The organism is Planktothrix pseudagardhii (assembly GCF_904830925.1).
Classification (GTDB): Bacteria; Cyanobacteriota; Cyanobacteriia; order Cyanobacteriales; family Microcoleaceae; genus Planktothrix; species Planktothrix tepida.
This window is the reverse complement of record NZ_LR882967.1, coordinates 5,477,358-5,535,028: the sequence shown is the minus strand read 5'-3', so window position 1 is coordinate 5,535,028 and position 57,671 is coordinate 5,477,358. Positions and strand designations below refer to the sequence as shown.

The 57,671-nt window shown below is 38.8% G+C and carries 52 protein-coding genes and 1 pseudogene (2 of these 53 cut by a window edge); 36 read left to right on the top strand and 17 right to left on the bottom strand.

What is annotated here, in order from left to right; translation table 11 throughout:
- Window positions 1-1,278 carry the 5' portion of a DNA methyltransferase gene (locus tag NMK36_RS23975; protein WP_254174800.1) on the bottom strand. Its footprint begins 162 nt before the window's first position, so the window shows 1,278 of its 1,440 coding nt (coding positions 1-1,278); its start codon is at window positions 1,276-1,278; its stop codon lies off the left edge, out of view.
- Between the two features lie 210 nt (window positions 1,279-1,488).
- On the opposite strand from NMK36_RS23975, the gene NMK36_RS23970 reads away from it, so the two are divergent.
- Window positions 1,489-2,592, top strand: coding sequence for a GGDEF domain-containing protein (locus tag NMK36_RS23970; RefSeq protein WP_072718143.1), 1,104 nt, complete (start codon window positions 1,489-1,491; stop codon window positions 2,590-2,592).
- Window positions 2,593-2,832: 240 nt separating this feature from the next.
- Complete coding sequence (locus tag NMK36_RS23965) at window positions 2,833-4,263, top strand: sensor histidine kinase (protein WP_072718144.1); 1,431 nt, start codon at window positions 2,833-2,835, stop codon at window positions 4,261-4,263.
- Here the strand turns inward: NMK36_RS23965 and NMK36_RS23960 are convergent.
- On the bottom strand, window positions 4,214-5,059 hold the full coding sequence (locus NMK36_RS23960; protein ID WP_072718145.1) for a PHP domain-containing protein: 846 nt from the start codon (window positions 5,057-5,059) through the stop codon (window positions 4,214-4,216). The two genes, NMK36_RS23965 and NMK36_RS23960, sit on opposite strands and share 50 nt — an antisense overlap.
- 120 nt (window positions 5,060-5,179) lie before the next feature.
- Between NMK36_RS23960 and NMK36_RS23955 the strand changes: the two genes are divergently transcribed.
- From NMK36_RS23955 to NMK36_RS23945, 3 genes and pseudogenes are all read left to right on the top strand, one after another.
- Window positions 5,180-5,875, top strand: a complete 696-nt coding sequence (locus tag NMK36_RS23955) for a hypothetical protein (protein WP_072718146.1) — start codon at window positions 5,180-5,182, stop codon at window positions 5,873-5,875.
- 70 nt (window positions 5,876-5,945) lie between these two features.
- A pseudogene (locus tag NMK36_RS23950) lies at window positions 5,946-6,368 on the top strand (tRNA-(ms[2]io[6]A)-hydroxylase); the annotation flags it as partial.
- 22 nt (window positions 6,369-6,390) lie between these two features.
- Entirely contained in the window at window positions 6,391-6,876 is a 486-nt protein-coding gene (locus NMK36_RS23945) for a GNAT family N-acetyltransferase (protein WP_072718148.1), read from the top strand.
- Window positions 6,877-6,941: 65 nt separating this feature from the next.
- Here the strand turns inward: NMK36_RS23945 and NMK36_RS23940 are convergent, their stop codons facing one another.
- Complete coding sequence (locus NMK36_RS23940) at window positions 6,942-7,367, bottom strand: hypothetical protein (protein WP_072718149.1); 426 nt, start codon at window positions 7,365-7,367, stop codon at window positions 6,942-6,944.
- A 324-nt stretch (window positions 7,368-7,691) separates the two neighbouring features.
- Here NMK36_RS23940 and NMK36_RS23935 point away from each other — a divergent pair, with 324 nt between their 5' ends.
- The 8 genes from NMK36_RS23935 to NMK36_RS23900 all read left to right on the top strand — a co-directional run bounded on the left by NMK36_RS23935 (window position 7,692) and on the right by NMK36_RS23900 (window position 16,611).
- Complete coding sequence (locus NMK36_RS23935) at window positions 7,692-9,605, top strand: response regulator (RefSeq protein ID WP_254174799.1); 1,914 nt, start codon at window positions 7,692-7,694, stop codon at window positions 9,603-9,605.
- A gap of 103 nt (window positions 9,606-9,708) precedes the next feature.
- Window positions 9,709-12,651 carry a PAS domain-containing sensor histidine kinase gene (locus NMK36_RS23930; protein WP_254174798.1) on the top strand — a complete coding sequence of 981 codons (2,943 nt, stop codon included), beginning with the start codon at window positions 9,709-9,711 and terminating at the stop codon, window positions 12,649-12,651.
- The gene (locus NMK36_RS23925; RefSeq protein ID WP_254174797.1) at window positions 12,623-13,003 is read left to right on the top strand and encodes a response regulator; all 381 of its coding nucleotides are present in this window, start codon (window positions 12,623-12,625) and stop codon (window positions 13,001-13,003) included. Before NMK36_RS23930 ends, NMK36_RS23925 begins: the two co-directional genes overlap by 29 nt.
- Window positions 13,004-13,123: 120 nt before the next feature.
- Window positions 13,124-13,723 carry a hypothetical protein gene (locus tag NMK36_RS23920; protein WP_245824192.1) on the top strand — a complete coding sequence of 200 codons (600 nt, stop codon included), beginning with the start codon at window positions 13,124-13,126 and terminating at the stop codon, window positions 13,721-13,723.
- Between the two features lie 186 nt (window positions 13,724-13,909).
- On the top strand, window positions 13,910-14,149 hold the full coding sequence (locus NMK36_RS23915; RefSeq protein WP_072718153.1) for a hypothetical protein: 240 nt from the start codon (window positions 13,910-13,912) through the stop codon (window positions 14,147-14,149).
- A 28-nt stretch (window positions 14,150-14,177) separates the two neighbouring features.
- The gene (locus NMK36_RS23910; RefSeq protein ID WP_254174796.1) at window positions 14,178-15,629 is read left to right on the top strand and encodes a putative bifunctional diguanylate cyclase/phosphodiesterase; all 1,452 of its coding nucleotides are present in this window, start codon (window positions 14,178-14,180) and stop codon (window positions 15,627-15,629) included.
- Between the two features lie 35 nt (window positions 15,630-15,664).
- Window positions 15,665-15,979 carry a YbjQ family protein gene (locus tag NMK36_RS23905; RefSeq protein ID WP_072718154.1) on the top strand — a complete coding sequence of 105 codons (315 nt, stop codon included), beginning with the start codon at window positions 15,665-15,667 and terminating at the stop codon, window positions 15,977-15,979.
- A 116-nt stretch (window positions 15,980-16,095) separates the two neighbouring features.
- Window positions 16,096-16,611: a hypothetical protein gene (locus NMK36_RS23900; protein ID WP_072718155.1), complete on the top strand. Its 516-nt coding sequence runs from the start codon at window positions 16,096-16,098 to the stop codon at window positions 16,609-16,611.
- A gap of 466 nt (window positions 16,612-17,077) precedes the next feature.
- Here NMK36_RS23900 and psaB read toward each other — a convergent pair whose 3' ends face one another.
- Together psaB and psaA are read right to left on the bottom strand one after the other, a co-directional pair.
- Window positions 17,078-19,306 (bottom strand): photosystem I core protein PsaB, encoded by a 2,229-nt coding sequence (gene psaB / locus NMK36_RS23895; RefSeq protein ID WP_072718156.1) that lies wholly within the window; start codon window positions 19,304-19,306, stop codon window positions 17,078-17,080.
- Window positions 19,307-19,397: 91 nt separating this feature from the next.
- Window positions 19,398-21,653: a photosystem I core protein PsaA gene (gene psaA, locus NMK36_RS23890; protein WP_254174795.1), complete on the bottom strand. Its 2,256-nt coding sequence runs from the start codon at window positions 21,651-21,653 to the stop codon at window positions 19,398-19,400.
- 661 nt (window positions 21,654-22,314) lie between these two features.
- Here psaA and NMK36_RS23885 point away from each other — a divergent pair.
- Complete coding sequence (locus tag NMK36_RS23885; protein ID WP_254174794.1) at window positions 22,315-23,949, top strand: hypothetical protein; 1,635 nt, start codon at window positions 22,315-22,317, stop codon at window positions 23,947-23,949.
- Between the two features lie 153 nt (window positions 23,950-24,102).
- Entirely contained in the window at window positions 24,103-25,035 is a 933-nt protein-coding gene (locus NMK36_RS23880) for an alpha/beta fold hydrolase (RefSeq protein ID WP_254174793.1), read from the top strand.
- Here NMK36_RS23880 and NMK36_RS23875 read toward each other — a convergent pair.
- Entirely contained in the window at window positions 25,030-26,628 is a 1,599-nt protein-coding gene (locus NMK36_RS23875) for an ABC transporter permease (protein WP_254175225.1), read from the bottom strand. The two genes, NMK36_RS23880 and NMK36_RS23875, sit on opposite strands and share 6 nt — an antisense overlap.
- Before the next feature lie 210 nt (window positions 26,629-26,838).
- Between NMK36_RS23875 and NMK36_RS23870 the strand changes: the two genes are divergently transcribed.
- The 5 genes from NMK36_RS23870 to NMK36_RS23850 all read left to right on the top strand — a co-directional run bounded on the left by NMK36_RS23870 (window position 26,839) and on the right by NMK36_RS23850 (window position 29,489).
- A complete protein-coding gene (locus NMK36_RS23870; RefSeq protein WP_072718160.1) occupies window positions 26,839-27,927 on the top strand; it encodes an ABC transporter ATP-binding protein in 1,089 nt (362 codons plus the stop codon).
- A 93-nt stretch (window positions 27,928-28,020) separates the two neighbouring features.
- Complete coding sequence (locus tag NMK36_RS23865; RefSeq protein WP_072718161.1) at window positions 28,021-28,317, top strand: hypothetical protein; 297 nt, start codon at window positions 28,021-28,023, stop codon at window positions 28,315-28,317.
- Between the two features lie 6 nt (window positions 28,318-28,323).
- Window positions 28,324-28,725, top strand: a complete 402-nt coding sequence (locus tag NMK36_RS23860; protein ID WP_254174792.1) for a type II toxin-antitoxin system VapC family toxin — start codon at window positions 28,324-28,326, stop codon at window positions 28,723-28,725.
- Between the two features lie 114 nt (window positions 28,726-28,839).
- Complete coding sequence (locus NMK36_RS23855) at window positions 28,840-29,097, top strand: AbrB/MazE/SpoVT family DNA-binding domain-containing protein (RefSeq protein WP_254174791.1); 258 nt, start codon at window positions 28,840-28,842, stop codon at window positions 29,095-29,097.
- A complete protein-coding gene (locus tag NMK36_RS23850) occupies window positions 29,085-29,489 on the top strand; it encodes a type II toxin-antitoxin system VapC family toxin (RefSeq protein WP_254174790.1) in 405 nt (134 codons plus the stop codon). Before NMK36_RS23855 ends, NMK36_RS23850 begins: the two co-directional genes overlap by 13 nt.
- A 101-nt stretch (window positions 29,490-29,590) precedes the next feature.
- Here NMK36_RS23850 and NMK36_RS23845 read toward each other — a convergent pair whose 3' ends face one another.
- The gene (locus NMK36_RS23845; protein ID WP_254174789.1) at window positions 29,591-31,126 is read right to left on the bottom strand and encodes a DNA methyltransferase; all 1,536 of its coding nucleotides are present in this window, start codon (window positions 31,124-31,126) and stop codon (window positions 29,591-29,593) included.
- 152 nt (window positions 31,127-31,278) lie between these two features.
- Here NMK36_RS23845 and NMK36_RS23840 point away from each other — a divergent pair, with 152 nt between their 5' ends.
- From NMK36_RS23840 to NMK36_RS23830, 3 genes are all read left to right on the top strand, one after another.
- Window positions 31,279-32,646 carry an ATP-binding protein gene (locus NMK36_RS23840; protein ID WP_254174788.1) on the top strand — a complete coding sequence of 456 codons (1,368 nt, stop codon included), beginning with the start codon at window positions 31,279-31,281 and terminating at the stop codon, window positions 32,644-32,646.
- A 629-nt stretch (window positions 32,647-33,275) separates the two neighbouring features.
- Window positions 33,276-34,709: an MFS transporter gene (locus tag NMK36_RS23835; protein ID WP_254174787.1), complete on the top strand. Its 1,434-nt coding sequence runs from the start codon at window positions 33,276-33,278 to the stop codon at window positions 34,707-34,709.
- A gap of 119 nt (window positions 34,710-34,828) precedes the next feature.
- Window positions 34,829-36,064: an LL-diaminopimelate aminotransferase gene (locus tag NMK36_RS23830; protein ID WP_254174786.1), complete on the top strand. Its 1,236-nt coding sequence runs from the start codon at window positions 34,829-34,831 to the stop codon at window positions 36,062-36,064.
- Window positions 36,065-36,183: 119 nt separating this feature from the next.
- Here the strand turns inward: NMK36_RS23830 and NMK36_RS23825 are convergent, their stop codons facing one another.
- Window positions 36,184-36,396, bottom strand: coding sequence for a hypothetical protein (locus NMK36_RS23825; RefSeq protein ID WP_254174785.1), 213 nt, complete (start codon window positions 36,394-36,396; stop codon window positions 36,184-36,186).
- Window positions 36,397-36,637: 241 nt separating this feature from the next.
- On the opposite strand from NMK36_RS23825, the gene NMK36_RS23820 reads away from it, so the two are divergent.
- The 6 genes from NMK36_RS23820 (at window position 36,638) to NMK36_RS23800 (ending at window position 39,114) form a co-directional block, all read left to right on the top strand.
- A complete protein-coding gene (locus NMK36_RS23820) occupies window positions 36,638-36,835 on the top strand; it encodes a hypothetical protein (RefSeq protein WP_072718171.1) in 198 nt (65 codons plus the stop codon).
- 1 nt (window position 36,836) lies between these two features.
- Window positions 36,837-37,361 carry a hypothetical protein gene (locus tag NMK36_RS23815; protein WP_254174784.1) on the top strand — a complete coding sequence of 175 codons (525 nt, stop codon included), beginning with the start codon at window positions 36,837-36,839 and terminating at the stop codon, window positions 37,359-37,361.
- A gap of 239 nt (window positions 37,362-37,600) precedes the next feature.
- Entirely contained in the window at window positions 37,601-37,744 is a 144-nt protein-coding gene (locus NMK36_RS23810) for a hypothetical protein (protein WP_254174783.1), read from the top strand.
- 3 nt (window positions 37,745-37,747) lie between these two features.
- Window positions 37,748-37,927, top strand: a complete 180-nt coding sequence (locus NMK36_RS29165) for a hypothetical protein (protein WP_438822844.1) — start codon at window positions 37,748-37,750, stop codon at window positions 37,925-37,927.
- A 27-nt stretch (window positions 37,928-37,954) separates the two neighbouring features.
- Window positions 37,955-38,482 carry a hypothetical protein gene (locus NMK36_RS23805; RefSeq protein WP_254174782.1) on the top strand — a complete coding sequence of 176 codons (528 nt, stop codon included), beginning with the start codon at window positions 37,955-37,957 and terminating at the stop codon, window positions 38,480-38,482.
- Between the two features lie 266 nt (window positions 38,483-38,748).
- On the top strand, window positions 38,749-39,114 hold the full coding sequence (locus NMK36_RS23800) for a hypothetical protein (protein WP_254174781.1): 366 nt from the start codon (window positions 38,749-38,751) through the stop codon (window positions 39,112-39,114).
- A gap of 37 nt (window positions 39,115-39,151) precedes the next feature.
- On the opposite strand, the gene NMK36_RS23795 is transcribed toward NMK36_RS23800, so the two are convergent.
- Window positions 39,152-40,681, bottom strand: a complete 1,530-nt coding sequence (locus NMK36_RS23795; RefSeq protein ID WP_254174780.1) for a YifB family Mg chelatase-like AAA ATPase — start codon at window positions 40,679-40,681, stop codon at window positions 39,152-39,154.
- A 106-nt stretch (window positions 40,682-40,787) separates the two neighbouring features.
- On the opposite strand from NMK36_RS23795, the gene NMK36_RS23790 reads away from it, so the two are divergent.
- The 3 genes from NMK36_RS23790 (at window position 40,788) to NMK36_RS23780 (ending at window position 43,300) form a co-directional block, all read left to right on the top strand.
- Window positions 40,788-41,129: a histidine triad nucleotide-binding protein gene (locus NMK36_RS23790; RefSeq protein WP_072718176.1), complete on the top strand. Its 342-nt coding sequence runs from the start codon at window positions 40,788-40,790 to the stop codon at window positions 41,127-41,129.
- A gap of 186 nt (window positions 41,130-41,315) precedes the next feature.
- Window positions 41,316-42,398, top strand: a complete 1,083-nt coding sequence (psbA, locus tag NMK36_RS23785) for a photosystem II q(b) protein (protein ID WP_072717645.1) — start codon at window positions 41,316-41,318, stop codon at window positions 42,396-42,398.
- A 227-nt stretch (window positions 42,399-42,625) separates the two neighbouring features.
- Window positions 42,626-43,300: a Uma2 family endonuclease gene (locus tag NMK36_RS23780; protein WP_254174779.1), complete on the top strand. Its 675-nt coding sequence runs from the start codon at window positions 42,626-42,628 to the stop codon at window positions 43,298-43,300.
- Window positions 43,301-43,309: 9 nt separating this feature from the next.
- Here the strand turns inward: NMK36_RS23780 and NMK36_RS23775 are convergent, their stop codons facing one another.
- The 3 genes from NMK36_RS23775 to NMK36_RS23765 all read right to left on the bottom strand — a co-directional run bounded on the left by NMK36_RS23775 (window position 43,310) and on the right by NMK36_RS23765 (window position 48,063).
- A complete protein-coding gene (locus NMK36_RS23775) occupies window positions 43,310-44,764 on the bottom strand; it encodes a helicase C-terminal domain-containing protein (RefSeq protein ID WP_367997199.1) in 1,455 nt (484 codons plus the stop codon).
- Window positions 44,765-44,895: 131 nt separating this feature from the next.
- A complete protein-coding gene (locus NMK36_RS23770) occupies window positions 44,896-46,452 on the bottom strand; it encodes a pentapeptide repeat-containing protein (RefSeq protein WP_254174777.1) in 1,557 nt (518 codons plus the stop codon).
- 72 nt (window positions 46,453-46,524) lie between these two features.
- Window positions 46,525-48,063 (bottom strand): pentapeptide repeat-containing protein, encoded by a 1,539-nt coding sequence (locus NMK36_RS23765; protein WP_072718180.1) that lies wholly within the window; start codon window positions 48,061-48,063, stop codon window positions 46,525-46,527.
- A gap of 267 nt (window positions 48,064-48,330) precedes the next feature.
- On the opposite strand from NMK36_RS23765, the gene NMK36_RS23760 reads away from it, so the two are divergent.
- Complete coding sequence (locus NMK36_RS23760) at window positions 48,331-49,224, top strand: prephenate/arogenate dehydrogenase (protein ID WP_254174776.1); 894 nt, start codon at window positions 48,331-48,333, stop codon at window positions 49,222-49,224.
- Between the two features lie 37 nt (window positions 49,225-49,261).
- Here NMK36_RS23760 and NMK36_RS23755 read toward each other — a convergent pair whose 3' ends face one another.
- The 4 genes from NMK36_RS23755 to NMK36_RS23740 form a co-directional block, all read right to left on the bottom strand.
- Window positions 49,262-49,486, bottom strand: a complete 225-nt coding sequence (locus tag NMK36_RS23755) for a hypothetical protein (protein ID WP_072718182.1) — start codon at window positions 49,484-49,486, stop codon at window positions 49,262-49,264.
- Window positions 49,487-49,518: 32 nt separating this feature from the next.
- Window positions 49,519-50,739, bottom strand: coding sequence for a DNA double-strand break repair nuclease NurA (locus tag NMK36_RS23750; protein ID WP_254174775.1), 1,221 nt, complete (start codon window positions 50,737-50,739; stop codon window positions 49,519-49,521).
- A gap of 134 nt (window positions 50,740-50,873) precedes the next feature.
- Window positions 50,874-51,059, bottom strand: a complete 186-nt coding sequence (locus tag NMK36_RS23745; RefSeq protein ID WP_190517270.1) for a hypothetical protein — start codon at window positions 51,057-51,059, stop codon at window positions 50,874-50,876.
- Between the two features lie 81 nt (window positions 51,060-51,140).
- Window positions 51,141-51,701, bottom strand: a complete 561-nt coding sequence (locus NMK36_RS23740) for a GNAT family N-acetyltransferase (RefSeq protein WP_254174774.1) — start codon at window positions 51,699-51,701, stop codon at window positions 51,141-51,143.
- A 275-nt stretch (window positions 51,702-51,976) separates the two neighbouring features.
- Here NMK36_RS23740 and NMK36_RS23735 point away from each other — a divergent pair, with 275 nt between their 5' ends.
- Together NMK36_RS23735 and NMK36_RS23730 are read left to right on the top strand one after the other, a co-directional pair.
- A complete protein-coding gene (locus tag NMK36_RS23735) occupies window positions 51,977-52,879 on the top strand; it encodes a hypothetical protein (protein WP_254174773.1) in 903 nt (300 codons plus the stop codon).
- 213 nt (window positions 52,880-53,092) lie between these two features.
- Window positions 53,093-56,584: a CHAT domain-containing protein gene (locus tag NMK36_RS23730; protein WP_254174772.1), complete on the top strand. Its 3,492-nt coding sequence runs from the start codon at window positions 53,093-53,095 to the stop codon at window positions 56,582-56,584.
- Between the two features lie 74 nt (window positions 56,585-56,658).
- Here the strand turns inward: NMK36_RS23730 and NMK36_RS23725 are convergent, their stop codons facing one another.
- Window positions 56,659-57,447 carry an HAD family hydrolase gene (locus NMK36_RS23725; RefSeq protein WP_254174771.1) on the bottom strand — a complete coding sequence of 263 codons (789 nt, stop codon included), beginning with the start codon at window positions 57,445-57,447 and terminating at the stop codon, window positions 56,659-56,661.
- Window positions 57,448-57,537: 90 nt separating this feature from the next.
- Here NMK36_RS23725 and NMK36_RS23720 point away from each other — a divergent pair, with 90 nt between their 5' ends.
- Window positions 57,538-57,671, top strand: partial view of a hypothetical protein gene (locus tag NMK36_RS23720; protein ID WP_254174770.1) — the 5' portion only. The gene runs 130 nt beyond the window's last position; the window shows 134 of its 264 coding nt (coding positions 1-134); it begins with the start codon at window positions 57,538-57,540; its stop codon lies beyond the right edge, outside the window.

Sequence of the window (57,671 nt, the reverse complement as noted above, 5' to 3'; positions counted from 1 at the left end):
AATGCTGATTCCAGCATAGCGAACATTATCATTAACTAGAATTAGAGGTGCATGGGGTTTCATCACTCTACCACACTCCTGAATTACACAAGCCATTTCATAAAAATAACCTGTTATCATTCTAATAATACCATTATTATTTAATAAATTTTGTTTTTTTTGTTCTTGTAAATAATGTAAAATAGATTGTAATAATTCTTGATTACTGGTTACATCAAGAGCCGTTTTCCAACCTGGATTCATCTTTAATAAATCCTTGGCTTTATTTTCAACAGTACAACTTAGCATTTGTTGTCTAAGTTTTACCAGTTCTTTTTCATTCACCCCCAGTAATGCTAGTTCTAAAGCATAAGTTCGAGTATAGTCATAACGATTACAATAAGGAGGGGAAGTAATGACAGCATCATAGACATTTTCAGGTAAGGTAGGTAGAATATCTAAACAGGAACCGTTATAAAGTTTAAGTGTTCCTTGATCTGGATTCGTAGAAATAGAAAAAAGTTCTAATTGTTGACTAGAAGGCTGAATATCTTGAATAATTTCATCTAATTTATTAGCAATGGCTTGTTCAAAGTTAAGAATTTCTCCTTTATTAAAAGGGGTTTTACCTTGTTTATGACTTGAACGATAATCCCATCGCAAATATTGACCATCTTTACGAGTATAACTGACTTCTTCTAATATACATAATAAAGCAAAACATAACACAGTTTTTACGGGTTCAGCTTCTAGCTGTAAAGCACCCCTATATTTTTCAATTGAGTCTTTTGTTTCTTCAGGATAAGCACCTTTTGTAATTCTCAATTCCAATAAAGGATCTAACTCTTTTGTTTCTAACCAAGGTTTTTTAGCTTTCCAATATTCAATTCTTGATAAATCTTCTTGAGTTAAATCACAATCAATAATTTTTCGACTCTTAATAATTTCCTGACCAATCGGAAGTAATTCAACCCCATCTGTATTAAGTCCATGAGAATTAGCTGCAAATAAAGTTGTTCCACTTCCTGCAAAAGGATCTAAAATATTACCTTGATTAATCTGATATTTTTTCAGAAAGTATTCAACGAGAGGAACCGAAAAGGCTTCTTTATATTTAAAGCAACGATAAAGAGCTTTAGTTTTATTCGCTTGAAAACTAACTAGAGTTCTACTTAATTCTGGTTTTAAAAATAATTGTTTTGAGAAATACTCTTTCAGTTGAAAATCTAAATCTATAATTTTATCGATACTAGATGAATGTAAGTTTTTACAATTGTGAGAAAGGGGTTCTATTAACACAGGTGTATTAGTTAAAAGTTCAGTAAAACTATTATTAATACTATCACAAAAATCCAAATAATTCCAGTTTAAGCTTTATCTGAATGGAGGTTGACAACTACCATTATGCTAGAACTTGGTTATGATAGAGAAGAATGAATCTGATCTGGGAGTCTGAGAAACCTGATCTACTTCAGAACATCATATCTTTACAAACAACATCAACATTTTATGCTAAGTTCCAACGGATTTGATTTATACAACTTGTCCTACCCTATCACTTCTACTCCCTATGCTGACTTATCATCAACCCTTCAAAATCAATACTTATATGATTTTCAAGTTGATGTTTCAGAAATTGGAGGAGTTATCGCTAAATCCTTTAATTCTAATCCTTCATTACCTGGGGTAATTTTGACCGAAAATAAAACCTTTTTTGGTATGATTTCTCGACGACGATTTTTAGAACGATTAAGCCGTCCCTATGGGATTGAACTATTTTTCAACCGTTCTTTAAAATTGTTGTATCGTTGGGAAAAAAAAGACATTTTAATTTTGCCTGGTTCCACTCCAATTTTAGAAGCGACTCAAATAGCTTTACAGCGCTTACCTGATTTAGTTTATGAACCCATTGTTGTCCAACTTGCACCTCAAACCTATCGACTGATTGATATGTATCAACTGTTACTTGCTCAGTCAGAAATTCATCAATTAGCTCATCAAGTTTGGCAAGAATTATATCATGAATTACAAATCCAAGCCAGCTTAGATGGATTAACTCAGGTCGCTAACCGTCGCTTTTTCGACCAATATTTTGAGCAACAATGGTTACAACTTAAATCCACTGAATTTCCACTTTCTCTAATTTTTACTGATGTGGATTACTTCAAAGCCTATAATGATACCTATGGACATCATGCTGGTGATGATTGTCTCAAACAAGTTGCTCAAGTGATTGCACAAACCTTGACATCAGATCAAGGTTTAGTCGCTCGATATGGAGGGGAAGAATTTGTAGTTGTTTTACCCAAAGTCGCCCAAGAGCAAGCTATTTTAATTGCTCAGAAAATGCGAAATAATGTTAAAGCAATTCAGATTCAGCATCAAAGTTCTTCCGTGAGTTGTTATGTCACTATCAGTTTAGGAATTGCTACTGTAGAATTTGGTAATTCAGAAATCATTAGTAAGATTAAAACACCAGGTGATTTAATTATTGCAGCCGATCAAGCATTATATCAAGCTAAAAATCAAGGACGGGATCAGGTAGTCTGTTCCAGTATGAAACATCCTTACTTTTGGGCTTTAAGTTCCCAAATTTCCCTACAAAATTCCTAGAAGACTAGCAAAATAGCTAAAATCAACACTCAATCCTCTTTTGAACCAGGTCTTTTGGGTTTAGGGACTATTCAGCACTGATTAGTTTAAAAATAGGTAAAAATATTAATAATAGGTTAAATTAAAAAAATTCGCTTCAAACTATAAATTATAGAATAAAATAGAATAAAACGCTTTCAGGGTTAAAAAGCATCCCTTATCCTATCAATTAAGCTTTAATCAATTACCATTAATATAATTATGGTCAATCTCCACGCTATGGAAACGCCATCCTTACCCCTTGCTTTCTCATCTATTCATAACTTAGAGCTAGAATCTACTCTCCAAGATCTCTCTTTGTATGATGTTCAAGTTGACATCAAGGAACAGGGAATAATTCTCGCTAAAAAGTTAGAAGTAAACTCTTTAATTCCTGGGGTAATTTTAACAGAAGACGGTCAATTTACTGGGATGATTTCTCGACGGCGATTTTTAGAACAGTTAAGTCGTCCCTACGGGCGAGAATTGTTTTTACAACGTTCTATTCGTTCATTACAACGGTTTGCTCAAGCAGAATTATTAGTATTACCTGGAAATACTTTAATTGTAGAAGCAGCCCATAAAGCAGTACAGCGATCGCCTGAATTATTGTATGAACCCATTGTGGTTCAAGTAACTGAAAATCGGTATCAACTTCTCGATACTCAACAGTTATTAGTTGCTCAATCTCATATTCATCAATTAACCACTGAATTATTGCGTCAGCAAGCTCAATCTCAACTGATTCAAACCGAAAAGTTAGCCAGTTTAGGAAAAATGGTGGCTGGAGTAGCCCATGAAATAAGAAACCCAGTTAGTTGTATTTTAGGTAATTCTGGCTGTCTATTGAATTATTATCAAGATTTAATGAAGTTGATTAAAACCTATGAGGAAAATACTGAAAAACCTTGTGCTTTGATTGATGATCTCAAAGCCGAAATTGATTTTGAATTTCTACAACAAGACTTAGGAGAAGCGATTAAAAGTATTCTAGTTAGTTCAGAACGTCTGAGTCAACTTGTCAATAGTTTGCATAGTTTTTCGCACATGGATGGGAATCACCGCCGAGAAATCAACATCCATGATTGTATTGATGGGACTTTATTGATTTTAAAAAATCGCCTAAAACAAGGAATTGAAGTGATTAAAAATTATGATGATATTCCTTTATTTAAGTGCTATTCTGGTCAACTGAGTCAAGTGTTTATGAATCTGATTTCTAATGCGATTGATGCGTTAGAAGATGGAAAACAAAACGGTCAAAAATATCCTAGAATTGAGATTGATACTCAAGTTAAAATGCTATCTGAAGATCAAATCTATCCGGCTCGGTTAGCTCAACTTTCTCAAGAAAATCGTTTATTGTATTCTTTCCCAACTTACAAAAAAGCAATTGACCAAGATATTCTTGAGATTGATGTTAACTCAGAATGGCTATCAATTCGGATTCGGGATAATGGGAACGGAATTCCCCTGGAAATTCAATCTCGAATTTTTGATACCTTTTTTACCACAAAGCCAGCCGGAAAAGGAACCGGATTAGGATTAGCGATTAGCTACCAAATTATTCGGGAAAAGCATGGCGGTCAACTGAATTTTATTTCTACCCCAGGTATGGGGACGGAATTTGAGATTTTATTACCGCTTCTTTAAGATTATAAGCGGTTTGTTTAATCGGTTCTAATAAATTCAAGGATAAATTAAATAGATTTAAAGCCGTCCCTCCCCCATGATAATCACTCCCCCCTGTTTTTAATAAACCGTAAGCTTCACAGAGTTTTTCTAATCGTTGAATTTGGGAGTCACTATGATGAGGATGATACACTTCAATCCCCATTAATCCGGCTTCTAATAATTCCTGAAAGACCGTTTCAATCTTTCCCCCTTGGTATAAATAAGGATGCGCCCAAACCGGAACTGCGCCACAGGATTTTAACAGTTGAATTCCATCAAGACTCGAAAATTTGTCATATTGAACAAAGGCAGGTTTATGTTCTCCTAACCAGCGTTCAAAGGCTTCTTGGGGAGACTGAACATAACCCGCTTTTACCATTGCTCTTGCAATATGGGGACGGGCTGCTGCAACGCCTTCTCCCATTGCTTCTAACTCAATTGGATAACCAAGTTGAGCTAGTTTTTCTAGGATTTGATTGGCTCGATTTTTACGTCCATTTAAACGTTCTTTGAGGGGATTTTCAAGTTTATTTTTATCGGGATAAAATCCTAAAATATGTAACGATCGTTCATTATAAACCGTTGATAATTCAACACCCGGTACAATTTCAATATTATAGGATGCTGCCGCTTGAAAAGCTTCTTCCCAACCGGATAAAGTATCGTGATCTGTAATCGCTAAAGCTTTCACTCCGGCTTCTGCGGCGGTAATCACCAATTCAGTTGGGGTGAGTTGGCCATCGGAGTAGGTTGTATGACAGTGAAGTTCTAACATTGGTGTAATCAAATCTCTAGGGAACTGCCTGTTTTGAGTATAGTCCGGCAAATCTCGGCTTGGCTCTTGATCCTCTGAAAAGAGTTTGTTAAGATTTATGAAAATTATTAATTTTTTTACATGAGCTTTTTTCATCCCACAGAACCCATCATCCGAAGCAAACAGAACCATATCGACATTCAAGACTTAAAAGGATTATTAAAAATAAACTTAAAATTCGGTAATATTACGTTGTTATCGAGCTTTTACACCCGAATTGACCAGGTTTTCTTACTCTGGGGCTGGATTTCGCTGATTATCTTTATTATTGCTCAGTTTTTACCCATTAGCTGGATTACCCAAGCTTACTGGTGGTCAATTCTAACGATTGTGGGCACTGTGGGAATGATAGCTTTAAGCCATTATTGGGTACAAGTTGAACGATTGACTTGGATGGTTTATTGGTGGGCGGTGTTAATGGTTTTGGGTGTGGGTTTAACAAATTTAGGGATTTTTTGGGGCTGGTCAGAGATTTTAATGAATCTTTGTCCCCTCTGGTTAGGGTTGTGTGCATTAGGCTATTTAGGAACAGGAATTGGATTGCATTCTCGTGCTTTTTTAATTGCCGGATTAATCCATTTATTGGGTATTTTTATATTGCCTTATTTTATCGGTTGGCAATTTTTAATGAGTGGTTTAATTCTGGGTGGAACTTTATTATTTTTTGCAGAAGTTCAATGGGATATGCGATCGCAAATTGAATCCTATTTACTGACGGCTGAAGAAATTGCGTTCAACCAAGAACAACATCAACGCCGACAAATGCAGAGTTTATAGCCGATAAATAGGAGATATTATCCCTATTGCTTATTTCCTTAACCGAATCGTTAAATTATCGGGGTTACAGCTTAAAGAATTAACCGAAATTGCTAAAGAAGAATTAGAACATTTTGAACAAGTCAATCAATGGTTAGAACGGCGAGGGGTTCCCTTAGCACCGTTATCTGCACCGCCTTATGGTACTCGTTTAAATCAACAAGTGCGACGGGATGAACCCCAACGAATGTTAGATTTATTATTAGTTTCGGGATTAATTGAAGCCCGAAGTCATGAACGATTAGGGTTATTATCTCAATCTTGTCCTGATCCTGAACTCGCTAAATTTTATCGCGGATTAATGGCATCAGAAGCGAGACATTATGGCATTTATTGGGGATTAGCGACGACCTATTTTGAGTTAGAAATAGTCACAAAACGCTTAGAGGAATTAGCGACTGTAGAAAGTGAATTATTATCAACATTATATCCCGAACCGAGAATTCATAGTTAAAACTTTGTCTCTCTAACTCCCGATGAATATTCAATATCAATCCTTTTTAATTCGAGATTGGCAACCGCAGGATCGAGAAACTGCGGCGAGTTTAATTGCTTCTGTTTTAACGGAATATGGTTTAGGATGTGAACCCTGTGGCGCAGATATAGATGTGTACCAAGTGGAAGAATATTATCAACAGAAAGGGGGAGAATTTTGGGTAATAGAAGAGAATCATCAATTAGTGGGAACCGCAGGGTTTTACCCAATTTCGAGGGGAAATAAGGCGGTAGAAATTAGAAAAATGTATTTATTACCAGAGGTGAGGGGAAAAGGATTAGGAAAATTTTTATTATTAGAGTTAGAACGGGAGATTAAAGCAAAAGGGTTTCAAGAAATTTGGATAGAAACAGCAACAATATTAAAAGAAGCTGTCCAACTTTATGAACGTTATGGCTATGAACCGACAACAGGAGTGGAAACAAAACGCTGTGATTTGGTTTATAAAAAAGTTATTAATTCATGAGTTTTACAGTTTAAATCTTCTCAGAAAGGTGGGGATTGAGGCGTAAACGCCTCATTACCAATTAATTAGGGATTAGACTTAAAAAGTTCAAAAATTTGCCGACAGAAGAGTTTTAATTTTTCAGCAGATTCAGGTTCCGGTTGAGTTTGACCGACAAAATTCCAATTTTCAATCGTGGAGACTTTCCACTGTTGTCCTTGATGGTCATATCCGGCTGCTTCGACACCGATCACACGGCGTGTTTTATCCACAGGATCATGATAAAACCGAATTTCAATTAAAATACAACGACTTTGTAACAACCGACTGCGACCCGGAAAGTGAAAACCGATGTCAATCGAATCAGGATCAACCAGTTCCCTTGTTTCTGGGTCATTTGTCCACGGTTTGAGATCCACCCGCGCATCAGGAAATTGAACTTTAAATAAATTGACAACCGATGCGATTTTGCTGGCAATTACCACGTTATTAGCCTGTTCAGCAGCGTTCACGAAACCACTCTCCTCCAAAATAATACTCTGAGTGCCTTTAATTAACTTATGTTAACTACAGATGATTGATTACAGACTGTTAACGGTAAACACTCCCCAGAGAATCTTAAAATTTCAATCAAAAGTCTACTTTTTACAAAAATTAACACAAAAAGCTGAATCCAGGGAGGAAAACAAGAGTTATAAACTTGATTTGATCAGCAAAGAATAGAGTTGTTTCGTCAAGGCTTGTCAACTTGATCTGACTTAATCTATCCATTAGAATTAAAGTAGAGAATAATAGATGATTCTGACTAAAAAGTGGGTCAGTGGTCACATCTAAGGATGACACCAGCTATGAGAATTTTATTGGTAGAAGATGATTCAAGTTTTGCAACAATGATTCAAGAATTATTAAGTCACCACTATTATCTAGTGGATGTAGCTTATGATGGAGAAATGGGCTGGAAACTAGCAGAAGCTTTTGAATATGATCTGATTTTATTAGATTTGATGTTGCCTAAATTAGATGGTTTAAATTTTTGTAAAAAACGGCGACAAAAAGATGATCGCACCCCAATTTTATTAATCACAGGTGAAGATAATAGTACCACAAAAGTAGCGGGTTTAGATGCTGGGGCTGATGATTATCTGGTTAAACCCTTTGATTTAGAAGAATTATTAGCTCGAATTCGAGCTTTATTAAGACGAGGACATGATGCCTTAAATCCTTTAATAGAATGGGGGCTTCTGAATCTTGATCCTAGCAATTGTCAAGTCACTTATGGTAATCAATGCCTTAATTTGACGGCTAAAGAATATGCCTTATTAGAACTTTTTTTACGCTATCCGCAACGAATTTTTAGCCAAGCGTCTCTGTTAGATCATCTGTGGTCTTATGATGAACCTCCATCCGAAAATGCGGTACGAACTCATATTAAAAGCCTGCGAAAAAAACTTAAAAATGCAGGGGCGAATGAAGTTATTGAAACGATTTATGGGTTAGGATATCGGTTAAAAGAAATGGCTGAAAACTCTTTATTAGTAAAATCTCAGCCTCCAGTTTGTAATTCCAAAAAAACTCAATCTTTAAATTTAAACCAAATTTGGCAGAAACAAAAATATAAATATTTTGAACGAATTAATATTATTGAGAATGCAGTGCAATCCTTAAAAACCAATGCTTACACCTTAGAAATTCAGCAAAAAGCCTTGATGGAAGCCCATACGCTGGTCGGTTCATTAGGAGCTTTTGGGTTTAAAGAAGCCTCTAATCTTTCTCGTCAAATCGAACAATTATTAAAAGCAAAATATGAAAAAGATGAATTGGATTATCAATATTTATCGGATTTAATTCAAAAAATTAAAGATCTCTTAAATCACCCCTTATCAGAACCTTCTTCTTCTATTTCACCCCCCCCTTTACCTTTTCCCTATTTAAACGCTCCTAAACTGTTAATTGTAGATGATGATCAAAGTTTAGCAGAAGCATTAGTCACCGAAGCACTGGCGAAGGGAATAATGGCTAGTGCCACCTATAGCCCAGAACAAGCCCGCCAGAAATTGCAACACAATTTCTCGGATGTTGTCCTTTTAGATTTAAGCTTTCCTGAGTCTACAGAATCGGGGTTTGAACTATTAGCAGAACTTGCCATCCAAAACCCTCCGATTCCAGTCATTGTGTTTACGGCTCAAGAAAGTTTTGCTGACCGTGTAAAAGTTGCCCGTTTAGGAGGACGAGGCTTTTTACAAAAACCTATTTCTCCGGCTGAAGTGATAGAAACCGTTAGTAAAGTTTTGCAAAAATCTCAATCTAATGTGGATAAATTATTAATTGTTGATGATAACTTAGAAATTTTAGATTGGTTGCGGACGGTATTACAACCTTGGGGATTACAATTAATTTTACTTGATGATCCCCAGCAATTTTGGAGTACCCTAGAACAATCTAACCCCGACTTACTGATTTTAGGGATTCATTTACCCGGTGTGAGTGGAGTAGAACTGTGTCAAGTTGTTCGTAATGATCCTAAATGGAATGACTTACCTGTGCTGATGCTTTCCTCTCAAAGGGATTCAGAAATTGTGCAGCAAGTGTTTATGGCAGGGGCGGATGATTATATTCAAAAACCCATTGTTGAGCCTGAACTCATTGCCCGCGTCTTTAATCGCCTAGAACGGAGTCAACTCAGGCGTAAAATTGTTGCTCAATGTTATCTGGGTACTAACCCGAACCCAAATCCGTTTAAAATGGAATGAGGGATGCTTATTAAATCAGATACAATTAATTCCAGAGTAAAATTTTACCATAAATCAATAAAAATCCCCTTGTAGAACTTAATATTAATTTAATTTTTATCCTATGGCTATCTCAGAAGTTGTTTCTTCCTTTCCTGAACCAAACTATCAAGTTATTTATGCCTCAACTTGGGATGAGCGATGGCAAATCAATCAACTCTTGGGAGTCATTCACGATTTGATCCTGATGGTGGATAGTGAACATCAAGAAATTCAAGTTTTACCCACTCAAGCCCCGGCTGATTTAACCTTTGAATCTAACCGAATTGAGTTGATTTTGCAACAGCTACAAAACAAAAATCAGTCTCCTGAATCAATCTCAATCCTTCAAGCAGTTTTAACCGAGCAAAGAGCCCGTAAAATTATCTATGAATACAATCATGACCCAAAAAATTATAGAATTTTAACAGAAATTTATCCCTTATCAACAACTGTTGTAATGGTGGGAATTAAGGATATTAGTGACTGTCCAGAGGGAGAAATTGTTCTGCAAAATCCATCGAAACAACCGGATAGCAAAACCCCTCTTCCCGCCTTACAAACAACCCATCAATGTTTAAGAAAGCAAATTGAAGAACGACAACGGCTTGAAAACCACCTGCATACTCGTAAAACAGAGTTAGAAACTTTAATGGATAATGCGGGAGATTGTATTGTCCGCCTCGATCAAAAATTTCGCTATCTGTATGCTAATCGTAGAGTTACTTTCCTATTAGGAATTCCTCAAAAAAAATTGCTGGGAAAAACAAATCAAGAATTAGGTCTTCCTCTATCAATTTGTAAGCAGTGGGATTGGCACGCTCAACTTATTTTAGATACAGGTCGGCCGCAACAATTTGAGTTCGACTTAGAAACCGATGAAGGATATCGGTCATTTCAAACCTTAATGGTTCCTGAAGTTCAATATCAAGGAAAAATTAAAACTTTATTAGCAACAACACGAGATATTACCCAGCAAAAAACTGCCTTAGCTGAACTCAAGCAACAAAATAAATTTTTGAAATTATTAACAGAAATTACCTTAAAAATACGTCAATCTTTACAAAAAAATAATGAAGAATTAGAACTACGGGTGGTGCAACGAACGGCAGAATTAGAAACAGCTAACGAACGATTACAATTTGAATTAATGCAGCGACATCGCACGGAATTTAAACTGCGAAAAAGTGAAGAACAATATCGAACTTTAGTCAAAAATTTCCCCAATGGGGCTGTATTTTTAGTTGATCCCGATTTTCGGTATACCATTGCCGATGGCATGGGATTAGTCGCCAAGGGATTATCTCGATATCTGTTAGAAGGAAAAACGATTTGGCAAGCGTTGCCATCCTCTTTATTAAAAACCGTTGAACCGTTATATCGGTCTGCATTAGCTGGAGAAGTCACGATTTCAGAAGTGGAATATGACGGGCGAATTTATTATCATCAAGCCTTACCCGTTCGCAATGAACAGGGAGAAATTTTAGCCGGAATGGTCGTGATGCAGGATATTACAGAGAGCAAACAAGCGGAGGCAGAACGAGATAAACTGATTGCTATTATTGAAGCAACTCCTGACTTTATTTCCTCAGCAAAACCTGAAGGAGAAGTCGTTTATTATAACCAATCTGCTCGCCGAATGTTAGGATTAGATATAGAGGGAAAAATCACTGATCAAATTATTCCTAAAAATCATCCCCAATGGGCAAATAATATCATTGACAATGAAGGAATCCCTACAGCAGTTCGAGACGGATCTTGGATTGGTGAAACTTCATTAATTAGTTATGATGGACGAGAAATTCCCCTTTCTCAACTGATTATTGCCCATAAAAATAATGAAGGACAGGTACACCTTTTATCTACCATTGCCCGCGATATTACAGAACAGAAACAAAGTCAAGCAAATTTACGCGAAGCCGAACGACGGTGGCGGAGTTTATTAGAAAATGTTCGGCTATTAGTGGTGGGATTGGATCGTCAGGGGAAAGTTGAATATGTTAATCCTTTTTTCCTGGAAATTACGGGGTATACCCAAACGGAAGTTTTAGGGAAAAATTGGCTAGATAGTTTTAAATCCAATCCGACTCAACGGCCAAGCTTGCCTCAATTTTCTGACTTATTAGATTATTATTTTAAACCCTATGATCAACAGTTGATTTTAACGAAGTCAGGAGAAGAAAAAATTATTGCTTGGAATAATACCGTCTTGAAAAATTTACAAGGAAATGCCATTGGGATGATGAGTATTGGGGAAGATATTACCGAACGCTATGCCATCGAACGAATGAAAGATGAATTTATTTCCGTTGTCAGTCATGAATTACGAACGCCATTAACCTCAATTCATGGGGGATTAAATTTATTATCTACCGGGTTAGTGAAACCGAACACTGAACGCGGCCAACACGTCATGAAAATTGCCGCAGAAAGTGCGGAACGGTTAGTGAGATTGGTTAACGATATCTTAGAATTAGAACGGTTAGAATCGGGTAAAATTTGTCTATCCAAACAAGAAGTCAATGCGACAGATTTACTCTTGCGGGCAACGGAACAAATGCAGGTGATGGCTAATCGAGCCGGGATTAATTTACAAGCTTGTAGTCAAAACCTAGAATTTTATGCTGATCCTGATCGGATATTACAAGTTCTTACGAATTTATTAAGTAATGCTATTAAGTTTTCCGAATCCGGCGATACGGTTTGGTTAAGTGTTCAGGAGGAACTCGGAGAAAATAGTGCAGACAATCGAACAATTTTGTTTAAAATTCAAGATCAAGGTCGAGGAATTCCCCCCGATAAAATTGAACGAATTTTCGAGCGATTTCATCAAGTGGATGCCTCCGACTCTCGAAAAAAAGGTGGAACTGGGTTAGGATTAGCAATCTGTCGCTCCATTGTGGAACAACACGGGGGGCGGATTTGGGTGAATAGTCAATTAGATGAAGGTAGTTGTTTTTACTTCACCCTTCCAATTGAGAGACAAAAAGAGGTAAACCATGACCACAAAACGAATTTTAATTATTGATGATGATGATGGCGTGCGGGATATCATCCAAATTTCTCTGGAAGTTGCGGCGGGTTGGGAAGTGATTACGGCTTGTTGTGGCACTGAAGGATTACAGTTAGCCCAAAGCGAACAACCCGATGCGATTTTGTTGGATGTGATGATGCCTGACATGGATGGGGCAACGACGTTTAAACGTTTACAAGCTAACCCAGCAACTCAGCAAATTCCCACGATTTTGTTGACGGCTAAAGCTAAAATGAGTGAAAAACAACAATTTATTGCGCTAGGGGTAACGGGGGTGATTACTAAACCGTTTGAAGCGATGGATTTAGTGGATCAAATTCGCACCCTCTTACGATGGACAAACTAAATCGTAACAAATCATTACAACCTCAATCTGGGAATTCATTACTCAACTCACAAAATCCTCACATTTATTGTTTAAAGTTCAATCATAAGCAATAACCCTTTTTAGGTTGAACGATATTCGATGTATTTGACATCTCTGAATCCAACTTTGGTTAACCATACTCTTTCTTCCATTGATCCCTATCCTCGATCTTCCCAGAATGAGTATTTCCTGATATCGTTTTCGGCTTCTCGCTCAGTACATGAATCTTCTAGGCACGTTAGTGTTTTAGAACGGGAGACCGTGATCAACCCATGCTCTCAAGGCCCAGAAAATCCAGGTGAGGTCGAGCAATCTTATGTGGAATTAGCGGTTGATATTTTACGAGTTCAACGCCCCGAATCGATTCAATCTCTAAAGGATTTTTTAACGGTTTTACCCAATCCTCGTTCTATCGAAGATGTTTTAATCCGGGCAATTTATCAACTGGCAGAAATTGATGATGAAGCTTGCCGTTGGATTTTGCGCCACTCTAACTATTTAATGCCGGAGTTAGATGTGAACAATTACGCCATGCAATGGGTTTGTTTCAGGCTCCAAGCGCAGGGTTTTGTACTCAATCAAGATTTCCAGTTTACAGCCCCTCAACATCTTCAACTCACCGAATATGCTCAATTAACTTTATATCAAAATCTCTCTAGGGGCGATCGCTTAATTCTCACAGAAATTTTCAATTTTTAGCATGGCTAACGGTGTTTCTAACGGTTTCTTTCTTTCTTAACATCTGTTTAATTTCTGATTTTTTATTTTTTTTAGAGGAATTGTTTTAATATTCCATCCTTCATCCCCTGTTCCCTGTTCCCTGTTCCCTGTTCCCCCTAACATCAATTTCAGGATTTCATATTAGATATTGAGGATGTAAATTTTATGTCAAATGCGATTTGTCCCTGTTGTTCCTCCACGCTCCTGCGCCATATTCGCCCCGCAGGAATTTATTGGTACTGTAGTCATTGTCATCAAGAGATGCCGAATTTATCTCAAAGCTTTCGAGTTAAAGCTAAAGCCAAAATCTCACTCTCTTTAGTCGAGAAACCCTCAAAATTTTCACCCGATTACATTAACTTGAGCAATCAAAAGGCTTGGCTCAGGGTTGCGAATTCTGCCTGATTCTATTGTTATTTACCCAATAAACCTCATGAAACTAATTGATCAACAGCTAAAATTGAATGAGTCAGACTTAAACTCACTCTGGGTATTAGGGACAAAATTTTTTAAGTCCTTTATGATTCTGCTTGATGATATTACCGAGCGCAAGAAGGCAGAATATCAGCTGTTATATGATGTTTTTCATGATCGATTAACTGGACTAGGCAATCGCAGCTTATTGATTAATGAAATTGAGAAATCTATTGAGCAAGTTCAAAAATATCCAGAAGAGTTATTTGCGGTACTTTTTTTAGACTTAGATCGCTTTAAAGTTGTTAATGATAGCTTAGGACGAATTGTAGGCGATCAATTACTCATGGCATTTTCTCATTTATTGCAATCTTTAGTCTGTTATCCAAATATTGTTGCTCGTTTAGGAGGAGATGAATTTGCAATTTTACTCAAATCGATTCAATCTCCCCTAGAAGCTATTGATCTAGCTAAACATATTAATCACATCTTAACGAACCCCTTTGAAATTGGGGGATCTCAAGTTTTTAAAACCACAAGTATTGGTATTGTTTTAGGAACAACCCATTATCATCAAGCGGAAAATGTTCTCAGAGATGCAGATATTGCTATGCACCAAGCTAAAGAAAAAGGTAAGGGATGTTTAGAAATATTTGATAAAGAAATTCATGATAAAGCGTTGTTTAAGATGCAGCTAGAAATCGAACTGCGTCAAGCTTTAATGAAACAAGAATTTGTGGTTTATTACCAACCTATTATTAATTTAAAAACCGGAAAAATTACCGGATTTGAAGCCTTAGTTCGTTGGCAACATCCCCAGCGTGGGATGATTTCTCCGGCTGAATTTATTCCCTTAGCGGAAGAAACCGGATTAATTGTTCCGATTGGAAATTGGGTGTTACAACAAGCTTGCCAACAATTGCAAAAGTGGCAAATTTTAAGAGATGGGGAAAATTCTATCTATCCTCTAACTTTAAATGTTAATTTTTCAGCCCAGCAATTTAATTTATCCAATGTCATCGAGATTGTCGAAACAATTGTGAATCAAACTCAGATTTCTCTATGGGATTTAAAAATAGAATTAACGGAAAGTGTTTTGATGGATAATAATACAACTTTGGAAGGACTTGCTCAACTGAAATCCTATCACATTGGCTTGAGTATTGATGATTTTGGGACGGGTTATTCTTCTCTCAGCTATTTGCATCGTTTTCCCTTAGATACCTTAAAAATTGATCGTTCCTTTATTCAAAATATTGGGGAACGGGGTCGGGAAACAGAGATTGTTTTAGCAATTATTAGTTTAGCCCATAATTTGGGAATGGATGTTGTCGCTGAAGGCGTTGAAACTGAAGAACAATTGAATCAACTGCGACTGTTTAATTGTGAATATGGCCAGGGTTATTTATTCTCTAAACCCCTCAGTTCAGAAGCCACGGAAGCTTTGTTACGTTCTAATCCTCAATGGTAGAATCAACTTATCATTATTAATAACAGGACTCAGAAATGATTCTAACCACCACTAGCACATTACAGGGTAAAGAAATTATTGAATATTATGGCGTCGTGAGTGGAGAAGCCATTTTAGGGGCTAATATTATCCGCGATTTTTTTGCCGGAATTCGGGATATTGTAGGCGGACGCGCAGCAGCTTATGAACAATCTCTGCGAGAAGCAAAAGATCTGGCAATGTTAGAAATGATTGAAGAAGCCAAAGCACTAGGGGCAAATGGAATTATTGGGATTGATCTTGATTATGAAACCGTGAGTGAGGGAATGTTAATGGTAGCCGCGAGTGGTACGGCTGTTAAATGGATTTAAGAGAAAATCTCTGCCTAAAGTTTAATGTCGAGACTGCTAAACTTTGCTAAAATTTTAGCATTATTGGAATTGATTTCCAAACATAAAAAATTATTGAATGCCAATCTGGAGAAAAAATGGCTGATAACAGACTTCGTAACTTTTTAATCGGTGCAGGAATTGCTACTGCGGGTGCTATTGGAACGAAAGTAGCCGTCGATTATTTCAAAAATCGAGGCAAAGAAGAGGTTGTAGATGAAAGTCATGGGGACGCGATCGCAGCCTCTCCAGAACAGGTGAGTTATGCCGTAGTACAACCGAGTTCGGTACAAAGCTTTTTAGATGCTAGTTTTGGGGAACCCGGTCGTTATGTTCCCATTCGAGAACCCAAAGTTTTTGATTATCAAGGCAAACAATATATGGTGATTTGGGCCAAAGATAACAAAAAAGACAAAAATCAAATGATGGCTTTCCAATACACTGACCAAGGCCGGAATATGATTGCCAGTGTGGGATATACTGCTGCAAAAACCGATTATAATCTCTCCACCCTCAGCAGTACCCCCTTTGCGGTGGAAGTCAATGGTAAAAAATTAACTTCCGGTCAAGGGGAAACAGGCGGAAGTAATGATGTTGATTTTGTTTTAGCCTAACCCCGTAGAGACGTGCCACGGCGCGTCTCTCTTTACGATGAGCTACCTGGCTCAGTTGACCAATTTTCAGTTGATAATTTCAGGGGGCGACAAGCACCCCCAAAGGAAGATGAATCAAGGGTTGTAGGATTCAGACTCAGTAAAAAATATCACAGCTTATTGAGAACAAACTTTATGGAGAGAAAAATAAGCCTACATTAAGTCACCTTCTTGTGGTAAAAAAGAACGGTCTTATGATTTCAACAAGACCGTGAACAATATACTACCTGAATTCTATCAAATCCACCTGCAAAAATATTTGAGTCAAACCCGTGAGCAATTTGGGGCTTGTTTGGGCTTGAACTTTGTTCAAGTCCCGCTATTGCGATCGTCAGGTCGAGCAACTCCAAAAAAATCAAAATCCCCCACCCGAAGGTAGGGGATCTTAATTAATTACCTATCAAACGAGGATTCAGTTAACGTTACATCAACCGAACTTACCCGCAGTCGAGGCAATTAGGAAGGCTGCGTAGGTAATGATATAGCCAACGGTGAAGTGAGCTAAACCAACCACACGAGCTTGAACGATAGACAGAGCAACCGGTTTATCTTTCCAACGAACTAAGTTCGCCAGAGGAGTGCGCTCATGTGCCCAGACAATCGTTTCGATTAACTCTTGCCAGTAACCCCGCCAAGAGATCAGGAACATAAATCCAGTTGCCCAAACCAGGTGTCCTAATAAGAACATCCAAGACCAGACCGACAGGTTATTCGTTCCGTAGGGGTTGTAGCCGTTAATTAACTGAGCCGAGTTCAGCCACAAATAGTCACGGAACCAGCCCATCAGGTAGGTAGAGGATTCGTTGAACTGAGCAACGTTTCCTTGCCAAACGCCCAGATGCTTCCAGTGCCAGTAGAAGGTTGTCCAACCAATGGTATTCAGCATCCAGAACATGGAGAGGTAGAAAGCGTCCCAAGCAGAGATGTCGCAAGTACCGCCACGGCCAGGGCCATCGCAAGGGAAGGCATAGCCGAAGTCTTTCTTGTCGGGCATCAGCTTAGAGCCACGAGCATCCAACGCACCTTTGACAAGAATCAGGGTGGTGGTGTGCAGACCCAGAGCGATCGCATGGTGAACTAAGAAGTCCCCAGGGCCAATCGTCAGGAATAAGGAGTTGCTACCCGAGTTGATAGCTTCTAACCAACCGGGCAACCAAACGTTACCGTAGTTGGGCCAAGCGGTGGTGGCGATGCTGTTGGCGTTGGACAGTAAAACATCCATTCCATACAGCACTTTACCGGAAGACGCTTGAACGAATTGAGCAAAAACCGGTTCAATCAGAATTTGCTTTTCAGGAGTTCCAAAAGCAACCACAACATCGTTATGGACATATAAGCCCAGAGTGTGGAAACCGAGGAACAGAGACACCCAGCTTAAGTGAGAGATGAGGGCCTCTTTGTGCTGTAACATCCGATCCAACACATTGCCTTTGTTTTGTTCAGAATCATAGTCGCGCACCAGGAAGATTGCCCCGTGAGCGAAAGCTCCGACCATTAAGAACCCAGCAATATATTGGTGGTGGGTGTACAGCGCCGCCATCGTGGTGTAATCCTTAGCGATGAAGGCGTAGGGGGGCATCGCATACATATGCTGTGCCACCACAGAGGTGATCACACCCAGCGCCGCCAGAGCAAATGCTAACTGGAAGTGCAGAGAGTTGTTCATTGTGTCGTACAACCCTTGGTGTGGCAGGTTGAACGGCCCTTCATTTTTGAACCCGAACAAAGGATCTTTGGAATTCATCATTTCTTTGATGCTATGACCAATTCCAAAGTTTGTCCGGTACATATGGCCTGCAATGATGAACAACACTGCGATCGCCAGATGGTGGTGAGCCATATCCGTCAACCAGAGAGACTCGGTTTGAGGATGGAAGCCACCTAAGAAGGTCAGGATTGCGGTTCCAGAACCTGTAGAGGTTCCGAAAATGTGCCCTGCGGTATCTGGGTTCTGGGCATATACACCCCAGTTGCCTGTGAAGAAGGGAGCCAGACCAGCCGGGTGGGGCAGAGTGCTGAGGAAGTTATCCCAACCCACGTGCTGTCCGCGAGATTCAGGAATGGCAACGTGAACCAAGTGACCTGTCCAAGCCAGGGAACTAACCCCGAACAGACCTGCCAAGTGGTGGTTCAAACGAGATTCAGCATTCTTGAACCAGGACAAACTGGGACGATACTTGGGTTGAAGGTGGAGCCAACCTGCGAACAGGAAGATTGCAGCCAGAATCAACAGGAAGATAGACCCTTGATACAGGTCACCATTTGACCGCATCCCAATGGTGTACCACCAGTGATACACCCCAGAGTAAGCGATATCAACTGGGTTAGAAGCACCCGCTTGGGTAAAGGCTTCTACCGCCGGTTTGCCAAATTGGGGATCCCAAATGGCGTGAGCAATGGGGCGAATATTTAAAGGATCTTTGACCCATTGTTCAAAATTACCTTGCCAAGCGACATGGAATAGGCTGCCTGAAGTCCAGAGGAAGATGATAGCGAGGTGACCGAAGTGGGAGGCAAAAATCTTTTGGTAAAGATTTTCCTCTGTCATGCCATCATGGGTCTCGAAATCATGGGCTGTGGCAATCCCATACCAAATCCGACGTGTTGTCGGGTCTTGGGCCAAGTCCTGGCTAAATTTGGGGAATTTAGTTGCCATAAGTCCTAACTAAATCGTGTTCTTTTCTATTCCGCTTCAGGGGGAAGAAGAAAACCGATTAAGCCTTCTTCCGCCCCTGAGCAGAGAGTTTTCATCCTACTGAAATAATTCGGGCTAGGAAGAATGCCCAGGTTGTAGCAATTCCTCCTAAGAGGTAGTGAGCTACACCAACCGCACGACCTTGAGTAATACTCAGAGCACGAGGTTGAATTGATGGGGCTACTTTCAGCTTATTATGAGCCCAAACAATAGACTCAATCAATTCTTGCCAGTAGCCACGGCCACTGAACAGGAACATTAAGCTGAACGCCCAGACGAAGTGGGCACCCAAGAACAACAGACCGTAGGCAGAAAGGGCTGACCCATAGGAAGTGATCACCTGAGCAGCTTGCGCCCACAGGAAATCACGCAGCCATCCATTAATCGTAATGGCGCTTTGGGCAAAGTTGCCATTGGTGATGTGAGAAATAGTGCCGTCCGCACCAACTGTTCCCCACACATCGGATTGCATCTTCCAGCTAAAGTGGAAAATCACGATGGAGAGAGAGTTGTACATCCAGAACAGACCGAGGAAAACGTGATCCCAGCCAGAAACTTGGCAAGTACCACCCCGACCCGGGCCGTCACACGGGAAGCGGAAACCTAATTCACTCTTATCGGGAATCAGGCGAGAGCTACGGGCGAATAAAACGCCTTTAAGCAGAATTAAAACCGTAACGTGAATCGTGAAGGCATGGATATGGTGAACCATGAAGTCCGCCGTACCTAACACGATGGGCATCATTGCCACTTTGCCACCGACGGCAACAACATCGCCGCCGAACACTGGACTTACACTGGCTAAAGCATGGGGAGCAGTGCTACCGGGTGCTAAAGCATGAATGTGTTGAATCCATTGGGCAAACACAGGTTGGAGTTGAATGCCTGTATCGGAGAACATATCTTGGGGACGACCAAACGCCCGCATGGTGTCGTTATGGACGTACAAGCCGAAGCTGTGGAAGCCCAAGAAGATACAGACCCAGTTCAGGTGGGAGATAATTGCATCGCGGTGACGAAGCACACGATCGAGCAAGTTGTTGACATTGTTAGCCGGAACGTAATCGCGCACCATAAAGATGGCAGCGTGAGCGCCCGCACCCACAATCAGGAAGCCACCAATCCACACATGATGCGTGAACAGAGACAACTGCGTGGGGTAATCCGTCGCAATGTAAGGATAGGGAGGCATTGAGTACATGTGGTGAGCCACAATGATGCTCAAAGAACCCATCAATGCGAGGTTAATCGCCAACTGAGCGTGCCAAGAGGTGGTCAGGATTTCGTAGAGTCCTTTGTGGCCTTCTCCAGTGAAGGGGCCTTTATGGGCTTCTAAAATTTCCTTCATGCTGTGACCAATGCCCCAGTTTGTCCGGTACATATGGCCCGCAATGATGAACAAGACTGCGATCGCCAGGTGATGGTGTACGGTATCAGATAACCACAGACCGCCTGTTTGGGGGTTCAATCCGCCTTTGAAGGTCAGGAAATCTGCATAGACTCCCCAATTCAAGGTAAAGAACGGAGTTAACCCTTGTTTAAAGCTGGGATACAGTTCTGCCATCAGGTTGGGGTTGAGGATGAACTCATGGGGTAAAGGAATATCCTTCGCCGCCACTCCTGCATCCAGCAACTTGTTCACCGGTAAGGACACATGAATTTGGTGACCTGCCCAAGCCAAACTGCCCAGACCCAACAAACCAGCTAAGTGGTGGTTCATCATCGACTCCACATTCTGGAACCATTCCAGTTTGGGAGCGCGTTTGTGGTAATGGAACCAACCTGCAAACAGCATTAAACCAGCCATTACCAGCGCACCAATGGCGGTGCAGTAAAGCTGGTAGGAGTTTGTGAAACCGGAAGACCGCCACAGTTGGAATAATCCAGAGGTAATCTGAATTCCGTGGAAGCCACCGCCCACATCACCGTTTAAAATTTCTTGGCCGAAAATTGGCCATACAACTTGAGCGCTGGGCTTAATCCCCGTAGGGTTAGCCAGCCAAGCTTCGTAGTTTGAAAACTTAGCACCGTGGAAGTAGGCGCCACTTAACCAGATAAAGATCACGGCTAAATGGCCGAAATGGGCGCTAAAGATTTTACGCGAAATATCTTCTAAATCGCTGGTATGACTATCGAAGTCGTGAGCGTCGGCGTGGAGGTTCCAAATCCAAGTGGTTGTACTTGGCCCTTTGGCTAAGTCACGGCGGAAATGTCCAGGTTTAGACCATCTTTCAAAAGAGGTAGGAACCGGATCGTTGCTAACCGTAACTTTTACTTTTGCCTCACGCTCTGGAGGACTGATTGTCATTTAGACTCTCCTCGACCTGTGACAAAAAATAAGTAACGTTGCAGATTTTGACAGAAGTTATACCCCTTTTTCAAAATCCTTCACAAAAGTTAGCGTTTCGTACAATTGTTTCATAGATAAATTTCTATGAGACGATTTATTCAGGTTTATACCTGAACCTAAGACCAACCTTTGTTCGGGGGCAACAAGACACCCTTGTAGTTGCCATAAGGCTTTTTTATTTTTATTTCAACAGCAACGCCCAACCCAAAGCCTTACATAGTAAGGGCTTCCCGGGGCGGTAGCTGTTGTCTTTAAATGATATATCATCTTTCTGAATCTGGGGGGAATGACTTGGTAACAATAATTAAAATTCACTCAGATTCTCTCATGATCATCAATTTAGCGTTCACAACACTTTAAAAAAGTCAAACCCTTCTGGGTAAATGTTACAAAACTTAAAATTTCTCCGACGGTCAAATTTTAGGGTAGGGTAGCAGAGGATAGTGAACAGCAACCTGTGATTCCTTCAGTGATCAAAGTTACAAAATGTTGCTGATGTTTCAGAAATTAGAAACATCATCTTCCCGAATTCCTCAAGGAACTGCAAATCGCAATGAACCCCCAGAACTGACGGATCAAGGTTGACTGCCATTGGCCGATCATTCTCAATGGAAGAGTTATGGACAAAACTGGATTAGGGTTTCTTCACAGGATTAACCTGTTAAAGCTTCTGCTTCAGGGGTGGACAACAATCAAAACCCCACTGACTACCTTATTAGCGGTATTAATAATAGTAACAATGGTTGGATGTGGTAATTCTGCGGTTGCGCCCCAGAGTTCTCCACCCCTGAGCGTTACTAAATCCACCGAACCCATTGGCGATGTTTCTCCACCCAAACTGATCCAAAAACTCCATCAAGCTCTCGATACTTACCAGCCTCAAGTCAGTATTCTCAACCCCAAACCCGATGCGATTATCGAAGACGATACGATTAATCTGCAACTTCAGGTTCAAGGTTTACCCCTCTTCAAAGACCCGAAATCCGGTTTGGGGCTACATTTACAAGTGATCCTCGATAACCAACCCAATATCGATATTTACGATATTTCTACTCCCATCACCTTCTCCAATTTAGACCCCGGAACCCATACCCTCCGGGTCTTTGCCACCTATCCTTGGAACGAAAGCTATAAAAATGAAGGGTCTTTTGCCCAAACCACCTTTCATATCTTTACAAAAACCGATCTTGATTATCCTAACCCAGATCTCCCCTTACTCACCTATAATCGCCCACAAGGGGAATATGGTGCAGAACCAATTTTACTCGACTTTTATCTTAGCAATGCCCCTCTGCATCTGGTCGCCCAAGAAGACCCTACAGATGAAATTGTAGATTGGAAAATTCGGATTACCGTTAACGGCGAAAGCTTCACCACCAATCAATGGCAACCCTTATATTTAAAAGGATTTAAACCGGGTAAAAACTGGGTACAAATTGAATATCTGGATGAAAATGGTAACCTTGTTGACAACGTTTTTAATAAAACAGCCCGTGTCATTACTTATAATCCCAAACTCAATAATACCCTTTCCCAACTGATTCAAGGAAAATTATCCTGGGTAGACGTTAAGGGAATGGTTAATCCTAATGCTAACCCAGAAGATGTGATTGAACCTTCTGAACCTGAAGTCATTCCCTCTGTAGAACCTACTTCAGAACCAGAAGAAATTGCTCCACCTGTTGAAGAACCTATTTCTGAATCTCAAGATTCTATTTCCGAACCGGAAGAGATTTCTCCTGTTATAGAAGAAACACCTTCTCAAGTAGAAAATTCTATTTCTGAACCGGAAGAGATTTCTCCTGTTGTAGAAGAAACACCTTCTCAAGTCGAAAATTCTATTCCAGAAGCTGAACAGATTCCATCAGAAATCATAGAACCTGAACAACTTCCTATAGAACCTGTAGTATCGGGAACCCAAACCGAAGAAATCACACCCGAAGCTGCTAAGACTCAAGCGGATATTCCTTCTCAACCGTTAGTTTCTCCTGAACCTCAACCTAACAAATTCGGTGGATTTTTAAGCCGTTTCCGTCTTCCTTTCTTAAATTCCATTTCAGTAAAATTTAACCCTCCGACTCCGCCAACAACTTTACCTGAAATTGTTGATCAAGTTCCTATTCCAGAACCCGTTACCGAACTACAACCCGGAGAAACCCCTAACCTAATTGAAGATTCAACCCTTCCAGTTGATTCTGAAACTGAAGTTTCTAAACCTGAATCAACCGTTGAATCTGAAATGATCCCAGAATAAAGCCTTAATAGAGGCTAACAGATAACTTGGATTTCACTGATTTCTAAAAATCCATTAACCTAAAACCAGGTTTTTGTCTAAATTATGCTAATCGGTGAAATCCTTTTAATTTGTTGAAGTTCGCGTTTTTCTAAGATAAATTTATCCTGCATTATGGTTTATAATCCTGAATTTGTTCCTGAGAAAAAATCCTATACTTGGCAAGGATATCAATGTTTATATGAATATTATCCTGGGATTAACCCGATTAACAATAATGAATCTGCTTTATTATTAATTCATCCGATAGGTGTAGGATTATCGGGAAAATTTTGGCACCGATTTTGCCAAGAAGGGCGAAAAAAAGGGTTAAATCAGGCTATTTATAACCCAGATTTAATCGGTTGTGGTCATTCTCAAATGCCAAAGTTAGCTTATTATCCTGAAGATTGGGCAGAACAAGTTAATTATTTTTTACATAATATTATTGAAAAACCTGTTATTATCTTAGTACAAGGCGCATTATTACCCGTTGCGATCGCCCTGATTCAACTTCAAAAGAATTCTAATTCTAACTTAATCAAAGGATTAATTTTATCTGGCCCCCCCGCATGGCGAGTGATGACCGAACCTCGTTCAGAACAACAACAAAAACTCACCTGGAACCTATTTTTTGATTCTCCTATCGGTAATTTATTTTGGTTGTATGCTCGTCGTCGTCAGTTTATCGAATCTTTCTCCATTCGTCAACTCTTTGCAAAAGCAGAAGATGTTGATCAAAATTGGTTAGACTTGTTAGAACAAGGAGCAAAAAATGATAATAGTCGTTATGCAGTTTATTCCTTTTTAGCTGGATTTTGGAGACAAAATTATACGGATATCATGGCAGAAATTTCGATTCCTACCTTAGCCGTTTTTGGAACAACTGCATCAAGTATTAGTCGGAGTGGATTCTCGGAAACCCCAGAACAACGGTGTCAACTTTATGAAACAGGTTGGAAAAATTGTCAATCTGCTATCATTTCAGGACGCAATGTTTTACCCTACGAATCAACAGCAGAATTTGTTGAAGTGGTTGGAAAATTTATCAACGATTTGGGTTTATGAACGATGGGATTGAGCGATTTTTAAACTTAAGAAAATCACGGGAATAATCCCAACTGCAACAATAGCTAATGCGGGTGCTGCGGCTTCGGATAATCGTTCATCTGAGGCTAAGTTATAAACTCGAATGGCGAGGGTATCAAAATTAAACGGACGGATAACTAATGTAGCGGATAATTCTTTCATTACATCCACAAAGGTTAACATTCCGGCGGTTAATAATCCACTCAACATCATTGGGGTATGAACTTTAATTAATGTTCGAGTTGCGCCATAGCCTAAACTGCGGGCGGCTTCATCTAAATTCGGTTTAATTTTATTTAAACTTGATTCTACCGCTCCTAAAGAAACTGCTAAAAATCGAACTAAATAAGCATAAATTAAAGCCATAATGGTTCCACTAAATAACAATCCAGTTGCTATACCAAAGGTAGACTTCATCAACGCATCAATAGCATTATCTAATCGACCAATCGGAATTAAAATACCAACTGCAATGACTGAACCGGGAACTGCATAACCCATGGCTGCAATCCGGGTGGATAATCGCATTAAAGCATTAGAATTTAACCGGACGCCATAAGCCATGATTAAAGCAATTAGAACGGCTAAAAGACCGCTAATGGTTGCTAAAGTTAAACTATGTAAGGCATAATTCAAAAATTCTGTATTGAAAAGAGTGTCTAAATTTTCTAAGGTCATCTTTAATAAAAGACTACTGGGAATTAAAAACCCAAAGGTTATCGGGATTAAACAAACAATACAAGCTAATATAGCGCGTAGTTTTTTAAGTTTAAATTGGTTTAAAGATTGAAATCGATTTCCAGTTTGATAATATTTTGCTTGTCGCCGTGACCAAGTTTCAACTAAAATTAATCCTAAAATAAATAACATTAAAACGGCTGCTAATTGAGAAGCTGCAATTCGTTCTCCCATACCAAACCAAGTTCGATAAATACCTGTTGTAAAGGTATCTACCCCAAAATATTGAACGGTTCCAAAATCATTCAAAGTTTCCATTAAGGCTAATGCTAACCCCGCCATAATTGACGGACGAGCTAAGGGTAAAGCAATTGAATAGAAACTTTTCCAGGGGCTACAACCGAGGGAACGACTAGCCTCCAAGGTGCAGGTTGATTGTTCTAAAAAAGCAACTCTGGTTAATAAATAAACGTAGGGATATAACGTTAAAGATAATAAAAAAATTGCCCCCCAAACTGAACGAATATCAGGAAACCAATACTCATCAATACTATTCCATCCGAAGGTATCCCGCAGCAGGGTTTGTACCGGGCCATAAAAATCTAACCATTCGGTGTACACATAGGCGAGAATATAAGCTGGCGCGGCTAAGGGAAGTAACAACCCCCATTCAAACAAGCGACTCCCCGGAAACCGACACATCGTTACTAACCAAGCACTACTGACTCCTAGCAATAACACCCCGATACCAACGCCAAAGATTAGCAATAAGGAGTTGAGGATATAACCAGGTAGAACCGTTGCAGCTAAATGGTTCCAGACCGCAGCAGAATTGGTGAAAATACTGCTTAATACAAATAATACCGGAGTGGCGATTAAAATTGCGATCGCCATAACAAACAAAGTCCAAACGTCCAGACTCAAGCTCCGAAAGGCTTTTATCAAAGACTCCAATGGGGATAAGAACACCTGGAAGCACTCCCAAAAATTTAATCAAGTCTTAGTGAGAATATATCCTAAAAAGGGGGTATAATCAGAATTATGTTTCTGAATATAAGTTTCAACAATGGTGTTGAACTGTAAGCTCTATTGATTTTTGTAAAGATGATTCAATCTGTGATTCTGCATTTAGAGGATGTCGGGAAACAGTTTCCCCGAAGCCAGACACCAGCCGTTCAAGCCGTTAACCTGAAGTTACATGAAGGGGATATTTTAGGATTGTTAGGCCCCTCTGGATGTGGGAAAACCACATTATTGCGAATGATTGCTGGATTTGAACAGCCAGATACGGGAACAATTGCTTTAGCGGGTCGAGAAGTGGCTGGGTTAGATTATTGGATACCGCCAGAACAGCGAGACGTCGGGATGGTGTTTCAAGATTATGCGTTATTTCCCCATTTAACCGTTGAAAAAAATATTGCTTTTGGTTTAAAAAATAGTAAGAAAAAATCCAGTTTAGGGATTCAAAGACGGGTCGCTGAAGTTTTAGAATTAGTTGGGTTATCGGGTTATGAAAAACGCTATCCCCATGAAATTTCAGGGGGACAACAACAACGAGTTGCTTTAGCTCGTGCTTTAGCTCCCCATCCGGCTTTAGTTTTATTAGATGAACCCTTAAGTAATTTAGATGTTCAAGTTCGTTTAAGATTGCGACAGGAATTACGGGATATTTTAAAAATAGCAGGAACTACCGCAATTTTTGTGACCCATGATCAAGAAGAAGCTTTATCGATTTCTGATTGGGTAGCGGTGATGCGAGAAGGACGCTTAGAACAGTTTGGTACACCGGAAACTATTTATCAGCAACCTGCGTCTCGGTTTGTTGCAGAATTTGTCACCCAAGCGAATTTTATTCCTGCTAAACGTCGAGGAGATTTTTGGGAAACGGAAGTAGGTTGTTTTGCAATTAACCCCTATCTGGTGGATGCTGTTACTCCTGATTGGGAGCAATTAGACCGAGTAGAATTAATGGTACGACAAGAAGATTTTATTCTTAAACCTGATGATAACGCGCCTGTTGTCATTCGCGATCGTCAATTTCTCGGACGAGAAAATCATTATAGTTTACAGGTTCCTTCTGGACGGGAACTCATCGCCAGAACCAGTGCGACAACGGCTTTACCTGTGGGAATGCGGGTGAAAATCTCTGTACCTGAAAATGCTTTACGAGTCTTTCCCAGCCGGAGAAATTAGGTGGGGGTTGACAGTTGACCGTTGACGGTTAACTGTTAATAATTTGCTAGAATTAAAAGGGTGATCAATTACATTTGAACGGAGGCTATCAATATGTTATCAACGGATATGATAAAAGAATCCATGACCCAAAGAATTGAGAAAGTTGTTTCGATTTTAATGGAAGAGCGTCCTTTGTTTAAGGAGGATCTTAATTATTCTGAAATCGTTCAACATTTAGTTAAATTATTTGAAGAAAACTTACCTTTTGAAGAATTTAGTACAATGTCTGACACAGAATTAAAAGAGCATTGTAGTGGAATAATGTCCCTACAAATTTTAGCAAAAATTGGCGAAGATTTTACTCCTGAACAGATGGCTATTTTTGATGAAGCAATTAAACGTAAATAGATAATTATGATTTATTTATTAGATACTAATATCGTTTCTTTGGCTACTAAAAATAATCGTCAAATCAATAAAAAACTTGAGGATATTAAAGCTCAAAGAAAAAAGATCTGTATTAGCTGTATCACTTATTTTGAAATTAGGAGAGGATTTTTAGCGGTTGACTCACCGAAACAAAGGGAAAGATTTAATGGTTTTTGTCAAGATTATCAAATTATTTTATTAGATGATTTAGCAATTTTAGAGAAAGCAGCCGAAATTCATGCTAATTTAAGGTTAAGGGGATTACCAATACAAACGGAAGATATTTTAATTGCTGCGACTGCTATTGTTAAAGGTTTAATTCTGGTTTCTAATGATAGTGATTTATTGAGAGTTGAGGGTTTAAGTTTAGAGAATTGGGTAGAGTGATCAGTTGAAGTTTTTTTGGGATGTGTTATATAGTGATCGCATTATCATCACTTGTCCGCAGACAGCAATCCATGTTAAACTTAAAATAGGAAAAAATATATAACTATTAGTTCAATGGAAATTATTAAATTGTCAAGTCAAGGTCAAGTTACTATTCCTCAAATCTTAAGAGATCAGTATCATTGGGAAACGGGTCAAGAATTAATTATAATTAATCTGGGTGATGGAATTTTATTAAAGCCTAAAAAAACTTTTCCAGAAACAACATTAGATGAAGTTGCTGGATGTTTGAAGTATCAAGGAAAAGCCAAAACAATTGAAGAAATGGATCAAGCAATTGGTCAGGGAATAAAAGAATTATGGAATCGATGATTGCTATTGATACTAATATTATTGTTAGATTTATTACGAGAGATGATGAATTACAGTATCAACAAAGTTTAGAATTATTCAAAAATAAAAATATTTTTATTCCTGATACTGTCATCTTGGAAACTGAATCGGTGTTGCGGTTTGCTTACAAGTTTAAACCTTTAGAAATTTGTCAAGCTTTTAAAAAGGTTTTTGGTTTACCGAATGTCTATTTAACAAATGAAAAATTGATTCTACAAATTATTGAATGGCATGAGAATGGTGTAGATTTTGCCGATGCTTTTAATCTAGCTTCAAGTCATCATTGTTTAGAATTTTATACTTTTGATGAAAAATTTATTAAAAAGTCTAAAAGTTTATCTATTTCAATAGTAAAACATCCTGACTTGTAAATTAGTGTAGTTAAAGCGATCGCATTCTCAACTCCCTTAAACCTTAAAAACCCGGTTTCTTTAAGAAACCGGGTTTTTAATCCCCATAGTGGTTGAGATTATCAAATATCTAAGTCTAACTCCATCTGATTAGCTTTCACTTCTTTTTGTTTTTCAGCACTTTTAACCACTTCTAAACTTAAACGAATATTTAATCTTTTTAGATTTTCAATAATATCTTGGACTGTAACAATTTGAACCTTATCACAACTATTGCTCATATATTTACTTTGATAAAAACCAGCAGATTTTGCCGTTTTTATCATCTCTTTAGTAGGATTTTCTAAAGTTATAAATATGGCTATACTAGCATTTAATAGGGTCATTGTTCCTATTAAATCTCGAATATCACCTGATTTGACTTTTCCTGATTTGACTTGAAAAATGATTTTTTCTGGGTCATTTTGATCACCTTGAAAGTAAGCAATTCCATCTACACCTTGATCAGCACCTTTTTTTGTGTTAATAATTGCCCTATTATTCGTATAAGTTAAGATTGCCCATTTTTCAAATTCTTTTCGAGTGCGATCGTCTGCTTTATTTGCTAATGCTGTTGCACTTTCTATATCTTTAGGAATACCATGCAGTTTAATCGTATCTAAAACCCCTTTCCCAAAGCTATCTTCTAATCTTCTTAAAATTAAACTAATACTTTGATAAGTAATATCAATTCCTATCCATTTCCGATCTAATTTTTGGGAAACTGCAACGGTTGTTCCACATCCACAATAAGCATCTAATATTGTATCATTTTCGTTAGAACTGGCTTTAATTATTCTTTCTAATAATGCTTCAGGTTTTTGTGTTGGATATCCTAAACGTTCAGGATCATTGGCATTTAATATATTTATCATCCACCAATCTTCAGGTATTTTTCCTAAAGGATGAGGTTTATAAACTTTATTTGTTCCTTTGTGTTTTCCCCACATTGCATCATCTTTTCTCTTTATTCCTTCTGCTTCGTAAGGTATTCTAATTAAATCTGGGTTAAATATATACTCCTTAGTTTTACCGTACCTAAATATAACATCATGTCTCCTGCCAAAATCTTTTTTAGGTGAACCTCCTCCTCTGTAACACCAAATAATTTCATTTAAAAAATCACCTCCTTGAGAACAAAATATTGCATCTACTATTAATTTTAAATAATGTGAAGCGGTAGGATCACAATGTAAATAAAAACTACCCGTAGGTTTTAAAACTCGATGGATTTCTGTTATCCTTAAAGTCATACTAACTAAATAAGCCAGTAAACCACCTGTTCCTAGAACATTCTTTAAACCTGTAATTAAAGCAATACATTGCTGAGTGAATAAACCATGATAATTAGTTGTAATTTCCTCTAGTCCATGAATTGCATGATCATCCCATTCCCAGGTATCAATAAATGCTTGTGCTTGAGCTTTATCCTCGGAACCAATATTATTATAAATTTGATTGTAATTCCGTTTAGAGTTAAAAGGGGGATCGATATAACATAAGTCTACTGATTCATCTTTAATATAACGTCTTAATACTTCTAAATTGTCCCCATAATAAAGTTGATTAACCATTATATTTAGCAAATAAATTTGCTTGATTAAAACCTGATTAACCATTTTGATACTAAATTAATGTTTTGTCATACCAGAAAATATCTGATATTACCTGATGTTTTATTAATAAATATTAAGACAATACCTGAAAAAACCTGATAATCTGGAAGCAAGTTGAGTTATAATACTTAAAATTGTTACCTCATCTAGCTTTTATGACTGTTACAGAAATTTTACAATTTGTAGATAGGTTAGTATTTTCTGAGACAGAACAGCATTTAGATGATCTGCAAAAAAAGATTGTTGAACAGGTATTTAAAGGTAAAACTTATAAGCAAATTGCAGATATTTATGATTATGATGAGGGTTATATTGGTGATGAATGTAGGAAGTTATTTAAAATTTTATCTGAACAGTTAGGTGAAGATATTAAAAAATCTAACTTTGTTTCTACTATAGAAAGATTACAAATAACATCATCACCCCTGATTATACATACCAATAGTAACCATAGTAAGCAAAATAATAATCATACTTTTAATTTTTGTATACCCAGCTTAAACAACTCTAATAACAATCAAGAAAAAAACTTAAACGCTAAATCTAAATCAGTTTATCACGATTTAACCCTAGCTCCTCAAATCATAAATTTTTACAACCGAGAAACAGAACTTGAAACTCTATCTAATTGGATATTAAAACAAAATAGTCGTTTAATCTCAATATTGGGATTATCGGGAATAGGTAAAACCGCCTTGGTTAAAAGGTTTATTGATTTAAACTTAGATCAATTTGAAGTTATTATTTGGAAAAGTTTAAAATATCCTAAACCTTTAGAATTGCTTGTTCAGGATTTATTGAATATTATTAAGCCAGAAGACAAACAAACGATAGATGCTCAATTCAAACAATTATTAGATCTGTTCATTGAGAAAAAATGTTTAATCATCCTTGATGATGTTCAGAATATCTTTACTCCGGGTGAATTTGCGGGACAATATCAACCGGAATATCATAGTTATCAAAACTTTTTCACCTTGATCACAGAAACTCAACATCAGAGTAGTTTAATTTTAATTAGTCAAGAACAATGTGGAGAAATGGAAAGTTTAGATGAGGAATTATATCCGGTTAAGTGTTTAGAGTTACCGGGTTTATATGATACTCAAATTTTGAATCATAAAGGATTAGAAAATGATGAGTCTTGGTTAACGTTAATTAATTTATATGAAGGAAATCCTAGTTATTTAAAAAGTATTGCTATTTTAATTAAAAATATATTTGATGGTGATGTTGCTGAGTTTCTAGCTGAGAATGAATTAGTCATTACTCAGGAAATGCGATCGCACTTTAACCAATTATATAATAGACTTTCACCGATTGAACAACAAATCGTTTTAAAATTCAGTCAATTTGAGCAATCCTTATCCAGAGAAACATTGAGAGAAACTGTAGAGTTATCATCAACGGATTTAATTAATGGATTACAATCTTTACAAAAACGGTATTTAGTGACTAAAGTAAAAGAAGATAAAACTATGTTTAAATTATCTTCTGTGTTGAGAGAATATTTAGAAAACTAAAGATTAACCCTTAGCTGAATCTGCGAAATCTTTGATGATGATTTGTTTGGTTGCAATTTAGATACGGATTAGCTTGTTTTTCCTGCTTTGATCTCTATTATTCACTTAAATCTTGAGTTTGTTTATATCCAAATTTTTAGTTAAAACAGATGAGTTTAATCGGTTAATTTATAGAATTCTAGTTGCGATTTTTTGCGCTGAGAATTACAATAAGATTAATAAAAATTAAACGTCTTTGCTTGTAGGAATATCCGATGAGTTGATAAAACGAACACAACAATTATTAACCAAACTGTTGTGTGTTTAAACAATGTGATCGATTAAATGAACTGAGAATTTATGCTCTTGATTCAACGGATTGCGTTCCTAAAAATTCCTTTTTTTGTGCAAAATTACGGTTTAACAGAGGCTGTCTATCAAGATATTTATTGACTTTAAATCAAACATTTTAACATTAAATTTTACCTAAGACATAGAATTTTTACTCTCTAATAGCTATCTAAAGACTGAGATTCGTCATATTTAAAAGCTATTGAGTTCTCTCTCTATACAGATGGAATTGTTTAGACATTTTCCTAAACTATAGCTTAATCTTTTCCGTTTATATCCTCATCCTATTCTTTTAATCTGTGGAACAATATTTAAGTAAATTAACCAAAACTGACATTCGGCAAAGTTTACGGGCTTCTACTATAGATGGAGTGTTTGCAGCCATCTTTAGCAATGCAACAGGAGGCATTCTATTAACTAAATTTCTGGTTGATTTAGAAGTTAATTCTCTACAAATTGGGCTATTATCTGCTATTCCAATGATGGTTAATTTAGCACAACCATTAGGTGCATTTTTAGCGGATAGAACCACAAGCCGTTATCGATATTGTCGATTAGTTTATGGCACATCCCGTATTCTTTGGCTAATCTTAGGATTAGCCATTTTAATGATTTCTCCCGTTGATCCTCTTAGCCATCAAACTTTATTATATTTAACCCTAGCTATTGTTTCCATAACCAGTATCTTAGGGGCATTAGGAGGATCGGCTTGGATGAGTTGGATGGCAACTTTAGTTCCTAAAAAATTAAGAGGACGCTATTTTGGTTTACGCAATAGTGTATCTAGCTTGAGTAATTTGATATCCGTTCCCATCATGGGAATGATGATTTCTTACTATCCTCTTGGCCCTATTCGAGGCTATGGTGTGATTGTTTTATTAGGGGTAATTATGGGATTAATTAGTTTAGCCTGTCAATACTTTATGGTTGATGTAAATCCTCAACTTCAGCATCCCATTGAAACCCTATCTTCAACAATTTTTCCCCTAAAATCTGAACCGATTTCTAACAGTTCAGATTTTTTATTACAATTTAAATTATTTTCAAAAATCAATACTTTAATCCGTCAAAACTCTAATTTCTTTATTTTTCTAATTTACTATGATTTATGGATGTTTGCTGTAAACTTAAGTTTACCCTTTTTCAGCGTATATCTTTTACAAGGGTTAAAACTTGATGTCAGTTTAGTAACCCTCTATGCCAGTTTACAAGCGGGAATTTATATGTTAGTTTTACCCCGATGGGGACGATTAGCCGATCGCATTGGCAACCGTCCTTTGTTATTATTAATAGGAATGATTGTATCGACTATTCCGCTTTTGTGGATAGAAGCTCATCATAATTCCTTTTCTATTTGGGTGTTATTGCCTTTCCTCTATTTATTTATGGGAGGAACCTGGGCGGCACTTGATTTATGTAATCAAAATCTACAGATGGCTTTAGTTCCCCTTCGTAACCAAGCCAGTTATTTTGCTTTCACCTCAGCAAGTACCGGAATTAGTAGCGCATTAGGCACAACAACTGGAGGAATTTTAGCTCAGTTTGTTTGTAAAAATCCCGAAAATTTATTAGTGTTATTTGCCCTGTCTAGTGTTTTAATGTTGACAGCATTATTGCCCTTAACTTTAACTCAAGAACCCGGCGGTCAATCTCCAAAATACTTATTGCAAAAATTCGGTAATGTTATCCGAATTAATCGAACAATTACCCTAAAAAATAAACCCGCAGCTTAACATTAAACTGATTTCTCCAGTTAAGGTGTTCCCTGTTCCCTATTCCCTGCTATATGATAGAAAGTTCGGTTACTTTTAAACCTTGAAATTACGTCCTGAATTGGCGTTTGTAATCAACTATGGCAACCCTGAACGACAACTATCTCAAACTCAAAGCCGGTTACTTATTCCCCGAAATTGCCCGCCGGGTGAATGCGTTTGCAGAAGCCAACCCCGACGCCAAAATCATCCGTTTAGGCATTGGCGATGTCACCGAACCCTTACCCGCAGCCTGTCGTGACGCAATGGTTCAGGCGGTGGAAGACATGGGCAACCGCGACACCTTCAAAGGTTATGGCCCCGAACAAGGTTATGCTTGGTTACGGGAAAAAATCGCCGCCAACGATTTCCAAGCCAGAGGATGTGAGATTTCCGCCGATGAAATCTTTATTTCTGATGGTTCAAAATGCGATACAGGCAATATTTTAGATATTTTTGGAGACGATAATATTATCGCCGTTACTGACCCCGTTTATCCCGTTTATGTGGATACAAATGTGATGGCAGGACACACGGGAGATGCGAATGAAAAAGGGGAATATGGGGGATTAGTTTATATTCCCATTACGGCTGAAAATAATTTTACCGCCGCAATTCCCACCCAAAAAGTTGATTTAATTTATCTGTGTTTTCCCAATAACCCCACAGGGGCAACGGCAACCCAAGAACACCTAACTGCCTGGGTCGAATACGCGAAAGCTAACGGTTCAATTATTCTCTATGATGCCGCCTACGAAGCGTTTATTTCTGACCCTAGTTTACCCCATTCTATTTATGAAATTCCAGGGGCAAAAGACTGTGCTATTGAGTTTCGTTCCTTCTCCAAAACCGCAGGATTTACCGGAACTCGTTGTGCGTTTACGGTAGTTCCAAAAACCTTAACCGCTAAAGCAAAAGATGGTTCTGATGTGGAATTATGGAAACTCTGGAACCGTCGTCAAGCCACTAAATTTAACGGCGTTTCCTATATTATTCAACGGGCAGCGGAGGCGGTTTATTCTGAAGCAGGAAAAGCCCAAGTTAAGGCGTTAATTCAATTTTATATGGAAAACGCCCAAATTATTCGGGAGCAATTAACGGCGGCGGGATTAAGCGTTTATGGGGGAGAAAATGCCCCCTATGTTTGGGTGAAAACTCCCCAAGGTTTATCGAGTTGGGATTTCTTTGATAAACTATTACAAACCTGTAATGTTGTAGGGACTCCGGGTTCAGGTTTTGGTGCTGCGGGTGAAGGTTATTTTCGGATTTCTGCGTTCAATAGTCGGGAAAACGTAGAAGAAGCGATGCAAAGAATTACCGCGAAGTTTAAAGTTTAAATTGTTGGGTGGGCTTTGCCCACCTTATTAGGATAAAATTATCAATTAGGTTTGATACAATTAATTCTGCAAATCTTTATACAACCGGGGAAAGAAAGATGCCTCAAATTGTCCAATCTTCAATCGTCTTGTGCTTCTAGTACAGAGTTATCCCCTTGGCAAATTGCTCGTCCTAATGTCAGTATCTCCTCAAAGGCTGGTTCATCTTTGAAAGAGCCTGTAATTTGTTGTAGCCAATTGGTCGGTTGAGGATTGGCAAGTTGTTTCTGCAATTCGGTAATTGCTGCTTCTACTGCTGTGATGCGTTCTTCTAAAGAGGTGTTAATTGCCATTAGAGTTTCTCCTAATGAAGTGTTTTTATCTGAAGGATAACGACAGCGAAATTCTTGTTCTGTATTTAGTTTGCCATCCAATGGTATTGTAGCGTCGAAGCGAGTAAGAAAACCCTTGAAAAGTTTGGCTAAAACCTTGGGGTTTCGCCTCTTCGTAGAAAATGAGAATAGCGTCAGTAGTGTTTTTTGATAAGTAACGCTAAGATTAGGCTATAATTATCTGAATCGAAAATATGTATTTATGGGCAGAAAACGCGATCTGAGGCAGGTTGATGCGATCGCTAAAGAGTTTAAAATGGGAGGCGAATTAAGGATTGCTTTTGGGTTATTCCTTGAGGAAGAAAAGAAAAATGGTTATGGTGGAACTTTAAACCGTAGAGGGGATTTTACTTATGAAGAACTTCGCCAGAAAGCACAAGAATTTTTAGAGGATCTTTAAAATGGTGACTCAAACATCTATTAATCAAAAGCCAGATATCGAGAAAATTATTTCAGTGATTACTAAACCGATGATCGGAGAAATTTGTCATCAGGTTATATTTAGTTATGGGGATGAATTACGGCTAGATTTCGGTGAGATGTCTGCTTATACTCACCCAAAATTAGCAAATCTACGCAAAGGTAGTTGGCAATTTGGCACAAGGGCAACACCTTGGATTTTAAAGCAAGGAGATCAAGTCTTAACCTCTTCGTTGCCAGTCAATATAGATACTGAAATAGATGATTCACAAATAGATACTGTCAAGAAAGTTGTACAGCAACTAGAAAATAAAGAATTGATTGATTTGCAGATTGATGATCATAATATTAGTCTGACTCTATTGTTTCAAGGTGACTATAAACTTATTTTAGAGCCGGATTTGCAAGATGATTCTGGTCTGGCTTATTGGGAATTGTTTATGCCAACTGATCAAGTTTTGACCGTTGGGCCTGGACTTTTTTGGGAATGTAAATCGAGCCATTAAGGTTATGGTGTTTATCCCCAGAACAGAAACCGGGTTTCTTAATTTAATCTTGGGTAAGCCACAAAAATTGTCCCAGAAACCCGGTTTCTTCTGTAGGAGTTTGGTGAGGGTGTCGGGTGTGCCTTCTGTGGAGTTGGGGCAGTGGAGTTTTTGTTTTTTCACCAGTGACACTAAGATAACGCTACAATTATCAGAATCGAAAAAACGTTCACTTAATAATTCGATACTAGGAGTATGTAATGGATTCCACTGTTATTGTTGTACTTATCTTGATTATTGTTGTTGGAATTGTTGGTGGCACGCTAAAAATAACTCATACTGAAGTTACACTCGATACTCCGGGATTGCTTGAACGCTGGCGAAGATTTTGGAAACAACAATAATTTCTGAGCAGGCTAACAATTCAAAAGCCATGCCAAATTGATGACAAAAACATTAGGGGAGATTTGCAGGCTGTTCAAGATAGCCCAACGCACATTAGTATCTTACCAAGAGTTACAATGTCTCTGGAAAGGTACGAGACAGCATTGGCAAACACCCAAAATGATTGGGAAAGAGTTGATTAAATTAATATATTATAGGAGTCTATAACAATGGCATGGATATTCAGTTTATCAGCAGAGTGTGGCTCAGATCAAAGCAATGTCAATCAATTTGCTCAACACTTTGAGGGAATAGAATGGTTACTCTCAAATAATCGCCAATGCCAATGTCGCACAGACACTTTTCAAGACATGGAGCAAAATTGGTGGTGTCGGGTTTATCCTAATAATATTAGTGAAGTGGGAATCAATAGTCCTGAAAGTGCTTATTTAATGACAGAGTTGGGTATTTTATTCTATCAAACTCTCCGATTTACTTCTTCGTTTCGTTATGCTTTGGTGGGTGTTGAAGTTGATGAATTTAGAACCTATAGTGAACTTATGGAGGATTTGCCTAACTTATCTCTCCCCGGATTAGTTTTAGCAAAAGAACTTACTCTTATGGTAGAAATATTACCCCTTTTCCGAACCTTTAGTTCTAGTTATATTTGGCAACCCTATGCGGGAGAAATCTATAATCCATTAATAGCATCCCCAGATTTAAAAAATAAGCTGAATGAGCTTCTGGCTGTGAGTTGAATTTAATTTATCTGTCAAAACTAACACCGGATAAACGATTCAATTTGCTATCATTCGGATGAAAGGTTGCTGAACACATTAAACCCTGAAAAGCCATTCTTATCCGTTGCCAATGACATTAAACTATTACTTAATACACTAACTCAAAATTTAAAATTGTCAAGTCCAGAAACCCCTACCCCAGTAGAGCGTAACCCTCCCAACAACTGACAACAGAAAACGAGAAAATAGAAGAATAAATCAACAGTTACTTTTAACTCCTCATTATGTACCTAAAAGATTATCCCCACGCCATTGCAAAACGGCAATATGAACTTTTAGAACTGAACCGAGAAATCCGTCGTCATACTCAAAGTGTTAACTTTTTCCTGGCTTCTATTGACCGTCAAATTGCCTATGATACGACCTTAAAAAACGAAGCTCAACGGAAAGCAAAACGCTTTGAGTTAATGCAGGAAGATACTGAGTATTTGGCAGCATCCCAAGCTTTAGATGAAGCAACGGAAAAACGCGATAAATTAACAGTAGAACTTGATTTTCTTCGCAATCAATTTGGGATTTTGAAATTAGAATTGCGAGATGCGATCGCAACTAAAGAAAACCTAACAACCTCCCTTCCAGTTCTACCTTAATTAATCTAACTTCTTGAGTTCTAAAATAGTCAGAATCTTACTGCATTCGATCAATGGTTCGATATTGAATCGCCTCAGCAACATGGGGCGGTTTAATATTCTCTTCCCCGGCTAAATCTGCAATGGTTCGGGCTACTTTTAAAATGCGATCGCTCGCCCTTGCCGATAATCCTAATTTCCTAATTGCATTTTCTAATAAACTTTGTCCAACATTATCTAATTGACACCATTTTTGAATATGACGACTTTGCATTTCTGCATTCGATTTTAATTGGGGTTCCTCTTGAAATCGTTGACGGGTTCGTTCACGGGCTGTTATGACTCGTTCTCGAATATTAGAAGAACTTTCCCCTTGAGATTGTTGTAGAATTTCCTCTGGTTTTAAACGATTAACAGCCACTTGCAAATCAATTCGATCCATCAATGGCCCTGATAATTTTGCCCAATATTGTTCTCGTTGGCGGGGTGAACAAGTACAGGGTTGAATTGTATCCCCATAGTAACCACAGGGACAGGGATTTGTACTCGCCACTAAGGTAAATTTAGCCGGAAATACAACGGATTGTTTGGTTCGGGAAACCGTTACAAATCCATCTTCTAACGGTTGTCTTAAAAACTCTAAAACATCCCGTTTAAATTCCGTTAATTCATCAGCAAATAAAATTCCACGATGAGCTAAAGAAATCTCTCCTGGTTTCGGATAAGTTCCGCCTCCAACTAAAGAGGGGCCAGAAGCAGAATGATGGGGACTTCTAAAGGGGCGATCGCTCACTAAAGTTCCCCGATTTTTTAATAATCCAGCTACGGAATAAATTCGAGTTACTTCTAAAGACTCTTCAAAACTTAAAGGCGGTAAAATTCCGGGTAAACGACGAGCTAACATCGTTTTTCCGCTTCCGGGTGGCCCGACAAAAATTAAATTATGTCCTCCCGTTGCTGCAATTTCTAACGCCCTCCGAGCATGAGCTTGTCCTTTAACTTCACTTAAATCTAATCCAATAGTTGTTTTTTGAGCTAATAAATCCGTTGCAGTTAAATTAACAGGTTGATAAGCACTGGGATGGTTTAAAAAATCAGTTACATCTAATAAATTTTTAAATCCATAAACCGATAATCCCTGAACAACTGCCGCTTCTTGAACATTATCTTCAGGAACCACTAACCCTGTAATTCCCATTTTTGCCGCCGCCGCCGCAATGGGAAGCACACCCGCAACGGGTCTTAAGCTACCGTCCAAACTGACCTCACCTAAAAATAAAAAATCTCCTAATAAATCGGGTTTAATTTGTTCCGATGCGGCTAAAATACCAATACTAATGGGAAGATCAAAACTTGGCCCTTCTTTGCGTAAATCCGCAGGGGTTAAATTAATCACAATATTTCGCATGGGGAAAGCATACCCGGCATTTTTCAACGTCGCTTTTACCCGTTCTCGTGATTCCTGAACCGCCGCATCGGGAAGCCCCAACACTGTAATTTTAGGCAGTCCCCCGGAAATATCAACTTCAACCCCAACTTTAACCGCATCAATCCCAACAATACAGGCACTCCAAACCCTTGCTAACATGGTGTTTAACTTTGATAATTTGTTCCTTTTCTATATTCTGCTATAAGTGACGTAAGCTCTACGATTAACGGTAGACTTGCAAGTGATAAACTGCACCGATACAGATATGACTGATACGATTTTTAGCAAAATTATTCGTCGGGAGATTCCGGCTGATATTGTTTATGAGGATGATTTATGCCTCGCCTTTCGGGATATTGCCCCCCAAGCCCCGGTTCACATTCTGGTAATTCCTAAAAAACCCATTCCTAAACTTGCTGATGCGACATCTGAAGACCATGCTCTCATGGGACATCTACTTCTAAAGGTAAAGCAAGTGGCTGAAGAAGCGGGACTAGAGAACGGTTATCGCGTTGTCATTAATACAGGTGTCGATGGCGGACAAACCGTTGATCATCTTCATCTTCATATTCTGGGGGGTCGTTACATGGAATGGCCTCCTGGTTAAAGGCTTTGGGCGAGGAAACCTCGCCCCCTTCTTCTTGCTTTGCATAAGTTTTTCTTATCCTATCAATTTACAAAAATTTTCTTAAAACCACTTTACAAAACGCAATCATCTGTGTCATATTACTAATCAAGGTAGAAAAAACACTACCGACGTACCTCGAAAAATACATAGCAATACATACCTAACATGACAACCACGATTCAGCAACGCGAAAGCGCCTCAATCTGGGATCGGTTCTGTAACTGGGTCACATCCACCAACAACCGGATTTATGTCGGTTGGTTCGGTGTTCTGATGATCCCGACGTTATTAACCGCCACCATCTGCTACATCATCGCCTTCATCGCTGCTCCTCCAGTGGACATCGATGGTATCCGTGAACCCGTCGCTGGTTCACTGTTATACGGAAACAACATCATCTCTGGTGCAGTTGTTCCTTCCTCTAACGCCATCGGCTTACACTTCTATCCCATCTGGGAAGCAGCTTCATTAGATGAATGGCTGTACAACGGTGGCCCTTACCAGTTAGTGATTTTCCACTTCTTCATCGGCATCTTATGCTACATGGGTCGGGAGTGGGAATTATCCTACCGTTTAGGGATGCGTCCTTGGATCTGCGTCGCCTACTCTGCACCTGTTGCAGCAGCAGCCGCCGTATTCCTGATCTATCCCATCGGTCAAGGTTCATTCTCTGACGGGATGCCTTTAGGTATCTCTGGAACCTTCAACTTCATGTTAGTGTTCCAAGCCGAGCATAACATCCTGATGCACCCCTTCCATATGTTAGGAGTTGCCGGGGTGTTCGGTGGAAGCTTATTCTCCGCCATGCACGGTTCTCTGGTTACTTCTTCTCTGGTGCGTGAAACCACCGAAACCGAATCCCAAAACTACGGTTACAAATTCGGTCAAGAAGAAGAAACCTACAACATCGTTGCAGCCCATGGTTACTTTGGACGTTTAATCTTCCAATATGCCAGCTTCAACAACAGCCGTAGCTTACACTTCTTCTTAGGCGCTTGGCCTGTGGTCGGCATTTGGTTCACCGCATTAGGTGTATCCACAATGGCTTTCAACCTGAACGGATTCAACTTTAACCAGTCCATCATCGACTCTACGGGTCGCGTGATCAATACTTGGGCTGATGTGTTAAACCGCGCTAACTTAGGTATGGAAGTGATGCACGAGCGTAACGCTCACAACTTCCCCTTAGACTTAGCTTCGGGTGAATCTGCTCCCGTTGCTCTGGTTGCTCCTTCTATCAATGGTTAATTTTTAACCTGAGATAACAAAGAACGCTCTCCGAAAGGGGGGCGTTTTTTGTTGTTTACGATTTATAATCCAGGGACAATGATATTCATGTTAGAGTTAAAATATTGCACTAGGCATTACAGTTAGGACATTTTTTAATCCTGAAAGCCTTTCACTTCTTACTGTTCCCTGTTCCCTGTTCCCTCTTCCCTGTTCAATATAGCAGTCTTGAACTCAACATCAAGCTTATGCTCCAACAACTGCAACCCCAAAATCAAATCCCCATTGTTTATCCCGATAGTGATGGACAACCCATGTCTGACAATACGCTGCAATTTCAATGGATTGTAACCATTAAAGAAAATTTAGATCTGTTATTTGCTGACAATTCTAATGTGTTTGTAGCGGGAGATTTACTCTGGTATCCCGTTGAAGGCAATAATACGATTCGTCGCGCCCCGGATACAATGGTAGTATTTGGAAGACCCAAAGGTTATCGGGGTTCTTATCAACAATGGCAAGAAGATAATATCCCCCCCCAGGTAGTCTTTGAGATTCTTTCCCCTGGCAATAGAATTAAAGAAATGGCAGCTAAACTGCAATTTTATCAACAATATGGTGTGGAGGAATATTATCTTTATGATCCTGAAAAAGTCGATTTTGCTGGATGGCAACGCATCGAAGGACAATTAACAATTATTGATGAAATTCAAGGTTGGGTCAGTCCCCGTTTAGGAGTTCGGTTTGAAATGGCTAAGGAATTACAAATTTTTACCCCCACAGGAGAACGGTTTTTAACGTTTGTAGAATTGGGGCAACGATTACAACAAGAAAAACAACGGGCAGAACAAGCAGAAGCTCGGTTAAAAGAGTTAGAAGAACGGTTAAAACGTTTAGGCGTTGATCCGAATCTGCCAGAATAGGGGGAATAGCTATTGCCCTAACCACAATGTATCTAAATAATTAATTCGGGCGGAAGGACTTAAGGCGGTTAAAACCTGTTCTCCATAACTACGATGCAGAACTCGACTATCAAATAATGCCACAACTCCTTGACTATCACGGACAGTGGCGACGGCTCGTTGTAACTCGCTTAAAGCCGTTGGTAATAAATAGAAGCGAAACCAATCCAGATGTCGTTGTTTATAGTAGGCAACTTGTCCGGCGACTAAGGGATCTTCTAAAGACGGAATGGGTAAAGTTGCGATCGCTAATAAATGAGGAGCAGGTAAACGTCCTTGATGTTGTCGCCAAAACTCCCAACCCGTGACTAAAACGCCATGTTCAGACAAATTAGTGGTTTCTAGCTGTACCCGTGAGCCAAATTCCGCCGCCATTGCCGTACTTACCTGAGCTTTTAACGGCACATCTCCGATTAATAAAACACTGAACCCCGGTACAGAAAAACTCATACATAAAATTGTATAAATCTCTTTAATCAAAGATTGTTGATATTGAGGAGTATTCGGTAAGGGTAAACCCGATGGAATATACAGTTGAATCAGTTGACTTTGCCGATCTGGGGTAAATTTTACACTCGTAATCTCTCCTAATCCTACGGATTGACGGTAAATCGGGGCGGCTTTGTCTAAATCCAAGGCTCCCCCAATTAAAACGACAGGCTGTTGGGGCCAAAGAACTTTTAATTCTGATGCCACATCTATCGGCCCACAAAACAGAGAAAATGTTCCTAATGTTCGATCGACAACCACCCATTTTAATTGTTCTGAAAGTTGCCAACGTTGCCAAAATTGTTGCCATTGTACCAACAGGGGATCGAAACTCCAATCTAGGACTGGATAGAGTGTCTCAAGGATCTCCTGTTCAGGACTGTCTAATAAATAGCATTGATAGGGGTTGGGGGGATGTTGGAAGAGTAGCCGTGTTAGGTGTACCCGTGCATCTCGTATGGTTTCCGCTTGTTGGGGTTGTTGCTGCATCAGATGATTCCAGTCCTGGGGATGCAAACTCACGGTGAGGGTTTGGCGTGTCCAAGTTTCTAAATCATCGACCCCATCGATCACCGTCACTACCTGTTGCGGAAAGTTGTTTTTAGTCTTTAAACGATCAGATAACCAAGCTTGGGGGGAGGTCAACAATACCCCTGGAAAGACCTCATCAGGCCAAGAATCGCCCCTGACAATGGGTTTATTGGGGATTAAATCAGGATGATTTAAGGTTTGTGAGTTAATCCATTCTGACAAATCCAGCCCTTGCAGTTCGTCCAAAATCCCATCCGGTGCAACAACAATCGTAGGTTGACGCCAAACTAACAACGGTATCCAATAACTAAACCGATAGGAGTGGTGTTCATAGTTGGGGGGTATACCCGTTTGAATTAAGGCATTTCGTCCCAATCGCAAGGCTCTGGCCACCAAACGAGCCATCGTGAGATGATGGGGCCAAGGAACCTCTGTTTGCAACTTCAGAAACTTTCGCAATAAGTTATGGACTTCTACTTCTATCAAACTCGTTCAGAAACACAAATAGAATGGTAATATGTGTTAATTATCCTTGATTACCCCAGATAATCAAAGCTTTCGATAAAATCAATCACCTGATTAAAATCAGGAAGGGTGGTTTGACGGGAATTGAGGGTTAAATCCGCATCCATTTGACGAGTGGATAATTCATCAAAGCGTTTTCCAAAATTAATATGACTATGAACAATTAAACTATGTTGGCTGCTATTTTTTAGTAAAGTTTGGGTTGCGGCTTTAAAGAAAGGAGACGGATAATTTTTCTGAGTTTCTCGGACTAAGGCTTTAAAATCATTGGCTTTAATAATGACTTGATTCATGGCGGTTAAAATCTGGACTTTTCGGTTTTTTCCTAAATTTTCTTCTTTAATTCTTCTCATTAAATTAATAATATTTTTTTGAGTTGAGGAGGCATCAGCAAAGGGAAAAATGATCATACAAGCGATGGGAAATAAATGTTCTTCCCGTTCCACGGAAAAGGTTAAGGTGGTGCGTCGATAATCCACATCAACACTAGGGGGACGATTCATCACAGGATAGACTTGAGATAATTTATGATAAATCATCATTAAACTTAAATTAGATTCAAAATCTAAAGGGGCATCAATGAAAATTTGAACGGTGGGAAGGCTTTGATGAAAAAACTTTCTCAGGGTTTCAGGATTAAACTGGACAACATGACTATGATCACCATTGGGACTTAAATCAATCCAGTCACATTTGAGATCTTCTGCTTTTAAACTAAATCGATGGACTTCATAAAGCTTGGCTCCGGTTAAGGTAGCTCCTGATAAATCCGCGCCTACCCAGTCAGATTGAATTAAATTAGCTTGGGTTAAATCCGCGTGCACAAAACTAGCTTTGACTAAATTAGTATTACTTAAATTTGCTCCACTTAAATTCGCCCCACTCAAGTTGGCTTCACTTAAATTTGCACCCGCTAAATTTGCACCGCGTAAATCGGCCCACCGTAAATTCGCCCCACTTAAATCAGCCCCACTTAAATTAACATGGGTGAGGTTCGCTTGTCGCATTTCCGCATAACTAAAATCAGCTTTGGGTAAGTCGGCTTTGGTTAAATTTGCTCCTCTTAAATCTGCTCTCCTAAAGCAAGTTCCAACCCCAAAAATAGCGCGTAAATTCGCCCCACTTAAATTCGCATGGGTAAAATCTGCTTGTTCAACCTTGGCTTCTCTTAAATCAGCCCCATTTAAGTTAGCTTGAATTAATTTAGCTTGGCTAAGTAACGCTTGAATTAATTCCCCTCGAATTAATAAACTTTCAATCAGAGAAGCTTCACTTAAATCGGCCCGAACTAAATTAGTAACATTCAACGTCGCTCGATCTAAAATGGCTTTACTTAAATTAGCATTACTGAGTCGAGCTACATTGAGATTAGCTCCTATAAGGTTACAACCACTTAAATTAGCGGCGGTTAAATTAGCAACCATAAAAGAAGCTTGGCTTAAATTCGCTTGACTGAGTTTGATTCGGCTTAAATTGGTTTCATTCAGGTTAACCCCACTAAAATCCCGCGCTCCCTCTTGGTATTGTTTAACAATTTGGTAGACTTTGACTAATTCACTTTCAATCATAATGATGCTCCTCTAACCCTGATTTCATAAATGGTGATTCACTGTTGTTAATTCAACAAAGATAAAAGGGAGTTAAAATCCTTTGATAAAATTTAAAAGGGTTTCTACATCAAGAGGCTTGGGGTTTAAATAGGGATTGTTCAGAGATTCTGAACTTTCCGAAGAGCCAGAATCTCTGACTAAACTTCTGCCAAAATAAGAATGACTATGCAAGATTAAATGTTGATGGCTAGAACTTTTGAGAAGGGTGCGTGTGGGATAGAGAAAGAAAGGCGTTGAGAATTCAATTTTGGGATCTAATCTAATATCGCTTAAAAGGCGAATTTGTTGAGCCATTTCCACCCCCAATTGTACAATCCGATTGGATAACTGTACAGGAAGTTGGCTACAGGTTTCTGGAGTTAACTGTTTAATTGCGGCTTCAATTGCCTTTTGGGTTGCATCCGCATCCTGAAACGGCAAAATAGCCACATAAGCCACGCTTAACAGTTGTTCATTCGATTCAATTTTGAATGAAATCACCGTTCGTCGTGAGTTAACTTCCAGGGTCGGAGGTTGATTGAATAATGAGGATTGTTGTTGAAGATAATGATAAATTTTAGCTAAAATTGTATGGTCTTCAAATCCTAATCGGGTATCAACGCTAATTTCAACCGTGGGAAAGGTAGCATTAAAAAATTTATTCGCTTCTTTAGGGCTAAAGGTTTGAATATGGCTACTATCTCCGAGGGGACTTAAATCAATCCAATCACAGGTAATTTCCTCTGCTTTTAAGTCAAAACGAGAGACTCCATAAAGTTTAGATCCCGTTAAGGAAGAACCCGTGAAATCAGCACCCGTACAATCAGCATTAATTAAATTGGCTTGGGTTAAATCGGCATGAATTAAAACCGCATTCATCAGGTTTGCCCCTGTTAAATTCGCTCCACATAAACTTGCCCCACTTAACCGAGCTTGCTCTAAATTTGCCCCACTTAAATTAGCACCATTGAGATCAGCCCAGCGTAGATTTGCCCCTCGGAGATCAGCCCCACTTAAATTAGCTTTATAGAGGTTAATTTGTCTCAATTCACCATTGCTTAAATTAACACCTCTGAAATCTGCTTTAGTCGCACAAGCTCGATGTAAACTTGCCCGTTCTAAATTACAACCAATGAAAACCGCATCGGTTAAATTGGCGCCATTCAAATTGACTTGTTCGAGGTTGGCTTGTCGCAGAGTGGCTTCTCGCAAATCGGCTTCACTGAGATTTGCTCCCATCAATACAGCGTAGCTAAGATCAGAACGCATCAGTTCAGCCCGAATCAGAGAGGCATTAATCAGGGATGCTTCTCGAAGATCAGCCCGAATCAGGTTGGCAACATTGAGAATGGCATCATCCAAGGTGGCGCGATTTAAATTAGCACCACTGAGACGGGCAACATTCAGTTTTGCCTGGTTCAGATTCACTTCTGATAGATTGGCGCCACTGAGATTAGTAATACTCAAAATGGCTTGGCTCAAGTTGGCTTGGCTAAGATTAGCTCGACTGAGATTGGCTTCACAAAGCAGAATCGCCCTAAAGTCTCTTGTGCCTGATTCATATTTGAGCAGAAGTTCATCGGCATCCATGCCTTCTAACTCTCCAGCTTTGTTAGGTAGATTTTATAAAATTATAACAAAATACGGTAGAATATATCTACCCATGAAAGGGTGAAAACGACTTGATAAATGTTAGTTCAAACCTGATACAATCCTTTTTATATTTAACTCAATAGTGAGGCTTTTAAGGATCGATTAAAGACCCTTTAACTTTTTTTGAAAATGCGGTTTTAGGGTGAATTTTAATCGATTGGTTTAGAACAATTTTTTTGTAATAATTAAATGGAGTATTGATTGATGAATATTGGTATTGTCGGATTGGGTTTAATTGGAGGATCTCTTGGTTTAGAGTTATATACCCATCGGCAACAAACCCAAGCACAAATCTCGAATAATCCTTCTGCTTCTCCCTCTCCATCCTATCGGATTTTGGGAATTAGTCTCGAACAAAAAATTTGTGATATTGCCGTTAAACAAGGAGTTGTTGATGAAGCCAGTGTTGATTTGTCCTTAATGAGTCAAGCTGACATCATTTTTATTTGTACACCCATTGCTGCTATTGCTCCGACAGTAGCAAAATTAATTCCCTATTTACAACCTCACACCATTTTAACGGATGTGGGTTCTGTTAAAAAACCGATTGTCGAAAATTGTTCAGCATTATGGCCTAATTTTGTGGGCGGACATCCGATGGCAGGGAACACGCAAACCGGAATTAATGCGGCTCAACACCATCTATTTGTCAACAAACCTTATGTGATCACACCGACCGCTAACACACCCCTCGAATCTATTAAAATTGTAGAATCAATTGTGGATTTATTGCAAGCTAAAATTTATCATTGTCAACCGGAAGAACATGATCGGGCTGTGGCGTGGATTTCCCATCTCCCTGTCATCGTTAGTGGTAGTTTAATCGCTTCCTTAAGACAGGAAGATAACCCCGATGTCGCCTTGTTAGCTCATTATTTTGCCAGTTCGGGATTTCGAGATACCAGTCGGGTTGGTGGGGGAAATCCTGAACTGGGATTAATGATGGCAAAATATAATCGGGACGCTTTATTACGTTCTCTACAATCCTATCGTCAAACCTTAGATAAAATTACCACTTATATTGAACAAGAAGACTGGCAAACCTTAGAAAAACAATTACATCAAAATCATTCTGATCGTCTAAAATTTAATCTCTAACCCGTAGTAAGCCCTTCAGGGCTTTCTCATTCCCCCCTCAAGAATGATGATTAACAATCAAATTCCATAACGTTTGCGGTAACTGCATCAAATAATCGAATAACTCCTGGGGGCCAATTCCAAACACAAGCTGTAATATTAATACAATAGCAGCGATCGCAACAGCCGTACTAATACTCGCTTTTAACACCTGAACCGCCCAAGTAAAAACCAACCAAGCCACTAACAATGAAGCCAATAAAATAATTAATTCAATGGTCATAATTCGTAATTCGTAATTTCTAATTCGTAATTCTAAGCAATACTCCCCCGTTTCCTCGCTTCCTTATAGGAAATTCCCACATTTCTTAATCCAGCTTTAATCATTTGCTGTTCTAACATAGCAAAAAATCGAGTGCGATCGCCCCCTTTAACAACCGCTTGATTATGGGCTTCAGCTAACACCACTGGATAGCCATATCCCTTTTGAACCTGGGCGATTACCATTCCTAATGCTAACTCTAATTGTTCGGAATTTTCAACCACCCAAGCCGGAACTTCCAAACGAGCAATTTCCATCCCGACATTGACATAACAAAAATAGATTTGATGATGATCATATAAATCCAAAATTGACGAATTAGACCGCCAAAACGGACTGCGTTGACCGGGTTTTAATTGGGACTCCCATAATACCGTATCCCGCAAGGGATCACACACTTGACAAGGGGCTTTTTTCTCCGTTCCCGTTGCACTCATTCCCCCCGTACCCGGACAATATTTTAAACAATTAGGTTCTTCAAAGGTACAAGCTTGTAACCGTAAAAAAGATAAACTTTCACTACTGCGAGAGGCACTTACATAACCCATTAACGGAATATTGGCTAATCTTAACTGCTCCCAAGATTGTAAAATCGGTTGTAAAATTAAATCTCGTGCTTCTGAGGGTAATTGTTCTAAAAACCAATAAACCAATGAACCATCCACTAAGGCTAAAGTGGGAACAGTTAACGCTTGATTGGGAGATATTTCTAATAATTGCTGTCCTGATTCTGCTAAAATGATTGCTTCGGAAACAGACCGACGATAGCCCATCCATTCTTCTGTTTTAATTCCCCATTGACGGGATAAATATAAATCTTCAGGACGATAATAAATTTCAGGAACACTATCTAAAATCGGGTGGCGACTTTGACCATAATGTAAAATTACCCGTCCCACATTAATTAAATAACAATAGGCAATTTCATGGGCACTGGGAGCAATTTGAGAACCATCCGTTGCGAATACCGTATGAGCTAAAGGAGGTTCAACAATATAGGGATAATGATTTAAAGGTTCTAAGGGAGTGGCGGGTTTAAAGATAATCCTCTGTTTAAATTCTTCATATTTTTGCATTAAATTCTCAGAATTTAATTTCGCTTGTTCCATCAAATTTAAAGCAATTTCAATTCGTTTTCGAGACGCTTCTGCTTCTCGATTAATATGTTGACTCATCCCTTGCATTTGTTGGGACAATTTTGTTAGATCTAACATTATGTTTTATTGGTAATTCCGGTGTTAAGTTTAAGCTTCCCCCGTTGTTGGGTTTCAGTCTCAACTATTGGGCTATCTTCCGCAACAACGAGGGGGTTTATTAATACCAGTTTAACAGATAAACGGATAGAATATTATTGGAGGGCGATCGCAATTCCAACTCCAACTACAAATAAAATAATCCACACAAAGCCTTCTCCCTCATCGGATATAGACCGATTAACCCATCTTTCTCTTTTACACCGTAAGCAGTAGTAGTGGTCGGGTTTCTGTGTATCTCTAACCCAAGGACAATACATTTCCTCACATTTATCAAGCATATTGTTCTCCAAAATTTTAATTGTTTTAACCTGGGTTTGATCCCCCCTAACCCCCCTTAAAAAGGGGGGAATATGATCAATCTAGTGGGTAATAGGGGTATAGGTCATTGCTGAAATTTCCAACCGTTGCAGATAGCGTTCTTGGGAAATTTGATATAAACAATAATCCCGATCTTCGATTAAACACTCTTTAACTTTTTGAAAGCCAACCTTCTCTAAAATGCGACGACTGGCGTGATTTCGACAGCGTGCAAAACCCACTAATTGAGGTTCTTTGAGTTCTAAGAAGCCAATTTTTAACGCGGTTTCTGCTAATTCTGTACCTAAACCATGACCCCAATAGGGTTGATCTAGGGCATAACCAATGTTAACAAAATCAGAGCGATCGCTATGGTAAACCTTGACAAATCCTAATAATTCTTTTCCCTGTCGGTCTAAGGCAAAATAGTTGCCAAAACCGTATTTTTCCCAATGTTGTTCCCAATCTTCTAATGCTGCGATCGCCTGTTCATCGGATAACGCACCCTGTAAAACAAATCTCATAATCAGAGGATCTTTTAACATTTTAATAGCACGATTCCAGAAGCGTTTATCACTGGGATGAACGAGGTTTAAACGGTTATTAGACAGGCTTGATTTCATAATGCCTCACTTTTTTATTGTTGATTTAATTCGTTTTTACCAAGAAAAATAAATAATTAATAGAGTTTTATATGGTTTTATATGACAGATTTTCAAGACTAAATTAACAAATTGTTTTTAAATAAAATAAAAGTAATTAAATGTCTGCAAATTCAACAAATTACAGAAAATGACAGCAAATGACAGGAAATAACAAGTTCTTAAAATATTATTGATTTTCAGATTAAAATGTTATGATCAGATTGTTGAAAGTTAAGACAGAGGGGGAAAAGGAAATGTCAGAAGAATACATCGCTTTTCTGAATGACCTAGCAACAGAACTGTTTAAAGATGATGTCAATGGAGTAAAGAAAGAAAAAGAATGTTTTTTTAAGTTGCGGTTTAATCCTGAAAATTATAAGATTAGCAACAAAAATATTAAGGAAGAGAAAGATGATTTATTAACCTTAATAAAAAAACAGTTAGGGTATGCTCCTACTAATATTGCAAGACTTCAACGTCAAGTGATTGAAAATTTAATCACAATTTATCAACAGGAGTTAATTCAGGATAATGTTAATATTGAGGCGTTAACTCATGCTGAACCTGGACAAAAAGGAATTTGGCAACAAGTTTATCATTGGTTACACGATAAAAAATTTCCTCGATGGCAATTTAATCAACTTTGGGAACAGTTTAAACAGCAGGGAAACCCGCAACCTGACTGGATTAAATTTGCACCAACAGTCCGAGGAATGTATTGGGAAGAACCTGTAAACTCGACCCCGACTATTCCTTGTGATCTACCTTTGAGAATGGAGTTAAACCTAAATTATCCCCAGTCTTATTTATTATTATTAAATCGAGAATTAAACACAAATACTCGGTTTTTGGTTTGTCCCTCTTTAGCTTTTGCACCCGATAATAAAATTGATCAACCTCCGATTTTATTACCACAAATGGGTTCAATAGCAACTCAAAAAAATCGCTTTATTAAATTTGATGGAGAAGGCGTTGAGGAATATTTAGGAATTGTTTCAGAAAAACCGATTGAAATTGACGGGTTAACTCGCAACCCTAAACAACAATTTCCTATTTTAGAGGATGATATCTTAAATCAATTATGGCAACAGTTACAGCAACAACAAAATTGGCAAGTTTTTTATCAATCTTTTCAGGTGGTGAAACCTCAACCCTAACCCAGAAACCGGGTTTCTTTCACAAAACTTGATTTCTGATTCCAGATCTAGCTAGAAACCCGGTTTCTCATTCCCTCTCAAAACTTAACCTAACGCCAACAGAAACCGGGTTTCTTCCACAAAACTTGATTTCCTATTCCAGATCTGACTAGAAACCCGGTTTCTAATTCCCCTAACACACACTACAATATTATTAACCCAGAGGAGCATCCCATGAACGAAGAACGCCTCGCCGCTTACCTTAATTTAATTCAGCTATTGATTGATTGTCCCAACGGAGAGGAAGTAACAATTCTCCAAGACCATGCTGAATTAGTGGATATGGGGTTATGCTTAACGATGAAGAAGGTAGCAGAAACCCTAACGGAAAACGGACAGGAACAAACCGCCCAATGGTTGTTAAAAATAGCAGAAGAATTAATGATGCTGTTATCCTATCCATCCCCTGACAATGAGCAATTTAATCAATATTCTCCTCAAGATTATTATACCTTAATTCTAAGATTATTGCAAGCAGAAAATGAAAGAAATATTCAACAATCAAATACCCTGCTTGCCGATAACCGCCATCTCCTCAACCCACAATTTGCGGAAGTCTTAACAGTTGTTGCTGCGGAATTTCTTGAAGCACACCCAGAAGCAACAGAAACAATAGTAGCATTAGTCGAAAATATCAGTATTAGAATTAGCGATTTTCCTCTGGGAAACCCTAGATATATTCAAAAAATTGCCATTGCGGGATATGAGTTTGTCTTGGGTTATCGTCAGGAAGAATCCGAATTAGGGGCGCAAACTAATAATAATCTGGGGACTGCCTATTCAGACCTAGCAGCAATAGAAAATACCCAAGAGAATTTAAAAGCAGCCATCGCTTGTTATCAACAGGCTTTAATAGTTTATCAACAACAGACCTACCCCCAAGATTGGGCAATGACTAATAATAATCTGGGGACTGCCTATCGTAACCTAGCAGCAATAGAAAATACCCAAGAGAATTTAAAAGCAGCCATCGCTTGTTATCAACAGGCTTTAATTGTTTATCAACAACAGACCTACCCCCAAGATTGGGCAATGACTAATAATAATCTGGGGACTGCCTATTCAGACCTAGCAGCAATAGAAAATACCCAAGAGAATTTAAAAGCAGCCATCGCTTGTTATCAACAGGCTTTAATTGTTTATCAACAACAGACCTACCCCCAACAATGGGCAACGACTAATAATAATCTGGGGACTGCCTATTCAGACCTAGCAGCAATAGAAAATACCCAAGAGAATTTAAAAGCAGCCATCGCTTGTTATCAACAGGCTTTAATAGTTTATCAACAACAGACCTACCCCCAACAATGGGCAACGACTAATAATAATCTGGGGACTGCCTATCGTAACCTAGCAGCAATAGAAAATACCCAAGAGAATTTAAAAGCAGCCATCGCTTGTTATCAACAGGCTTTAATTGTTTATCAACAACAGACCTACCCCCAAGATTGGGCAATGACTAATAATAATCTGGGGACTGCCTATTCAGACCTAGCAGCAATAGAAAATACCCAAGAGAATTTAAAAGCAGCCATCGCTTGTTATCAACAGGCTTTAATTGTTTATCAACAACAGACCTACCCCCAACAATGGGCAATGACTAATAATAATCTGGGGAATGCCTATTCAGACCTAGCAGCAATAGAAAATACCCAAGAGAATTTAAAAGCAGCCATCGCTTGTTATCAACAGGCTTTAATTGTTTATCAACAACAGACCTACCCCCAACAATGGGCAATGACTAATAATAATCTGGGGAATGCCTATTCTAAACTCGCCTCAGAAGTTCAGGGGGAAGCACAACAAAACCTGTATGATCAGGCTGTTGATTGTTATCGACAAGCGTTAATAGTTTATCAACCCAAAACATTACCTCTAAACTGTGTAAAAACAGGACGAAATTTCGGGAATGTAGGGTTTAAAATCGGGAACTGGGAATGGGGAGTGGAGGGCTATGAATGGGCGATGAAAGCAGTAGAAAATAGTCGCAGTCGGGCGCAAACCGATCAACAGCGTCAAGAGATTTTAGCCGCAGCCATTGGGGTTTATGCCAATGCGATTCAATGTTATATTAATTTGGGGAATTATCAACAGGCATTATTAACCGCAGAGCGATCGCGGTGTCGGCAGTTAGCGGATTTATTTGCCAGTAAGGATCTCTATCCCAATGCGGAAGTTCCCCCGGAATTGGTGAAGGAATATAATGCTTTGAAACAACGGATGAATCAGTTAGAGCAAACACCCCCACCGAATACGCCGGAAAATCCATCAAAAACTGGTCAACTCTCCCCAGAAACTTTAGCAGAAATTGAACAATTAGAAACGGAAAGAAAGCAGCTTTGGCGAGAAATTCGCAGTCATGATCCGGTATTAGCAGGTCAAATAGAAGTCGATGTGATTCAGTTAGCAGAAATTCAGCAGTTAATTCAGGATGATGTCACCGCTATTGTTAGTTTTTATAGTACCAATGATCAAACGTTTGCCTTTGTGTTGCGGCGTTTGACCCCCCTGAGTCCCCCCTTAGTAAGGTGGGAAACCAGTCTCACCCTCCACACCTGCGACGGTCAAGGATACAAAACCCTGCAAAATTGGATCTTACAAAATTGGTTAAAACCTTATGTCGAAAACAAGAATCAATGGCTGCAAAATATGGGTAATTTTCTTAGTGAACTTGCTCAAAGATTGCAAATTAATCAATTAATTGATAACCATTTACAGGGAATAGAAGAATTAATTATTATTCCCCATTTGTATCTCCATCAAATGCCCTTTGCAGCTTTACCGTTGAATCTCAATTCTATTATTCCCAGTGGCGAAACCCAAACCGCAAAAACTCGTCAAATGGGCTTTAGTGAGCCGATTTCTAGTAGTTATACCGAGTCAGAAAACAATACAGAATTACCGGAATATTTAAGCGATCGCTTTCGGTTAAGAGTCGTTCCCAGTTGTCAAATTTTAAAATATTGTAGCGATCGCAAGTTGGTTTCCAAACCCCATCAATTGGGAATTGTGGAAAATGCCACCGGAGATTTATTCTATACAGAAAAAGAATGTCAAGAGTTAGCAAAACGTTATCAAGTTCCTGAAGAATATCATCTCAAAAAGGAACAAGCTACTCCAGATAATTATATCAAATTAGCGAAAAAAGTGCAACGGTTACATTCCAGCCATCACGCTAATGCAGACTTAAATCATCCCGAAAATTGTAAATTAGTTTTAGCGAATAAAGCAGAACTAAATTTAGCCACAATTTTTACCTTACGGTTTCCAGAGTTATCAGATTTATTTTTATCCTGTTGCGAAACTAATTTAACCTTAACTCCCATTACCGATGAACCGTTATCCTTAGCCGCAGGTTTTCTATCAGCAGGGGCGCGAAATGTTGTGAGTACATTGTGGGCGGTGGAAGATCAAGCCACATCGGTATTTACTATTTTATATTATCAATATCTCGACCAAGGAAAAACCCGCCCAGAAGCGTTAAGATTAGCACAACTGGATTTAAGAAGTTGTCAAAGTCTGGAAGGATTAAAAAATTCACTCTCAGAAAATTCTTCAGAGCGCTTAGGAGAAAAAGTAAATGCCCCTAAAAATAGTTCTGAGGTAAAATATCCCTATGCAAGTCCCTACTATTGGGCGGGTTTTCTGTCTCAAGGTTTAGCTTAATCAGTTGTTAAGCGGTTAAGCATCTAAAGTAGAGACGCGCCATGGCACGTCTCTACAGCCCGAACTTAAAAAGATTAATTTTTTAACCAATCTGAAAAATCCTGCCTAAATTGAGACAGAGATAATAAATTAATTCTAGGATATTCTAACGTAAAATCTCGTTCTTGTTGTAGATTATAGCCCCAATCCGCTAAAAACAATTGAACTGAGTTTAAATCGGGTTGTTGTTGCACCGCAAATAAGGTTTGTAACCGATCTTCAATAAACCAAATATTAGGATTAGGCTGAATTGTTGTTAATAATTCGCGTAAGATTTGCGCTTTCGGACGTTTATAACCTTTACCAAAAATTCGACCTTCGGGAAGTGTAACCCCTTGTTGTTGAAGAAGCGATCGCACAAATCGCTCCTCCTTTGTTGTAATAATATAAACCAAAAAAGACTGCTCAATTAGGGGTTTAATTCGTTCTATCACACCCGGATAAAATCGATGTAATCCTAACCAACCGGATAAATCCTGATTAATCCATTGATCTCGAACTCCATCCAAATGAGGGCCAATCACCTCCGCTTTTAATTGTTCTTCCGTAACAATATGATGAACAATTCTTGACCAATTCTGTAAAATATCAGATTCCGAAATCCCTAAAACCAAAGCTCGAATTAAAATCGGCATTTCCCAACCAATTTCAATCACAGGGCGAGTTCGATAGAAAATGGGGGCTAATGCTTCCGGTGAAATCCCATCAGGAGGCGACCACAGTTGACAATAGCTGCGCCATGCGGTTTCAAAATATTCTAACAGTCCATCACAAACAACCCCGTCAAAATCAAGTGCGAGTAAAGTCGGTTTATCGTTTATCATAAAATTTTAATTTTAGATTTGGGAATCAACTCAACTTATATTAAATCAACGCTGTTTTCTTCCTCTAAAATTTGTCATTGAGGAGCGATCGTGGTACAAGCCTTACAACTCGAAACTGAATCCTTCCTGAACCCTCCAATGGCTCCCTATCAGCTTGATGCTGACTTAATCAGGGTAGCGAAACATCTCTATTATGCCTATGTAGAAGTTCATGCTCAACGAAT

Excerpts from the sequence above, each read along its gene's own strand:
- NMK36_RS23970 (WP_072718143.1), top strand. The coding sequence starts at position 1,489 with ATGCTAAGTTCCAACGGATTTGATTTATACAACTTGTCCTACCCTATC.
- NMK36_RS23965 (WP_072718144.1), top strand. The coding sequence starts at position 2,833 with ATGGTCAATCTCCACGCTATGGAAACGCCATCCTTACCCCTTGCTTTC.
- NMK36_RS23960 (WP_072718145.1), bottom strand. The coding sequence starts at position 5,059 with ATGTTAGAACTTCACTGTCATACAACCTACTCCGATGGCCAACTCACC.
- NMK36_RS23955 (WP_072718146.1), top strand. The coding sequence starts at position 5,180 with ATGAGCTTTTTTCATCCCACAGAACCCATCATCCGAAGCAAACAGAAC.
- NMK36_RS23945 (WP_072718148.1), top strand. The coding sequence starts at position 6,391 with ATGAATATTCAATATCAATCCTTTTTAATTCGAGATTGGCAACCGCAG.
- NMK36_RS23935 (WP_254174799.1), top strand. The coding sequence starts at position 7,692 with ATGACACCAGCTATGAGAATTTTATTGGTAGAAGATGATTCAAGTTTT.
- NMK36_RS23930 (WP_254174798.1), top strand. The coding sequence starts at position 9,709 with ATGGCTATCTCAGAAGTTGTTTCTTCCTTTCCTGAACCAAACTATCAA.
- NMK36_RS23925 (WP_254174797.1), top strand. The coding sequence starts at position 12,623 with ATGACCACAAAACGAATTTTAATTATTGATGATGATGATGGCGTGCGG.
- NMK36_RS23920 (WP_245824192.1), top strand. The coding sequence starts at position 13,124 with ATGTATTTGACATCTCTGAATCCAACTTTGGTTAACCATACTCTTTCT.
- NMK36_RS23915 (WP_072718153.1), top strand. The coding sequence starts at position 13,910 with ATGTCAAATGCGATTTGTCCCTGTTGTTCCTCCACGCTCCTGCGCCAT.
- NMK36_RS23910 (WP_254174796.1), top strand. The coding sequence starts at position 14,178 with ATGAAACTAATTGATCAACAGCTAAAATTGAATGAGTCAGACTTAAAC.
- NMK36_RS23905 (WP_072718154.1), top strand. The coding sequence starts at position 15,665 with ATGATTCTAACCACCACTAGCACATTACAGGGTAAAGAAATTATTGAA.
- NMK36_RS23900 (WP_072718155.1), top strand. The coding sequence starts at position 16,096 with ATGGCTGATAACAGACTTCGTAACTTTTTAATCGGTGCAGGAATTGCT.
- psaB (WP_072718156.1), bottom strand. The coding sequence starts at position 19,306 with ATGGCAACTAAATTCCCCAAATTTAGCCAGGACTTGGCCCAAGACCCG.
- psaA (WP_254174795.1), bottom strand. The coding sequence starts at position 21,653 with ATGACAATCAGTCCTCCAGAGCGTGAGGCAAAAGTAAAAGTTACGGTT.
- NMK36_RS23885 (WP_254174794.1), top strand. The coding sequence starts at position 22,315 with ATGGACAAAACTGGATTAGGGTTTCTTCACAGGATTAACCTGTTAAAG.
- NMK36_RS23880 (WP_254174793.1), top strand. The coding sequence starts at position 24,103 with ATGGTTTATAATCCTGAATTTGTTCCTGAGAAAAAATCCTATACTTGG.
- NMK36_RS23875 (WP_254175225.1), bottom strand. The coding sequence starts at position 26,628 with ATGGCGATCGCAATTTTAATCGCCACTCCGGTATTATTTGTATTAAGC.
- NMK36_RS23870 (WP_072718160.1), top strand. The coding sequence starts at position 26,839 with ATGATTCAATCTGTGATTCTGCATTTAGAGGATGTCGGGAAACAGTTT.
- NMK36_RS23865 (WP_072718161.1), top strand. The coding sequence starts at position 28,021 with ATGTTATCAACGGATATGATAAAAGAATCCATGACCCAAAGAATTGAG.
- NMK36_RS23860 (WP_254174792.1), top strand. The coding sequence starts at position 28,324 with ATGATTTATTTATTAGATACTAATATCGTTTCTTTGGCTACTAAAAAT.
- NMK36_RS23855 (WP_254174791.1), top strand. The coding sequence starts at position 28,840 with ATGGAAATTATTAAATTGTCAAGTCAAGGTCAAGTTACTATTCCTCAA.
- NMK36_RS23850 (WP_254174790.1), top strand. The coding sequence starts at position 29,085 with ATGGAATCGATGATTGCTATTGATACTAATATTATTGTTAGATTTATT.
- NMK36_RS23845 (WP_254174789.1), bottom strand. The coding sequence starts at position 31,126 with ATGGTTAATCAGGTTTTAATCAAGCAAATTTATTTGCTAAATATAATG.
- NMK36_RS23840 (WP_254174788.1), top strand. The coding sequence starts at position 31,279 with ATGACTGTTACAGAAATTTTACAATTTGTAGATAGGTTAGTATTTTCT.
- NMK36_RS23830 (WP_254174786.1), top strand. The coding sequence starts at position 34,829 with ATGGCAACCCTGAACGACAACTATCTCAAACTCAAAGCCGGTTACTTA.
- NMK36_RS23825 (WP_254174785.1), bottom strand. The coding sequence starts at position 36,396 with ATGGCAATTAACACCTCTTTAGAAGAACGCATCACAGCAGTAGAAGCA.
- NMK36_RS23820 (WP_072718171.1), top strand. The coding sequence starts at position 36,638 with ATGGGCAGAAAACGCGATCTGAGGCAGGTTGATGCGATCGCTAAAGAG.
- NMK36_RS23815 (WP_254174784.1), top strand. The coding sequence starts at position 36,837 with ATGGTGACTCAAACATCTATTAATCAAAAGCCAGATATCGAGAAAATT.
- NMK36_RS23810 (WP_254174783.1), top strand. The coding sequence starts at position 37,601 with ATGGATTCCACTGTTATTGTTGTACTTATCTTGATTATTGTTGTTGGA.
- NMK36_RS23805 (WP_254174782.1), top strand. The coding sequence starts at position 37,955 with ATGGCATGGATATTCAGTTTATCAGCAGAGTGTGGCTCAGATCAAAGC.
- NMK36_RS23800 (WP_254174781.1), top strand. The coding sequence starts at position 38,749 with ATGTACCTAAAAGATTATCCCCACGCCATTGCAAAACGGCAATATGAA.
- NMK36_RS23795 (WP_254174780.1), bottom strand. The coding sequence starts at position 40,681 with ATGTTAGCAAGGGTTTGGAGTGCCTGTATTGTTGGGATTGATGCGGTT.
- NMK36_RS23790 (WP_072718176.1), top strand. The coding sequence starts at position 40,788 with ATGACTGATACGATTTTTAGCAAAATTATTCGTCGGGAGATTCCGGCT.
- psbA (WP_072717645.1), top strand. The coding sequence starts at position 41,316 with ATGACAACCACGATTCAGCAACGCGAAAGCGCCTCAATCTGGGATCGG.
- NMK36_RS23780 (WP_254174779.1), top strand. The coding sequence starts at position 42,626 with ATGCTCCAACAACTGCAACCCCAAAATCAAATCCCCATTGTTTATCCC.
- NMK36_RS23775 (WP_367997199.1), bottom strand. The coding sequence starts at position 44,764 with ATGGCTCGTTTGGTGGCCAGAGCCTTGCGATTGGGACGAAATGCCTTA.
- NMK36_RS23770 (WP_254174777.1), bottom strand. The coding sequence starts at position 46,452 with ATGATTGAAAGTGAATTAGTCAAAGTCTACCAAATTGTTAAACAATAC.
- NMK36_RS23765 (WP_072718180.1), bottom strand. The coding sequence starts at position 48,063 with ATGGATGCCGATGAACTTCTGCTCAAATATGAATCAGGCACAAGAGAC.
- NMK36_RS23760 (WP_254174776.1), top strand. The coding sequence starts at position 48,331 with ATGAATATTGGTATTGTCGGATTGGGTTTAATTGGAGGATCTCTTGGT.
- NMK36_RS23755 (WP_072718182.1), bottom strand. The coding sequence starts at position 49,486 with ATGACCATTGAATTAATTATTTTATTGGCTTCATTGTTAGTGGCTTGG.
- NMK36_RS23750 (WP_254174775.1), bottom strand. The coding sequence starts at position 50,739 with ATGTTAGATCTAACAAAATTGTCCCAACAAATGCAAGGGATGAGTCAA.
- NMK36_RS23745 (WP_190517270.1), bottom strand. The coding sequence starts at position 51,059 with ATGCTTGATAAATGTGAGGAAATGTATTGTCCTTGGGTTAGAGATACA.
- NMK36_RS23740 (WP_254174774.1), bottom strand. The coding sequence starts at position 51,701 with ATGAAATCAAGCCTGTCTAATAACCGTTTAAACCTCGTTCATCCCAGT.
- NMK36_RS23735 (WP_254174773.1), top strand. The coding sequence starts at position 51,977 with ATGTCAGAAGAATACATCGCTTTTCTGAATGACCTAGCAACAGAACTG.
- NMK36_RS23730 (WP_254174772.1), top strand. The coding sequence starts at position 53,093 with ATGAACGAAGAACGCCTCGCCGCTTACCTTAATTTAATTCAGCTATTG.
- NMK36_RS23725 (WP_254174771.1), bottom strand. The coding sequence starts at position 57,447 with ATGATAAACGATAAACCGACTTTACTCGCACTTGATTTTGACGGGGTT.